This window comes from Thermoanaerobacterium xylanolyticum LX-11 (genome assembly GCF_000189775.2).
Lineage (GTDB): Bacteria > Bacillota > Thermoanaerobacteria > Thermoanaerobacterales > Thermoanaerobacteraceae > Thermoanaerobacterium > Thermoanaerobacterium thermosulfurigenes.
This window is the reverse complement of the sequence record NC_015555.1, coordinates 255,515-313,185: the sequence shown is the minus strand read 5'-3', so window position 1 is coordinate 313,185 and position 57,671 is coordinate 255,515. Positions and strand designations below refer to the sequence as shown.

Below are 57,671 nucleotides of genomic sequence, written 5' to 3'. Positions count from 1 at the left end.
TGTTTAATACAATTTCCGTAAACTCTTTAGCTTTTTCATAAGAAACATTTCTTATGATATTCTTTATATTCGGTATTGAACTTGCACTCATTGAAAATTCATCCAAGCCTAATCCTAAAAGAATAACCGTTGTAAGAGGATCTCCCGCCATTTCACCGCACATAGCTGTGAATATGCCTTCTTTGTGTGATGCATCTATGACATTCTTAATAAGCCTTAATATAGCAGGATTAAACGGCTTATAGTAATCCTTTATCCTCTCATTCATCCTATCAACAGCAAGCGTGTATTGGCACAAATCGTTAGTTCCGATGCTAAAGAAGTCTACTTCTTTTGCGAGAAGATCCGCAGTCACTGCAGCAGATGGTATTTCTACCATTATGCCAACTTTTATGTTTTTATCATATTTTATGCCCTTTTGATCCAGTTCTTCTTTAACTTCGTTTAAGATCTCATTTGCCTTTCTTACTTCAACTACCGAAGAAATCATCGGATACATTATCAATATATTTCCAAATGCACTGGCTCTAAGCAAAGCTCTAAGCTGTGTTTTAAACATCTCTCTTTCGTCAAGACAAAGCCTTATGGCTCTGTAACCCAAAAATGGATTCATCTCGTCCGGCATATTTAGATATGGTAGCTTCTTATCACCGCCAATATCTAATGTCCTTATGGTGACTGGTTTGCCATTCATCTTCTCTGCAACGTATTTATATGCTTCAAATTGTTCTTCTTCTGTAGGAAAATCATTCCTATTCATGTACAAAAATTCTGTTCTAAAGAGTCCTATCCCCTCAGCACCGTTTTTCAAAGCACCTTCTACGTCATTAGGAGTGCCGATATTTGCCGCCAGCATCGATTGCTTTCCGTCTGTCGTAACTGCAGGCAAATCTTTTAACTCTTTTAGCTTTTCAACTCTAATTTTGTATTTATCGCGCTTTTCTTCATATTCCTTGAGGACATCTTCAGTGGGATTTACAATTACTACTCCTTCGTTTCCATCTACAATGGCGATATCACCATCAGAAACTTGCTTAGTGACATTTCCTGTGCCAACTACTGCTGGAATTTCTAATGATCGTGCCATAATAGCAGTGTGGGAAGTCCTACCACCTACATCTGTAGCAAATCCTAAGACTTTTTCTTTTCTCATTGTAGCCGTGTCAGATGGTGTTAAATCTTTGGCAATTATTATCACATCTTCATCAAGCTCTGACAAATTTACATCCACTATACCGTGTATATTATTTATTATCCTATGCCCAACATCTCTTAAGTCAACCGCTCTTTCTTTTAAATACTTGTCATCAAGTGATTCCATCACAGATGCATGCTGTTCAATGACGTGATTCACTGCATTGTCAGCCGTAACATAGTCAATTTTTATCATATTTACAACAGAATCATAAAGCTCTGGGTCGTTTGCCAGCATAAGATGTGCTTCAAAAATCTCAGCCTTGTCTTTTCCAAACTCCCTTTCCGTCTTTTCCTTGATCTTTTCCAATTGAGCTTTTGTCAATTCAATCGCATTTTCAAATTTTGCTATTTCATCTTTTACCATTGATTCATCGATATTTTGTGTATTGATTTCAGCAAATTTCTTCGTGTACAAAAAAACCTTGCCTATTGCAATACCCGGTGAAGCCGCAACGCCTTTTAACATCTTTTTTCCTCCTCATTTGACTTTAATAGATATTATAGCATAATAGTAGTAAAATTTTAAGTGTTTATAATATTTTGCCAACAGTTATTAACTGGCAAACAACAAGAATAGTGTATCATTTATAGACTGTTTTTTCAAACATATTTCACTTATCCCACCTTCACAATTTATCATATCATAAAAATCAAATTAATTGAAGTTTGTCTATGAAAACAAATCAAAATATAACAAAATGAGGAGTTAACCTCCTCATTTCTGAAGTATCTTAAGAGCATCTTCAACGACTGCCTTCGCATTTTTTATGGCCTTTTGCGCCTCTACTTTATAAATTGGTTTATCTTTGAACCTCGATTCTTCTTTCACAGCTACATCTGCTGCAAATATCACTAAGTCTGCCTCATCCACTTCTTTTTTTGATATTTTATTTTCAATACCTATTGAACCTTGTGTTTCCACTTTGATTTTATGCCCTAATTGCTTTGCCGCCTTCTCCAATGCTTCAGCAGCCATATACGTATGTGCTATTCCTGTTGGACAAGCTGTAACTGCTACAATTTTCATTTTCATCGACCTCTTTTTTGTATATTATATTATATTCATTATATGATAAATAATCATGCTGTTACTTCTTCATCTACATTTTCATCTTCTGCAACATTTTTCTTTAGACTATTTACAATTAACGCCGTCACTGCAATCCCAACTAATACTGCAACTATAAAACCTATTTTGTTATCTATGACAGGCAATACTATAGGACCACCGTGTGGTGCATGGTCACCAACTTTAAATATTGCCGCAACTGCTGCAGATATAGATGAACCTATCATTATAGATGGAATGACTCTTAACGGATCTCCTGCAGCAAATGGTATTGCACCTTCAGTAATGCCAATCAAGCCCATTGCCAACGCACCATATCCAGCTTCTCTTTCTACCTTTGTGTACTTTTTAGGAGCTAAAAGTGTTGCAACACCCATGCCTAATGGTGGAGTACATATAGCGGCCGCAATCGGACCCATTATAGTATAAACTCCTTGACCTATCATTGCTGCACCAAACAAAAACGCAACTTTGTTGACAGGGCCGCCCATGTCAAACGCAATCATGGCACCCATTATTAAAGCCAGAACTATAGCATTACCTGTAGACATTGATTTTAACCAATTAGTCATAGCCTCCATTGCTGAAGCAATAGGATTGCCTAAGATGTATATCATAAGGCCACCTACAATAAGTGATGTCAATATTGGTATCACAAATATAGGCATTATAGGCCTTAAATTTTTATGAACTTTCCAACCCTTTATCCATCTGGCCACATAACCTGCAATAAATCCGGCTACTATTCCGCCTAAGAAGCCTGCTTTCAACTGATTCGCCAATACACCGCCAACGAGTCCGGGTGCTATACCAGGTCTATCTGCGATTCCAAACGCTATAAATCCAGCGAGAACCGGTACCATCATAGAAAATGCCGCAGAACCTATATCATTCATGTTTTTAAGTACAGGATTTGTTATTACAGCTCCTTTACCTGCTTGCACACCACTTAAAGCAATTGAAAAGGCAATCAAAACACCGCCAATTACAACAATCGGTATCATGTAAGATACACCAGTCATAAGATATTCCCTAACTCTTTTCAGCTCTTCTTTCATCATGAATTCCTCCTTTTACTCAATATTTATGTCATTTAAAGCTTCCAAAATTTCAGTTTTATCATTAGCCTTTTTTAGCCTTTCCACAAACTTCTCATCCATAAGCTTTCTTGATAATTGCGATAAGATTTTAAGATGAATTCCATTTACGTTTTTGTTTGGAATCCCCAATAAAAATATTATTTCTACTGGGTTTCCATCGAGAGAATTCCACTCTATACCACGGACCGATTTTCCAAAGACTATCATCGCCTCCTTTACAGCATCTGATTTTCCATGTGGTATCGCAATACCATTGCCTACACCTGTTGTGTATGTCTTCTCTCTTTCAAACACACTTTTAACAAAATCATCAACAGAAGTGACTTTACCATCATTAAAAGCAAGTTGTGATAACTCTATTATGGCACTTCCCCTGTCTTTCGCTTCTAAGTCTAGTGTGATTAAATTTTCGTTTATTATCATATAGGTTCCCTCCAATATGCAAGTTAAATGAATTGATGAATCTTATTGCCACATTATTAAGGTAAATATATTTACTAATACACCATCACTTCTTGTATAGATTATATCGCTATATTTCGATATTTTCAATACGTTAATCGTTTATCTTTTGTTCCTGATTAATGCGGTAATAATTTATCATTTACCATGTCGTATAAAACATGTACTCTTTTATAGCAATTAAAAAAGCGGGTTTCACCGCTTTACAACATATTATTCATCAATAATTTTTCAATTTCTTTTTTGTCCTTCATTTTAAGTAAATTTTCCCTAAAATTCGTATCGTCAATATTATTGTAAAGTTTCCTAAAGAACTTACTGGCATATTTTATATCAGCAGCATTTATTGATACCATTATGACCAATGTCACATCGCCATCACCCCAGCTTATAGGCTTTTTTAAGCGTGTAACTGATATGACAGATTTGTTTACATTCTCGGGATTTCCATGTGGAATCGCAATACCATTGCCAATATATGTAGAGGAGACTTCTTCTCTTTTTAACACATCGTCCAAATACTCATTTTTAACATAGCCTGTTCTGATTAGTTCAGACACTACATACTTAAGCAGCGTTATTTTTTCTTCAAATTCTCTATCTACATCAATGATTTCTACATCAACTATCTTTTTGCTTTCATAATATTCATCTATAAAATTTTCTAATTTCTTTATATCGCTTTGTGTCAAAAGCGGTGTTATATTAATAACTGGTTTGTTGCTTTCGACCGGCACAGTAGATATAATAAAATCTACATTATCTGACGTTTCGTCATTAAGTGATAATGACGATACTATTTCAGCCACTTCTATATTTTTAAACCATCTTTCCAGTCTTACAGCTAAAAGCTGGGATGTGCCAATTCCACTGGAACATACAACCAAAGCCCTAAGAGGCTTTTTTGCCCTTTCAAAAGCCGCGCCTAAATGTAAAGTAATATATCCAAGTTCTTCTTCTCCCGCTTTTTTGCCAATGTATTTTTCAAAAACTGTACTTGTCATCCAAGCTACGCCAAATATATCTGGATAATTTTCTTTGATTTGATCCAATATAGGATTACGAAGCGTCAATCCGTACTTTAGCCTATTTATAGTGGGCTTCAAATGCAATATCAATCCATTTAAAAGTTGACTATCTCCACTAAAATCAACAGATAAAGCTTTTTCTGCTATCTTTATTATCTCTTTTGCCATCGTAACAGCTATATCAATATTTTCATCTTCTTTTATTTCAATATCTATGTCGTCGAGTTTGTTCTGCTGCATTTTTGCACCTAATATATGAAGCAAAATATATCCAACTTCTGAATCAGGCAACTTTATATTAAAATTCTCCTCAATCTCTTTGGCAGCTTTCTCTGCAATCGTATATTCTTCATGTCTTTTTAATTTGTTTAATACATCTTTTGACAATCTTATGTCTTTATTTCTTCTAAGCCTTTCCATCGATATTGCTATGTGGATAATCAGACTTATAAATGCTTCGTCAGAAAACATAAATTCCAGCCTTGATTCCATATTTGATACTATTTTTTCTAACTTTTTGTAATCAATGTCAATTAGCTCTTTTAATCGTGTTAACGTCTTATAGTCTATTCTGCCTGTGTAATCATCATACAAAAGTTCCTTAATCTCATCTTGACCTTTATTAGAGACTATTAAGCTTGCTGCGGCATTTCGCCAATTTTCTTCATCTCCAGATATCTCTATGCCATAATTGGTTTTCTTTATCAATTTCAAATTGTACTTTGAAAGCCATTCTTCCACCGATTCAAGGTCCTTGTGAATTGTAACTTTGCTTACATAAAGTTCCTCTGCAAGTTCTTTAATAGTCATATTTTTATTGCTCATAAAAAGTCTTCTTAATATATAATTTTTCCTTGCCTCCGGAGAAAATGGCTCCATAAATTTTGTAGAACTGCTTAATTCAGTAGAAAGATCAAGCTTTTTATTTTCAGGGCCTTCAATCATAATACCAGTTCCAGGTTTTTTCAATAATTTTAAACCTCTTTTAATCAAGTATTCTTCTATTTTTTTTAAATCATTTCTAATCGTTTTGTTAGAAACCCTCAACCTTTCTGCAAGTTCATCAACAACTAAAGGCTCATCAGTGTTTAATAGTATTTTAATTATCTCAATATCCCTTTCAGAAATACTCATGTTTCACATACCTCCTCCCACATCAAATCCAGTTTCAATCAAAGTATAATACAACATAAATGCCGGCGTGAACCGGCGTTTATTAGTCTTTGCTGTTATCAGCAACATTTTGATCAGTTTGATTGTAAGCATCATTAACAGATTTTTCTGCTTCATCGTTTAATGTAATGACTTGCTGTGTAAACTCGTTTGAAACTTTCTCCCTGTACTTGCTGTCAAATATATACCTAAATATCTCCATTTTGAATTCCTCCTTGAAAGATCGCTTATATATATTGTATCCACTCAAAATGAAGATATTATGAAGATTTATATTTCATACACTGCGACTCTATCTCTGCCTTTTGTCTTGCACCCGGCATAAAGAGCTCTATCAGCATGGCTTATGAGCTTTTCCGCTGATTCTGCTTTGTTTGGAAAATCAGCAACGCCAGCGCTGACAGTTATATTTATGTCACCAGCATCAGTCTTTATAGGCTTAGATGATACTTCATATCTTATTCTTTCGGCAATCACACATGCCTGTTCCGCTGTCAAGTTTGGAAGTATAACAGAAAACTCCTCTCCGCCATATCTTGCAACGATATCGTTGTTTCTAACACAGCTTTTTATCCTCGATGCAATCTCTCTAAGTACGGCATCTCCAACCATGTGTCCGTACGTATCGTTAATCTGTTTAAACCTATCCACATCCAACATTATCAGGCTCACAGGAGTCTTCTCAATAGACGACTTTGCTATACTGTCATGCAATATCTGATCGAAAAATCTCCTGTTATAAGTTTTTGTAAGAGGATCAGTAATAGACCTTTTGCTTATCTCAAAGTACCTTTTTGCGTTCATTATAGCTATTGAAGACTGTTCCGATAATGCCTCCATTATCTTTAAAGAGTCTTCATCAAATGCGTTGATTTCGTTTTGAAACGCAGATATACAGCCTATTACACCTTCCGCCCCTTTTATAGGAACTACGATTGCAGAATCGTAATATTTAGATATATTTTTGTCTGAGTAGCGCTTATCTGCTTTTAAATTGCCTATCATTACAGATTTCCCTTCACCTGCAACCTTACCTATTAGCCCTTCATTGTTCATGTACACATCTTTAAAAGCACCTATTGATTCTTCCCTGCACTTAGTCTTTTCATTTATCAAAAATCCATTGTCATCCTTCAAATAAATAGCTATTCCCGATACGGTTACTACTTTTTCCGTTTCGTACAATATTGCTTCTAAAGTTTTGTCTAAATCCAACTTCGAATTGATTATTTTCACCATTTCATATAAAGCATTTAGCCTCTGGTTGGCCTTGTAAAGATCTCTAAAAGCCTTTATGAAAAACGACAGCAAAATCAAAGGTATGACGTGATATATAAAAATAACAGTGCCAAATTTCATATACATATTAGCTAAAAATATGCCTACAGGTACCATTACAAAATAAGAAACCAACTCTAAAACTGAGCTTTCCGTCCAGTATTTCTTAAATAGAATTTTCCCTTGCGCTTTCAACGCGTAGTACAAGATAAAGTAATTTATTACAAAACTTGTAAGCACATAAATCACCACATATATAAGCTGTCCAACTGAAAATTGTCCGATTTTCCCACCTAAAATCTCATAAAGATGCCCTGCTACTATGTATGTTATGGAAAACATTGCTCCATTTAAAAATCCATTCTTTACTTTTTTTCTGAAAAATATTGTCTCGATCATGGTAGATGCAGTAGCCAAAAGAGCAGACGACTCCGCACCATATATCAAGAAAGATGCTATCGTGATTACAGGGCTTATGGAAAGCTTTATATCGGTGTACTTTATACCCAAATTGTCAAGAGTAACCATGGCTATCAGGAGTATAGCAAACAGCTTCATATCAATTTTAATGCCGTATTTAAAGCATGTGTAGATAAGAAGCGAAAACCCCACCGCAATTAACACAAAATCAAACAATGTTTCCCTTTTTTTTAACATTTTTAACCCCTCTTAATCTAATTAATGTGTTATTCGACACAAATTAAAAAAATCCTTCATTGTTAATAAACAAAATTTTATACACAAATGAAATTATATCACATCTAAAATTCATAATATGTCGTTTTTTGAGAGAATAAAAAATCTCCCCGTTTCAGGGAGATCTTTTTTAAAACTTAACCGCATTTTGAGTAGCCACAGTTTTTGCACACAACACATCCGCCTTCATGTTCTATTTCACTGCCACATTCTGGGCAAAAGCGTTCTTCTTGTGTGTCATAAGTATATGCCGCCTGTAAAGCCGCATCATCGTTTTTATGGCTGCTGCCATTTATAGGCACATCAATTGGTGCGAAGCTTTCATCTTCTTCAACTTTTAATTTCATAACTTTCTCAATGACTTTAGCAATGGCATCTGGACATGAAAGAACCTTGATTTCCTTATTATTTGCCATTTGCCTTAATGTAGAATGGCACCTTATACCTTTTAGCTGCTCTACTATTGATTTCGCATCAAGACCTGATCTTAAAGCTATGGATATAAGTCTACTGGTGGCCTCTGACTGAGACGGACAGCCTCCGGCTCGTCCTAAGTTAGTGAACACCTCGCATATACCTTTGTCATCGTAATTGACGGTAATGTACAAGTTGCCACAACCTATTCTCACTTTTTCAGTTATGCCTTTCGTCACAGAAGGCCTCGGTCTTGGGACGATTTGATTGCGACCTTCTTGTTTGTCTTCTTTCACACCTTCTTTTTCAACTTTCTTTATCCCCAAATTCAGCACTTGTGAATCACGACTTCCATCGCGATAGATGGTGACGCCTTTAAGCCCTAATTTATAAGCCAGCTCGTAAACTTCCCTTACGTCGTCTACAGTCGCATCATGTCTGAAGTTCACCGTCTTTGAAACCGCATTGTCGACGTGCTTTTGAAAAGCCGATTGCATCCTTATATGCCATACAGGATCTATGTCGTGAGCTGTTACAAAAACCCTTTTAACATCATCCGGTATGCCATCAATGCCTTTTAAAGTGCCTTGTTGCGCTATCTTCTTCATCAATTCTTCTGAATAAAATCCTCTTTTCAAAGCTACTTCCTTAAATACAGGGTTGACTTCCACAAGCTGGGTATTATCCATCACATTTCTTGTCATGGCTATTGCAAAAAGCGGCTCAATTCCACTGGATGTTCCTGCAATAATAGATATTGTGCCAGTAGGTGCTATAGTTGTAGTTGTTGCATTCCTCAATCTTATGTTCTTGTCTTTGTATATGCTTTTATCGTAGTATTTAAAAACGCCTCTCTTTTCTGCAAGTTCCATCGATGCCGCTTTAGATTCTTCATCGATAAATTTCATCAATTTATCAGCAAATTCTACAGCTTCTTCAGAATTATAAGGTATATTAAGCATAAGAAGCATGTCAGCAAATCCCATAACTCCTAATCCTATTTTTCTTGTACCTTTCGTCATTTCATCTATCTGTTGCAATGGATACTTATTTGCATCGATCACATTGTCAAGAAAATGGACAGCATTATGAACAGTATCTCTCAATTTACCATAATCTACTTCGTATTTGCCGTTTTCCTCTTTAAGCATATTTTTTAGGTTTATAGAGCCTAAGTTGCAGGATTCATATGGCAAAAGTGGCTGTTCACCACATTGATGAACTACTATTCCATTACAAATCATAGAATGTGTAACAGGTTCAGTTAAATCATACACTACTTCTTTACCAATTTTTTCAATTGCTGCAACTTCATCATAAAATTTCGTTTTATAGAATGATTTATACTTAATATTGCTAAGTGCTTTTTGTTTCTTTTCAGACATAAACCCAATCTCTTTGGCAAATTTATCACGTGATTTGCCAAAAATACCTAACTCATACAAAATACCATCAGTGCTATAAAATTTTTCTTCTCCATTAACAGAAGTATACTTAAACGTTGCTTTTCTTGGTTTTCTCGAACGATCGAATATGACACTTTTCATACCCAAATTTATAAGCAATATTTGCACATCTTGCAGTAACCTTTTACTTTTTGATGTCAATACTACCCATGAACTATTAGACTTAGGATTATCCCTAACACTTCCATCGGCTGTAAACAGTGCTTGTAGGAAACCTACAACGGCTTCATATGGAGCTTTATATATGCTTTGAGGCACTTGCTTATTTTCTGCTTTCACATTTTTTACACCCAATTTTTTAAAAAACTCTACAAGGTATTTACTATGGTATGAAAGATGATAAACACCGTTTTCTCTTTTAACTTCTTTTACATCTTTGCCATATATATTATTAATAAATGGTTTTAGGTGATACATTACTTCTACATCATCATTTCCAAAAGTAAATCCTACTCTTGTATCTTTATCACCATCTCTTAGCCAACCATCGCCTATAAGCCAGCCCAATGTCTGTCCAAGCTCTTTAGACCATTTATTAGGCAAATTTAATGTATAAGTCCTTCCATTATTTCCAGTATAAATATTATCTACTTTAAAAGGAAGTTCATAAACATTCGAAAAAAATCCATCTCCTGATTGTATTAAAATTTCATCACCAATTTTAATCCTACTAAGTTCTTTCCATCCTTTTGATGTTAAAAATCTATGATCAGGAGTTGCTTTTATCTCATAGCCTGATTTCAGTGTTAATTTGATTACATCTTTTTCTCCATTATTGTATACTTTACTTATCATGTTTAAAGATGTACCTTCACTATTCAAATCAGGGACAGCTTCTGTAATATATCCTCCATTTACTACTTGATATTGTGTCATAGGGACTCTATTATCTGTTACAATATTCAATCCCCCATTTTGATATTTATTATATATCTCATCAATTCTCATCAAACCATACTCTGTAGATACCCACGTATCCCCAGTGACACATGGGTTAGTTGATTCTATCTCACCCACAAGAGGCGTCGGATTTTTTTCGTTTATGCGATCTAAAAATACGATTCCAGGTTCTCCGTTTTTCCAAGCCATTTCCACAATAAGCTTAAATACTTCTCTGGCATTTAAGCTTTTCACGACTTTATTGGTATGCGGATCTATTAAGTCATAATCCTGTCCTTTTTCAACTGCTTTCATAAAATCTTCTGTTATTCCTACACTTATGTTAAAATTGGTGATTTCATTGTTGTCTTGCTTGCACTGTATGAATTCAAGGATATCTGGATGATCTATCCTAAGTATGCCCATATTTGCTCCACGGCGTGTGCCGCCCTGTTTTACCGCTTCAGTAGCAGAATTAAACACTTTCATAAAGCTTACAGGCCCAGACGCTACACCACCTGTCGATCTTACTGTAGCTCCTTTCGGTCTAAGCCTTGAAAAGCTAAACCCCGTACCACCGCCGCTTTTGTGAATTATGGCAGCATACTTCACTGCGTCAAATATTTCTTCCATGGAATCCCCCACAGGAAGCACAAAGCACGCCGAAAGCTGTCCTAATGGCCTTCCCGCATTCATAAGCGTGGGAGAATTAGGCAGAAAGTCCAAATTCGTCATCATCTCATAAAACTTTTTTTTGACCTTTTCCGTATCTGCGTTTATATCGTATTCTTTGTCTACATCTGAAATTGCTTTCGCAACTCTCTCAAAAAGCTCCTCAACGGTCTCAACGACGCGTCCATTCTCATCTTTTGCCAAATACCTTCTCTCAAGAACCTTCTTAGAGTTTTCAGTTAAATTCATTTAAAACCTCTCCTCATATGTATTTAACTACAATATTTTGTATGCTGATAAAGTTAATTATACATCTTATTGTGTGTTTGAACAAATCTATTCTCATTGAATTTTTCTGTCCATTTGCCGTGATTTTTCTTCATATCTTAAAATTTCTAAATTTTTATATCGTCATTTGCAAATTTTATTTGATACGCCATAAAAAAATATCCCGCCATCATGAACGGGATATTTTTTCCAAAAGCTCATCTATAATTTCTTTGTCGTATTCTCCATTTACATAACCTATTCTAAAGCTATTGTCGCCTTTTCCCACAAGTTCTTTTATGATTTTAGGCCTTTCTATCCAAATATCCAATACATTAAAATCATAGTCGAGAAATACGAATGTAGGTATCTTTGCTTCTTTGTCTTTGCAAAATGTCATCATGTCTTCTTCGTGCCCTTTTCTTTTCAATATGCGAAAATCGATTCCCAATATAGCACATATTTTAGCCATTATAGGTAAGCTTACTTGGCAGTCCGGGCACCAGCTTTCAGCAAAAGCCAAAACATTTGAAACCATGCTGCTATTTTTAATATTCTTTATGCTTTCATCTATATTTACAATCTCAAACCTGTTTTTGAAAATTTCCGTTTTTTTGTTGTCTCCACTTTTAATAAACTCATCAAAGCTTATACCGCTATCAAACAATTTATTAATATCCACAAAAATCACCTATCTGTTAAAAAATGAGCCCAAAACAGTCTTTGCGCTGGACAATGTCATCCCCAAAAGACTGCCGCTTCTCGTCATTATCTCATCCAAAGCATCTACAACTCTATCAATCTGCTCTTTAGTCACAATAAGCGGCGGTTCAAACCTTATAACGTTTGGATTGTTAAGGGTATATGCGGTTATAATATGATGTTTATTTTGAAGTTCTCCAGCCACCAATGAACCTAAATATTCGTTGGACAATTTTGATACGGCTCCTCCAGACAATTTGTCTAAAAGCCCGCCTTCTGGCTGGTTAAATTCAACACCTATCATAAGCCCTTTGCCTCTTACATCTTTTATCAATTTATGTTTTTCTTTTAGTTCCTTTAGCCTCTTTAAGAAGTACTCTCCTTTTTCTCTCGCAGCATCAGGAAGGTTTTTGTCTAAAATAAGTTTTATAGCTGTAATGCCAGCAGCACATGCCAACGTATTGCCTCCAAAAGTTGATGTATGTAAAAGACACCTATCGGTAGTTCCATATCCTTTTTTCCAAATCTCATCCTTTGCAATATACGCACCTATAGGCATCACACCGCCTCCTAAGGACTTAGCCAAGCACATTATATCAGGCACCACATTTTCATGTTCACAAGCAAACATCTTTCCAGTCCTGCCAAACCCAGTCTGTACTTCATCAAATATAAGATACGCATCGTATTTCTCAGTAAGCTCTCTCACTTCTCTTAAATATCCATCTGGCGGCACTATGACGCCGCCTTCACCTTGTATTGGTTCAACAATAAATGCAGCTACATCTTTTCCCTTTAACGCATCTTCTAATGCATTGGCGTCTCCATATTCCACCTGCACTGTGTCGGGAAGGAGAGGCATAAAGTACTTCTGGTATTTTTCACGTCCCGTAACAGAGAGAGCTCCTGCAGATTTTCCATGAAATGAATTTTTGCAGTAGACTATTTTATGCTTGCCTGAAGCAATTTTAGCAAGTTTCAAGGCGCCTTCCACTGCTTCAGCACCGCTGTTGCAGAAAAAGCTTTTCTTTAAATCGCCAGGCGTAACCATTGCCAAATCATACGCCAGTGCCCCCGGAAAATCATTTACTGCAGCCTGAAGTATGTTTGGAAAATCTTTCACTTTTTCTATCGCTTCATAAATCTCATCTGGATTGTGACCTAAATTTAATGCACCATATCCGCCAAGAAAATCCAAATATTCATTTCCATCGCTGTCCCATACAGATACGCCTTTTGCTTTCACAAAAAGTTTATCAAACTGCAACATCGACAACATAGAAACAAAATTAGAATTCACGTATTCCTTGTAATTTTCCCGCACCTGGCTCCTGTTTAGTCTAAGCGCATCATCGCACGTTATGTATTTTTGATCCTCTTTCATAAAAAACATCCTTTCTTTAAATTTAAAATAATACCATCAGTATAAATTTGTTTTATAAATGAAAAATATAATTAAACACCAAAAATCATTGGAGGTGTTTTTGATGTCAATCAGAAAGAGCCACTGGACCAACATCAAGGGAAACCGAGTGGAATTCGCTGCTGACATCTACAAGTGGGAGACAAGGCATTTTAAGCGCGAAGCAAAATCGCAAAAAGTCCAGTACAGAGCCCACAACCATGGCATAAGCAAAGATGTAAAAAGGCCTATGCACGACAAAGTCACATGAGGGAGAAACATCTCTCCCTCTTTTAATGGTGATGGTGATGATGGCAGCAATCATCGTGACAATTATCTTCATCTACAAATTTTATGCTGTCAAGCTGCTGTTTTACTCTCTGTCTTATTTCCTTTACGTACTCCATCCTTAATTTTGACTGCTCTATCTTTTCTTCATCTGTTAAACCTTCATTTTTTGATTTATGGTACAGATAATTTATCCTGTCTATCATCTCTTTTGTAATCATATATTCACCTCAATTACTAATTAATAATTATATTATATGACTTTTATCAAAAAAACAAAAGACGAGTAACCTCGCCCCATGAATATGGTTAAATTTTAATTTTAACTTCACCTTTAATGTCAATAAAGTTTTCTTTAACGTCGCAACAATATGCGTACGCTTCAACACCGGATTCAATAGCATCTTTCAAAGCAGATGCAAATTTAACATCTGTCTTTACATTTGGCGTAAAGTAAAGCACATCATCCATCTGCACGAGAAAAACGACAGCAGCCCTCATACCTTCTTCTTTAGCTTTCTTAAGTTCCATCATGTGTTTTGTTCCTCTTTCAGTTGGTGCATCCGGAAACATTACAACGCCATTTTCCTCAAGGGTTACACCTTTCACTTCTACGAAAAAAACTTCATCTTTTTTAGAAAGCCTAAGATCAAATTTGCTGTTTTTATATGTCTTTTCTTTTTCGATTACATCATAACCTACAAACTTATCTAATTTGCCTTTTAAAATGTTATCCATCACCACTTTGTTGGGAATCTGTGAATCGATAGATATAAGCCTTTTTCCTTTATAGACGAATTCTAATTCGTAAGGAGTTTTTCGCCCAATTCCTTCCCTCTTTTCAAGGACAACAGTTGCGCCAGGCACAAAAAGTTCCTTGCACCTACCTGTATTTGGAACATGAACAGTCATAATTTCACCATCTATCTCTACACGAGCTAAAAATCTGTTTATCCTCTCCAAAAATCTCCCTCTTACAATAGGGTTTTCTATAAACATTTAACGCCGACCTTCCACAGTTACTTTGTAAAGTCCTGTATGGTTACTTCAGCAAAACTCGTAGGAGTTTCCCACAGCCTTATGCTGAAAAGATGAAATCTATCATCTTTTAAAAGAGGGTCTAACTTCCTCCACATCCAAATTGCTATATTTTCACACGTCGTATTAAAGCCTAAGACTTCATTTAAGTACGCATGATCCAATTTTTTTACCACTTCACTATCAACGATAGCTTTAAGATGAGCAAAATCTATGACCATTCCCTCATCGTCTATACTGCCTTCCACCGTTACCTCCAGCTTGTACGTATGCCCATGAAGATTTTCGCACTTGCCATTGTACCTGGTCAAATTGTGGGCACTGTCAAATGTGAATACCTTTGTCACCTTCATATTTACACCACCTTGTACCAATCTCTCTTTAATAGTTTGACACCTTCTCTATCCGGCAGCCTTTCTATTATGCGAGACAATTTCTCCCCATCTTTTGTTATGTAAGGTGCAATATCATTAAGTGGAATCAACACAAAAGCTCTTTCCCACATGCGCTCATGAGGTATTTTTAAATCGTCATCATCTACAACCAAATCACCGTACAGAAGGATGTCTATGTCAATCGTCCTCGGGCCCCATCTTACAGTTCTCTCTCTTTTAAGCTCTTTTTCTACACTATTCACAACCTTTAACAGTTCATGTGGTTTAAGTTCCGTTTTTACCTTTGCTACGGCATTTAAAAATTTACCTTGATCTTTATAACCTACAGGTTCTGTCTCGTAAATAGGCGACACCTTTTCTGTGATAACAGAATTTTCTGAAAGCTTCATAAGGGCGTTTCTCAAGTATTCTTCCCTATCGCCCATGTTAGAGCCAATTGATAAAAAGACATCTTTCATCTTACCATCGCATCCGTCATCTTGGCCACTCGCCACATTTCTTTCACGTCGTGCACTCTGACAATGTCAGCACCTTTCACTATTCCAACCGCAACTGTGGCAGCAGTGCCCTCCATTCTTTCATTTACGTCAAGGTTTAAGACACGCCCTATCATCGATTTTCTTGATGTCCCAAGCAATATAGGAAGTCCCAATATTTTAAGCTCATCAAGCCTTTTCATCAATGTCAGATTGTGCTCTAAAGTCTTTCCAAAACCTATTCCTGGATCAATCATTATACTTTCCTTTTTTATGCCTGCTTTTAAGGCAATATCAATGCTTTTCTCAAAGAAGTTTATAACCTCCTGCAAAAGGTCATGGTACTCTGCCACTTCTTTATTGTGCATTATTACAACGCCAGCGCCATGATCGGCGACGACTTTTGCCATATCGGGATCTCTTTGCAAGCCCCAGATATCGTTTATGATGTGTGCTCCATTTTTAAGACACTCGTAAGCCACTTTTGACTTCATCGTATCAATTGAAATTATGGTATCTACTTCACATAACTTCTTAACTATATCATTTATCCTTGAAAGTTCTTCTTCTGCAGTAACAGGTTCGTACCCAGGCCTTGAAGATTCTCCGCCTACGTCTATTATATCTGCTCCATCTTCCATCATCTTTAAGGCTCTCTCCATGCCCTTCTCCAATGTATTGTATTTTCCCCCATCAGAGAAAGAATCAGGCGTCATATTCAATATTCCCATTATGTACGTTCTCTTGCCGATTTCCAACTCTTTATCCCTTAATTTCAACATATAAGCCATAATATCACCCTTTCCCTGTGATCATCGCTTTCCATTTATCAAGAGCATGACTTCCTCTCTTGACCTTTGATCTGTCTTAAATAATCCCCTAAGTGCAGATGTTACAGTCTTGGCTCCAGGTTTTTTTATACCCCGCATCGTCATGCAAAGGTGCTCCGCTTCTACGACGACTGCAACCCCTAAAGGATTTGCAGCTTTTACAATCGTGTCAGCGATCTCGCTGGTAAGCCTCTCCTGCAGTTGAGGCTTTTTGGCTAAAATATCGACGATTCTGGCAAGCTTTGAAAGTCCCAAGATTGTGCCTTTTCTTGGTAGATACGCCACATGGGCAACACCTATAAACGGAAGCAAATGATGCTCACACATGGAGTACATTGGAATATCTTTTACAATAACTATTTCTTGATGCTCGTCTTCTTTAAATGTCTTTATTACATCCATCACATTTTCATGAAGGCCTGAAAAAATTTCTTCGTACATCCTGGCAACCCTATCGGGTGTCTCTAACAGTCCTTCTCTTTTAGGATCTTCACCTATCGCTTCAAGAATATCATACACTGCTTTTTTTATCTTCTCTTTATCTATCATCGCCATGCTCCTTAAAAGAACTTATTTTTATATCAATATAACATTTTTTATCCTGGCGTACAAGTATTGCGCCAATTTTGACGATTAAAAATAAAAAACGGCTCTCATGAACCGTTTTTCGCTTTAACAATTTATTCGCCATCGTCTTTTGTTTCATCTTGATCCGTCCTTGGCTTCATTGTAGGGAATAATATGACATCCCTTATAGAATAAGCATCGGTCATAAACATGATAAGCCTGTCAATTCCAATACCTAATCCACCTGTAGGAGGCATACCAACTTCCAAAGCATTTATGAAGTCGTCGTCCATCATGTGAGCTTCATCATTTCCAGCTTCTCTCTGCTTAAGCTGTTCTATAAACCTCTCCTTCTGATCGATAGGGTCGTTTAATTCTGAAAATGCGTTTGCGATTTCCCTGCCGTATATAAATGCTTCAAACCTTGATGTAAGTGCAGGATTGTCGTGTTTTCTCTTGGCCAACGGAGATATTTCAACAGGGTAATCAATTATGAATGTGGGCTGTATTAGATGGCTTTCGCAAAGCTCGTCAAATACAAGAGCTATCACATCACCCTTCTTCATGCCTTCTTTGACTTCAAGATGATGCCTTTTAGCAATTTCTATAGCCTCTTCATCTGAGGATACTTTGTTAAAGTCAATATCCAGGAATTCTTTTATGGCATCGATCATAGTAAGCCTTCTCCACGGCGGCGTCAGATCTATCTCAGTACCTTGGTATATTATCTTTTTGCTGCCATTTACCTTTTCAGCTACATAAGCAAATAAATTTTCTGTTATGTCCATCATTCCATGGTAATCAGTATATGCCTCATACAACTCCAAAAGTGTAAACTCTGGATTGTGCCTTATATCCATTCCTTCGTTTCTAAACACTCTGCCCATCTCGTACACTTTTTCAAGTCCACCAACGATAAGCCTCTTTAAGTGTAGTTCCAATGCAATCCTTAAGTACATATCGATGTCAAGGGCATTGTGGTGTGTAATAAACGGCCTTGCTGCCGCACCGCCTGCTATAGTGTGAAGTATTGGTGTTTCTACCTCTATAAATCCTCTACTATCTAAAAATTCCCTAATAGCTTTTATGATTGCAGTCCTTTTAATGAAAGTTTCCTTTACAGTTGGATTTATAATAAGGTCCACATACCTTTGCCTGTATCTTAAATCAGGATCTTTAAGCCCATGCCATTTATCTGGAAGTATTTGCAATGACTTGGAAAGAAGCTTAAAATCCTGAACCCTTATAGTCACTTCACCTGTCTTTGACTTAAATACTTCACCTGTCACACCTATGATGTCGCCGATGTCAAGTATCTTAAATATTTCGTAATTCTTTTCACCCAAAACATCCATCTTGAAGTAAAGCTGTATTCTTCCATCTCTGTCCTGTATATCAGCAAAGGAAGCCTTTCCATGCCCTCTTTTGGACATTATGCGGCCGGCGATAGTGACTGTCTTGCCTTCGAATTTGTCATAATCATTTTTGATGTCAGAGGTCATATTAGTCCTATCAAACTTGTCAATGCCATAAGGCTCAATGCCTAAGCTTCTAAGCTCGTCCAACTTGTTCCTTCTAACTTTTAAAAGCTCATTTAAGTTTTCGTTGTTGTTTACTTCATTTGTATTCGCCATAATACTCCTCCAGATTTATTTGTGTATTTCTAAAACTTTGAGTTTTATTATGCCTGCTGGCACTTCCACACTGATTGTATCACCTACTTTTTTGCCTAAAAGTGCCTTCCCTATAGGCGATTCATCAGATATTTTGTTGTTCATAGGATCTGCTTCAGTCGATCCTACTATCGTGTACTCCGCCTCTTCTTTAAAATCCTCATCGTAGACTTTTACAGTGCAGCCTACACTTACTTTGTCGATGGTGATATCCTCTTCATCGATGACTTGAGCGTTTCTAAGCATGGCTTCTATTGTAGCTATCCTTCCCTCAATAAATGCCTGCTCGTTTTTCGCCTCATCGTATTCAGAGTTTTCGCTTAAGTCTCCAAATGCACGGGCCTGTTTGATTTTTTCAGCCACTTCAGGCCTTTTTACAGACTTAAGATAGTCTAACTCCTCTTCTAATTTTTTTAAGCCATCATAAGTTAAAATCACTTGCTTACCCATATTGCCAATCTCCTTTATAACAATATTGTATTTTATTCTATGTTTAAGCCATATCAATTATGATAATATTAATACACAAGCACTGCTTTATGCAGTGCTTGTGTCTATATTTTCATGTGGAATATTATAAAACAGTTTACAAATAAAGTCAAGTATTATACAGCACTAAATCTGTTTTCTTTTAATCTCCTTGCTGCATTCTTTCTCACGTTTTCTATAGTTTCCTCTGATACAGCTCTTTCAAAGCTTCTAAATCCCCCAAGTTTGAAACCATGTTTTTTTGCCAATTTTGCTATCGTATCAACTTGTTCCACCGTTAAATCTCTACCTAATGAGAAATTTTCTATCATGCCTTCCATTGCAAGTATCATTGTCTCTGCCATACACGCATAACTTGTCTTTGGAGGAAAACCAAAATTGAAGTGAAAGTCCACATCGCCTGGCACTTCCACGACACCACCTTCTATAACCAATACATCATCTCTTGCATCAGCAACTTCCTTCGATACATCCCTGGGCCTTGCCACATCACAAACGACAGCACCAGGTTTTAGGTATTCAGGCTTTATAATGGTATCTACAGCACTCGTAACTGTCACAACTATGTCTGCTGTTTTCAATGCGTCTTTTACGTCAGATGTAACTCTTGCAGCCATGCCTGTCTTCTCCAAAAGGTATTTGCTGAAGTCTTCTAATTTTTGTTTGTTTCTGGCCACCAATGTCATGTACTTGGCCTCTCTGGAAAGTATCTCAGCACACACTTTTCCTATGGAACCTGTAGCACCTATTACTACAACCTCCGAATCCCTTATATCCTTTCCCATAAGTTCAGCAGCTTTTTTTGTGCCTTCTATGGCAGTGGCGATCGTGTAACTGTTGCCTGTAGTTACAGCAATATTTAGATTTTTTGCCACTGTGATTCCTGCATCCCCAACTACAGACGTCAAAGCGCCTAATCCTACAATTTCAGCTCCCAAATTCTCTGCTATCTTGCCAGCCTTAATAATTTTTTTCATGACGTAATCCTCAGGAAGGCTCATCATCTGATTAGAGATAAGCGGTACAGCCACAAAATATCCTTCCGTTTCAGCATACTTGCTTTTTACACCTGTTATCTCCGATACTTTAAGAGGCGGCAGCATTTTTGTAAATCCCTCTACAACGCTGCGAGGCAATTTATTCATGATTTTAAACTTTCTGCTGACATCCTCGTATTCAATTGGATGTATGATAAAAGCGAACTTGTGCATGTTAAATCATCCTTTCAACAAAATATTTACTTTTCTATTGAAGCTTTTTCGCCGTTTAGATATTCTACTCTCGGCTCAAAGCCAATCCTATCGAGAAGAATATTGTAATCATCCGGTTTCATCTCAGATGGACTTTTGCCTGATAGTGATACGAGCACAGCCTCCATTACATTCGTACCAAACGACCTTCCATTTAAATTTGGTGTCGTTGTGATAAGAAGCTTTACACCTCTATCTTTAAGCATTTTTACATCATCTTTTGTGACAGTATTTGTCACGATAATTTTGTCTTTTAAATCGTCAGGCATGTACTTTTTGACAAACAGATAATCACCTGCTATTATGTCAGCTTCCTTATAGAATTTTTCGTATTTTCTGCTGTCTATTGAAAGCTGCTTATCCCCTGTAGGGTACAGCATCTCAAATGGCATTTTGACTATTATAGGTGCTATAATAGCTGCTAAACCGTAAAGAAGTTTAAGCGAATGAAGTGGTATCGGCACACCTAAGGCGAATATCATATCGCCAAGCGTCAAATCAGCACCGTACTCATGAAATGTCTGAGTCATGCCGAACCGGTCCATCGCACTTACTATGAGAACTTTCTTGCCTTTTATATCCACTATGTTGTTGTCATGTATGTACTTTATTACCCTTCTTTCAAGCGTATTCTTAAGGCCAGAACCGTCTACGATTGGCGATATCTTAGCAGCATTTTTAAGTGGAACCGCATCTTTTATGACATACCTTCTCTCCCCAGCGTAAAGATACAAGTCTATACCACCCATGCCGAATGCATCAACTTTTCCATCAAGCTCTTTTATAAGCTCTATGGCTTTCTTCATATCGCCATCTGTGCCGATTCTTTCGATTATAAATTTTTCCCCTAATATCTCCGTCTCTACTCTGTTATTCCTTGTAGATGAGCCTATGCTTACACTCACTACTCTTTTCACAAAATCATCTCCTTAAAGTATCTAAAATCTCGATTATGAGTTCAGGCTTTACAAATACATCTTCTGTTATTGGAGAATGCCCTATGTTAACACAGATCACTTCTTTGTCAAATATGGCTTCCATCAAATTTGTCCTTTTGTCAGAGCCAAGAAATATAATCGTGTCATAAGATTGTACCTTTGCGATTATGTCCATAACCATATTAAAAAGCTCTGCACCCGTCATATTATCTGCAATGCCAAGGCGCTCTTTTTCAGACAAAAGCAATATAAAATCAATGCCATAGTCTTTCAATAATTTTTCAATTTCTTCTTTGTTTTTAATTGGAAATCCTATTACTGCAATGTTTCCTCCTTTCCTCACCTCGCCTATGTTTTCTAACCTTGATATAAAACTTCTATCGACTTTAAATTTTGACGCCGTCTCCTGCTGTGAAAAACCATTAACTCTCATTTCGATCATTTTGTCTATAATGTTGTGAAGCTTTTTGGTGTTTATTATCTTTTCGCCTATTTTTACAAAATCCATATTAACCATCCTTTATGTGCACAAATTGTGCTCATACTATTTATAATTCTACTACTTTCTGGCATATATTTCAAGATGGTTTTAAGGCAAATGAAGAATTACTTCATTTGCCCCATATTTTTTCTATAGGCTTCATAAGCATCTCAATGAGCTTATTTGTAGCAGTAATCTTAACATCAAAAGCCACTAACAAATTAAGTGTATACCCGATTGCAACAAGTATAAAAAACGCTACGACTTCTTTTGTCTTTTTCTTTTTTATAAGCCCAGGCACTTCCATAAATATTACTATCAAAAATATAACTGTTACTCCCAATGCATTTAACATATATAACCCTCTTTTACCTTGGTTCAATTGGCTTTGAAGTAAGTCCAGACCTCTTTAGTGTGGCCTTCACGCTTACATTCACCTTTACGTTTGGATAAATCTCATCCCATCTATCCTTCAATTTTTCCCACACTTTAGGGTATTTTTCTTGAAGCTTCTGTCCTAATCCTGCAGAGTCAACCTTATACTTTTTCTGAACTGCATTTAAAGCATCCAAGACTTCGCTTTTTACCTTCTCTTGCTGCAGATTTTCAAGGCTTTTTATCATCTTAAGATCTGTAAGGTTGTACCTTGAATTCTGCTCTATCATGTTTGAGTCAAAATTGATTTTGACATCAAAAGAGACATCTTCACCGCTTACTTTAGGCGTGATGGTAGAATTGGCTTTTATTATAGTAAATGAAATGTGCGTCCTGTCTCCTTTTGGTCCTTTATCAACAACAAGCGATGTATTTTTTATCAAGTTATCCATCCACATTATGCCTTTTGTCTCTTGTTCTGTCAGAAATCCAACCATCTTATCATACTTAAAAGCTGCAGCACCTACAAATCTTACGTGTTGCGGCTTGCCATCTTTCTTTACGATCTCCAATCTCCCTACTATAGGTTGTACCTTTTCTGTCTCTAAAGTCTCTACAAAATGGTTTATATCGCATACATACGCTGAAGATGTGTTCTTTTGGTTTTGAATCATTCCGAGGATTTCACGGTAAGGGTACTTTTCAACATTCTTTGACAATTTCATAAGGTCATCGAGGGTTCCTCCGGATACCACCACCAGATAAGATGTCCTTCTAAACTCAGGATTCCTCGTGATAAAGTCCAGCATGCTGTAAACACCTGACCTTGCAAGATTCTCACCTATAAATATTATTTCATTGTGCTGGAGGAAAAGCGTCCTTGAAAGCTCTGTATTGAAATTCGAAAATGCCTTGGCAAAGTCGACACCTCTTGAGCTGTACACTTCATACGGCTTTCCTGCCGCAGCACCACCACCGCCTCCGCCAGAACTTGTAGCTAAATTTGCCGGCTTTAAAATTTGTACAGTGATATTGCACATCTTATCTTTGTCTATGTCCATTCCTATACCTTGAACAAACGCCAGCTCATTTATCTCCCTCTTGTCCCAGCAGCCTGTAAGAAGCAATGATAGTATGATAAACAAAATCAAAACCCTTTTCATAAACAATGCCTCCAGATGTTGATAAATTCAACCTCTTGTGTAATTCTGCCTCTTCACATTTCTCCCTGCTACCTTATGTGGTCTAAATATTTTAGCCCACCATGGTACCCTTATAAACACGTCATTTAGTTCTCTGGTGTTGGAAGGTGCAATTGGCGACAGATACGGTACTCCAAAGGACTCCAATGATGCTAAATGTGCCAGTATCATCATAAGCGCCATTATTATACCAAAAAAGCCTAATGTACCTCCAACTATTAGCATGGCAAACCTTAAAAGCCTAAATGTTATGGCTATATTAAATGCAGGTATTGAAAATGAGGCTATTCCTGTCAGTGCCACGACGATCACCGTCGCAGCAGATACAAGACCTGCCTGCACTGCAGCTTGTCCAATGACCAAAGCACCTACGATGCTTACAGCTTGACCAACCTGCATTGGAAGCCTTATCCCTGCTTCTCTCAATATCTCAAAGAAAAATTCCATCAAAAATGCTTCCATGAGAGTCGTAAACGGAACTCCTTCCCTTTGGGCTGCAATAGATATAGCCAGTGGCGACGGTATCATTTCTTGATGATACGTAACAGCCGCCACGTAGATAGATGGCAAAGTCAACGACATAAGCATCGCCGCAAGCCTCAATATTCTAAAAAGAGTCGATATATAGTACCTTTCGTAATAGTCCTCAGATGACTGGAAAAATTGGACAAAAATCGTAGGCACCACCAGCACCTCAGGAGAACCATCTGAGATGATAGCGACTCTCCCTTCCAAAAGCTCTGCAGCAATCTTGTCTGGCCGCTCAGAATGCTCAATCTGAGGAAATGGTGAAAATGGATTGTCCTCTATCATTTCTTCCAAATACCCGCTGTCTATGATTCCGTCTATGTCGATTTTATTAAGCCTTTTTTTTACTTCCTCAACGACTTCATCTTTCGCTACATCTTTAATGTAAGCTATCGCCACATCTGTCTTGGTGTACTTGCCGATTTTTAATGATTCTATGACAAAATTAGGGTTTTTTATTCTTCTTCTAAGCATGGAAGTATTAACCCTAAGTGTTTCCACAAAAGCCTCTTTTGGTCCTCTCACAACGGCTTCAGTAGTAGACTCAGATACACTTCTCTGCTCCCAACCTCTCGTACTTATCACAATAGATTTGTCCACACCGTCAACAAAAACAGGCGTATCGCCGCTTAAAATGCTTTCTACCACATCACCAAATTTTTCTACTTCCTTTAGATCTGCCGTTGTTATGAAGTAATTTAAAAGGGATTCGTAGACGTTTTTTTTGCTTAAATAATTGCCATCCAATTTTCTGCTTTCCAACGTTATAGGCTCCATTATATTGTTGTTTATAAGCGCCTTATCCACAAGCCCATCCACACAAACCAAAAAGCCTTTTACCCTTTTTTCTCCTATCCTGAATTCTCTAAAAATCACATCGCTGCTTTTGTTTAATAACGTCTTTAGCACATCTATATTTTTATCAATATCATCGTACAACCCCATTTCTTTATAATTTTCCACCAAATAAGTTCTGTCCATAAAAACCATCTCCAAATTTATTATTCCAAAAACACATACAGAATATAATTGGCACATAAATCAAATAATATTCCATGTAGAAACATTTTAAGGAGAAGAACATGTTCAAGAATATATTGAGTTTTGAAGCAACAACAGAAAAAAAGATCTCACCAAAGCAATTCATATACTTGATAGTATCAGTTGTACTGTCTACAGCAACGATATTTTTGCCGTCTATTGTTGCATCAAAAGCTGAACAGGATTCTTGGATGTCTGTAATAATGGCGACAGCATTCAGCATCCCCGTATTTTGCTTATATTACGGCATATCCGCCATATTTAAAGACAAAACCCTATTTTCCTTTTTGGAAGATATTTTTGGAAAAATCATAGGCAAAATAATCGCATCCCTCTACCTTTTATTTTTCATCCACTTAGCTGTGATAATGCTTAGAGAGCTTTTTGAAATCATGAGAAGTGCTTTTATGCCTAAAACACCGCCGATAGTCTTTTCACTTGCATTGATGATTGTAGCATCATACGCTGTCACAAAAGGATTTGTAGCAATTGCCAGAATGAACGAAGTGGTATTTCCTTTTGGGATGGGACTTTTGGCATTCGTCATTTTTTTCTCAATACCTTATGTAAAATTTGAAAATTTCCTCCCCATCTTGGCAAACGGACTATTACCACCCATGAAAGGAGCTTTGCCACTTATATCGTGGATGCTGGAAAGCGTAATAATATTAGCCATATTCCCACACATATCCGACAGCAAAAAAGTCTTAAAAAGCGGCGTAATATCTCTTGTGTTTATCTCTTTTGCACTTATGCTGGGTGTACTTGCAATAGGAATATTCGGTTCTAAAACCACTGCAGATTTTAAATTCACTGCATTAGAAATGACCCGCACCATAAGGCTTAGCAATTACTTTGCAAGGCTTGATTCTATCATAATGGCTATCTGGGTAGAAGGCATTTTCATGAAAATAACGGTTTTTACCTATATAATAGTGAAGGGATTTTCAGATGTGTTGAACTGCGACGATTACAGATTCGCTGTGCTTCCAATTGCAGCCATAATGATCCCAATGTCTGTATTTGTATCGTCAAATATAGATGAATTGTACAATTTTTTGAAAGACAAATTTTTCTACGAAACAGTCATTTTTGAAGTCATATTGCCTTTGTTTATATTTTTTGTCGCAAAAATAAGAAGGCTGGACAAAAAAACAAATGTCCAGCAAAAAAAGTAATCACACTTTTTCTATGTTTCGCTCGTATATTATCCTAAGCCCTTCCAAAGTCAACATGTCATTTACTGTATTTATAACTTTTGATTCTTGTGCAATCAGCTTCGCAAGGCCACCTGTCGCTACCACATAGGCGTTTTCCGCAAATTCCTTTTTCATCTTAGCGACAATGTAGTCCACCATTCCTGCATGTCCATAAATCAATCCTGACTGCATGCTTTCGACGGTATTTTTGCATATTACCTTCTCAGGCTTTACAAGTTCTATCTTAGGAAGCTTTGCAGTCCTCTGAAAAAGAGCATCGGCAGATATTATAAGTCCTGGTGCAATAGCACCACCTAAATACTCGCAGTTTTTAGAGACGGCACAAAAAGTAGTGGCTGTGCCAAAATCTATTATTATGACAGGTCCACCGTACAATTCATAAGCTGCCACAGCATTTACTATTCTGTCTGCACCCACTTCTTTTGGATTGTCGTATTTTATGTTTATACCTGTCTTTATTCCTGGGCCTACCACCAATGGATACACATTGAAGTATTTTATAGTCATGGCTTCCAGTGTGTGCATTATCGGAGGCACCACAGAAGATATTATGACAGCATTTATGTCGCTTAGATGCATATTTCTGTACTCTATAAGTTGTTTTATCAATATTCCATATTCATCAGACGTCTTTGACTTGTCTGTCGAGATCCTGAATGAATACAAAAGTTTCTTGCCATCGTATACGCCTAAGACGATATTTGTGTTTCCAACATCAAAGACCAACAGCATTTCGATACATTCCTTTCATGCTATATTATAAAGCAGGCGTATAGCCTGCTTTATTGCTTAACATATCTTTTTACGGATCTTACTATGATTGTTGTCAGGATAACTGCGATGACAACTTCAAATATTGTATTTTTAAGCACTACCATAAGCGCGACTTGCACTGTCAAATATTTCTTTAAAACAGCTAATCCAAGCACGCCAACTGTATTTGTAAGAGTTCCCGCAATCGCTGCAACACCAGAACTTTTCGTTAACTTATACGTGTAATAGGCTACGATTCCTATAAGCAGCCTCGGCAGTATCGCTACCACAGGGTCTGCAAATAGCGGGGTATTCTGTCTTATAAAGCTGGATACGCCAAAAATAAGACCTATAAAAGTTCCTACATAAGGTCCTTCTAATATAGAACCTATTATAGTTGGTATGTGCATCGTCGTAGCATTGGCAATGCCTAATGGTATATAACCTAAAGGGGTTGTTGCCATTACAATAGATATGGCTGATAGCATACCAGCAACTGTAATCTGTCTCACACTGAGCTTTGAAGTCATATTTACACCTCCAATCCAGTTCCATTTTGGATACCGGTCGAACCACTGCAATATTTTAATATGTCCAGCTCGCAAGATGCCGGCAAAATAATTCTACCAAAAAAGTAGGTGTATATCAAGCATTGTATCATTTTACGTACAAAAGCACATCTCCTGTATTTACAGAAGCTCCCTTTGAAACATTTATGGATATTACTGTGCCGTCGTAAGGTGATGTGATTTCATTTTCCATCTTCATGGCTTCCAGTATCAAAAGCACATCGCCTTTTTTGACTGCCTGCCCTTGGCTCACTTTGACATCCAGTATAGTACCAGGCATTGGTGCATTGATGGCAGAACCGTCTTTGACTTCATTTTTGACTTCCACCGGCGTACTTTTTGCACTTGTCTTTACCTCATTTTTAGTAGCAGTTTCTTCTGGCGATTTTTTCTCGCCTGCGATATCTTTTACTTCTTCCACTTCCACATCATACTTTTTACCATTGACAGTCACTATAAATTTTTTCATTTCCATCCTCCTCATCTATCTCATCTGACTGTAAAGGCCAGCTTTTCTCCATTCCGGCATATTTGATTCGGTTCTCTTTATTGATTTTATGCGAAAATTCTTTCCATACTGACCAAACGCCGCATAAATCGCAGCTTCAATGACAGCGACAATTTCTTCATTTATCTCTTCCATTCTTTCACTTCCCTTTAAATGCGATTTTAAACAGGAAAATTGCCATGCTTTTTGCTTGGCCTTGATTCCCTTTTGCTCATAAGCATATCAAAAGCTGAGATGAGGCGAGGTCTCGTCTCTTGAGGCAAAACTACATCATCTACATATCCTCTGGCTGCAGCCCTGTATGGATTTGCAAAATTCTCCCTGTACTCATTTATCTTCTCATTTCTTTTAGCGACAGGATCATCAGACGATTTTATCTCATTTTTAAAAACAATATTTGCCGCTCCATCAGGTCCCATGACCGCTATCTCGGCAGTAGGCCATGCCAAAACAAAATCAGCCCCTAAGTCTTTGCTGCACATCGCAAGGTAAGCACCGCCATAAGCTTTCCGCACAATAAGAGTCACTTTTGGCACTGTAGCCTCAGAGTAAGCGTACAACATCTTAGCGCCATGGCGTATTATTCCACCGTACTCTTGATTCGTGCCAGGCAAAAATCCAGGAACATCCACTATATTGAGAAGTGGGATGTTAAAAGCATCGCAAAACCTTATAAACCTTGATGCCTTGTCAGATGCATTGATGTCAAGACATCCAGCCAAAACTTTAGGCTGATTTGCTATTATCCCTACTGTCCTTCCATTAAGCCTTGCAAATGCTGTTATTATGTTTTGCGCATACATTGATTGTGACTCAAAATACACCCCTTCGTCTACAACTTCGGAAATGACCTCTTTCATATCATAAGGCTTATTAGGACTATCTGGTATTATCTCCACAAGCCTATCGGACAATCTGTTTATATCATCATCGGTTACCATTTGCGGCGGATCTTCCAAATTGTTTGATGGAAGATAACTTAAAAGCTTTCTCACCATCTCCAAACACTCTTCGTCGTTTTCAGCTCTAAAATGCGCCACACCGCTTTTTGTGCTGTGAGTAATCGATCCGCCAAGCTCCTCTGCAGAGACGTCTTCCCCTGTCACAGCTTTTATGACCTGCGGCCCAGTTATAAACATCTGGCTTGTCTTGTCTACCATGAATATAAAGTCAGTAAGAGCAGGCGAATAAACTGCACCTCCTGCGCTGGGTCCCATTATCACCGATATTTGCGGTATCACACCTGATGCCAACGTGTTTCTGAAAAATATGTTGCCATATCCTGATAAAGCGTCGACACCCTCTTGTATTCTGGCACCTCCGGAATCATTTAATCCAATGAGTGGCGCTCCCATCTTTAAAGCCATATCCATTATCTTTGTGATTTTTTTAGCATGATACTCACCTAATGATCCTCCTAAGACCGTAAAATCCTGTGCATACACGTAAACAAGCCTTCCATCTATCGTCCCATACCCTGTCACTACGCCTTCGCCAGGTATCCTTTGCTTTTCCATGCCAAAGTCAATACATCTGTGCTCAACATACGCATCTATTTCCACAAAGCTATCCTCATCTAAAAGCTTGTATATCCTTTCTCTTGCAGTAAGCTTTCCCTTTTGGTGTTGTTTCTCTACTTTGTCCAAACCACCACCTTCTAAAACCATCTCTCTTCTTCTAAGAAGGTCTTCAATCTTATCATCTATTGACATCAATTTACCTCCTTTGTATGTTACTAACTTCTAATATATCATATTATGACCTAATAATAAATATTATTTTAAGTTAATCTTAAAAATATTTAAAAGCGGATGAAAGAAGTTTTTTCTCAAATCCGCTTTTTATATAATTCTATTTCATTAAAGCCTCTATACTTCCAGACACTTCTTTTACAACATCATCAAGTCCAAAATATCCCTTTTGCATTTTAAGCTTTGACAAAAGCCTTAAATACTGTTTTAAAGTCCCCATAATGACCACATGAGAGCTTTCTATACTCATGTTTACGCAGCCTCTCTCTACTGCCGCTTCTCCGCCTAAAGCTAACATTTCCTGTTTTATGATATTTGCAGCAGCTGGATGGACGTCATAAAGCTTTACGACGCAAAACACGGCTTTCGAAGCCATCATGGATACAGAAATGTCTTCAATGTGAAGCTTTTTCAATTCATCTTTAGCCTGACTTAAATTTTGTATACTAAGCATCTCACTTTTCATATCAAAATAAACCCTTAATATTGCCCTCCTCATCTATATCCATCTTTTCTGCCGCAGGCGATTTAGGAAGCCCTGGCATCGTCAAAATATCACCTGTCATTGCAACGACAAATCCGGCTCCAGCAGATATGTTTAAACTTTTTACAGTAATGTTAAATCCCTTAGGTCTTCCTAAAAGCTTTGGATCATCTGACAGTGAATACTGAGTCTTGGCAACACATACAGGAAGATGGCTAAGTCCCAATTTTTCTATGTTTTTAAGGTCTTTTACAGCTTCTTTAGTAAACTCTACATCATCCGCGCCGTAAATCTCCCTTGCTATAGTTCTTATCTTATCTTCAATAGATGTGTCCAGTTCATATATTGGCTTAAAATCAGACTCTTTTTCACATGCATCAATTACTTTTTCTGCCAGCTCAATGCCGCCTTCGCCGCCTTTTTCCCAAACTTCTGCCAAAGCCACCTCTACACCTAAATCATTGCAATATCTTTTCACAAACTGAATTTCCCTATCCGTATCGTGCGTAAACTTGTTGATAGCAACGACTACTGGTATTCCATACTTTTGTACATTTTCTATCTGCTTTCCAAGGTTCTCTATGCCTTTTTCAAGTGCATCAATGTTTTCTTTTGATAACTCTTCCTTTTTAAGGCCACCGTGCATCTTAAGAGCCCTTATGGTCGCCACAACTACAGCGGCGCTTGGCTTTAATCCTCCATACCTGCATTTTATATCAAAAAACTTTTCTGCACCTAAGTCAGCCCCAAAACCGGCTTCTGTCACAAGGTAATCTGCCAGCTTTAATCCATATCGTGTCGCTATTATGCTGTTGCATCCATGGGCAATATTTGCAAACGGACCACCATGTATGAATGCAGGCACATTTTCCAAAGTCTGTACCAGATTAGGCTTAATAGCATCTTTAAGCAAAAGTGCCATTGCGCCATCGGCTTTTAAATCTTTGGCCGTGACAGGATTGTCATCCTTGTCGTAGCCTATTATGATCTTGCCTAATCTTTCTTTTAAATCTTTAAAATCTGTGGCAAGGCACAAGATTGCCATTATCTCAGATGCCACAGTTATTATGAAACCATCCTGCCTTGGATATCCATTTACTTTCCCTCCAAGCCCTACGACAATTTCTCTTAAGGCCCTGTCATTCATATCGATGGCACGCTTCCATGTAATGCGCCTTACGTCGATATTTAGTTCATTTCCTTGATGTATGTGATTGTCTATCATTGCAGATAACAGATTGTGGGCAGAACCTATTGCATGCATATCACCTGTAAAATGCAAATTTATATCTTCCATAGGCACAACTTGCGAATATCCACCACCAGCAGCACCGCCCTTTATTCCCATACAAGGACCTAATGACGGCTCTCTTAAGGCTATTGCAACCTTCTTTTTAAGCTTATTTAAAGCTTGTCCTAAGCCTACTGTTACAGTGGATTTTCCTTCGCCTGCAGGTGTAGGGTTGATAGACGTAACCAAAATGAGCTTCCCATCTTTTCTGTCTTTTATCTCCTCCCAAAGCTTTTGTGAGATTTTTGCCTTGTAATTCCCGTAAAGCTCCAGATAATCTTCATCTATTCCTATCTTCTCGCCTATATCGGCTATATGCTTCATTTTGGCTTCTTGCGCAATTTCAATGTCTGTTTTCAAACTAATCCCCCCAGTCATTATTTTTTAAGCTCCAAGTATATATTCACAATCGTCCCAGTACCTTTTTTGCTGAATATCTTTAAGTCACCGCCGTACTTGTTGAGAATGTTTTTGCTAATAGATAGCCCCAAACCTGTACCGTCTTTCTTTGTGGTAAATAAAGGCACCATAACTTTTTTAAGGGTTTCTCTGTCTATTCCACCGCCGTTATCTGCTATCTTTATTATAACCCTATTTGTGTAAGAATTAAATCTGGTTGTTATCCATATCTTGCCTCCAGAGCCGATAGCCTGAAAAGAATTCTGAAAAACATTTAATAACACTTGTTTTAGTTGGTTGTTGTCTATCTTCACCATTGGAACTTGTCTCAATTTTTTTATTATCTCGATTTGCCTATGTTTTGCTTCCGCTTCAATTAAGATCATGTACTTTTCAATAAGCTCGTTTAGGTCAATACCTTCATCAGGGCTATTTCTTACCACGCCTAAATAGCTCATCACCAAATCTATTATTCTATCTGATTCGCTTATGATGGTGTCAAAAAAAGAAGCATTCGCTTTGTCTTTAAGCTGCATAAGCTGTAAAAATCCTTTTATAGATGTGATGGAATTTTTTATCTCGTGAATCAACGACACAGCCAAGCTTCCCATCAAGTTAAATTTTTCACTTTTTTCGATGATCTCTCCGAATTTCAGCTTTTCTGTAACGTCTTTTACGATGATGCATAAAAAGTTATCGTCGTAAGTATCTGCTACCTCCATAGACAAAAAACGTCCACTGTCTTTTAAATTGTAAACAGCGATCTTATTGCTTACTATTTCATCAAAGTTTATCTTTTCATCTAATGATTTCAGCACTTTTTCTGCATCTTTCCGGTAAGCCTTTTTGTAGTCTAAACACATAAGCTGGCAAGCAGCCTTATTTATATACTCTATGCGCCTTCTCTTGTCCATAAGCAAAATACCCGTATCCACCATGTCTACAAGCTTAAACCTATTGTACAGAAGATCCAAATACGCATTTACGTCTCGCATAGTATCTAATTCACTTTTCACAAAATTAAGGGTGGAAATGATGCAAAGCTTTCTCCCATCGTCAGAATTCAAAAAATTGTCCACCATCTTAAATCTCAATGTAAAACCATATCTGGAATTCAAAGTAATATCATATATGTTTTCATCCACTTTCTTAGCTTCATTAAGAAAGAAGTTTTTAAAAAAGAAATCGTAATTTCCCCCTATATCATCGTGATTAAATCCCAATAATCTTAAGAGAACTTTGTTTATATATATCACTTCACCGTCAAAATTTTTTAAAATAGTAAATCCTTTTAGTCCATCGACTAAGTCAAATATCCAATTGTAGTTAGGCTCCTTCGATGACCTTATCATTTTGTCCATGATAATTCCTCTTTTCTTTAGTATAAGTTTTAAGGCGACATTTATATATTTTGACATAATTGCCAAAAATCCTTCTTATTTTGACAAACTTTTTCGATATTTTATAAAAAATTTATTATTTTTATATATATGTGGCAAAGCGTAAAAAATAAGCCTTATGCCTTTATCGCAAGACATAAGACTTCACTCAATATTACCAAACTTTTATGTAATTATCTCCTTTTTTCAAAAGCGCAATTGGACCTATTGAACTATTTCCCGGCTTTTTTGCGCCTAAATAGTCAGTGTCTAACACCAGCTCTTTGCCATCTGGACTTTCATACTCCGCATCCACAATCCGCACTCTTTCCAACGTCTTTGTCGAATGGATATCGCCTACAATATTTTCAAATTCATCTGGCAATTGCAGTGAAAGGTAAACTTCATCTCCTTCAGCAATGATGGTAAGTTTCGGGTCGAAGTCCTTTTTAACAAGATTGTCTTTTTCTCTTTCAAATGGCTCTGCACCATTGAAGTATGCATTTTTATTGATGTAGACCGGTTGTTCCACTCGCTCAAACCTTTCTAAATCGCCAGGCACTTCATTTACCTTTTCAATGTACTCCTCTAAAGATGTTGTATAGTTGTTGTAATGAGAAGTTCCCACATTTTCTAATCCATCTTTTCCTATGAAGATATTGTTGTAGAATCGATCATCTCCCCCGTATACAAATGCGAATCCCGCAACTTTAGTGCTGTGTGGAAGATGGTACTGAGTCGAGCGATTTAACACTTTTTTCTGATTCATCTTGCCTGCTATTAAATTGTTTATATACGCTCCGCCTTGTGACATGTTGTCTATAGCGTATTCGGAGGCCAAAATATTATGGTCAACCACATACGGCCCATGACTCACCTCAACAAACATATCCCTGTTATTATGGTAAAACAAGTTTTTGCTGACTCTTGTCCCTTGTGCTTCCCAATCCAGCCATAATCCTAATGAGCAATCGTGAATGCGGTTATGATGAATCTGAACATCTATAGCCGCATGTAGCTTAATCCCCGCTATCTCATGGCCGTAGAATTCCCTTTTCAATGCGATGTTGTAAATATGGTTATTGTAAATTTCACTAAAGACACATCCTAAGTGTCCAACAATCGCATTTTGCCCGCAATCATAGATTGTATTATTTCTAATGATATGTGAACCTATCTTTTCTTTAGACCAACCGCTCCTCTCAGCATTAAAGACAGCTTCTAATTGATACTGATACCCAGGCTTGTCTTTCCGTATTGAACGATAATTATTGCCTGTTGTGGCTTCTTTGCCGATGCTTATTGCGCTGCATTTAGCATCATGTATGATATTATCCTCGATTATCCACCCTTTGCTCCAGTTAGGGCCTATAAGTCCCGGCTGATCTGCTGTGGGAGGTGCCCATGGTGTTGCCGCATGTGCCATCTCGAACCCTTTGACTGTAATATAGTCTATGCCTGTTTCGACAGGATAAAAACACGATCTCCTGACGTTTATCTCCACAAATTCTTCGTTGGGATCAGCACCTTGAAAATTAGCGTAAATCGTCGTCTTTTCTGAATCTACCTCAGCGTACCAAACATACTTCGTTTGTTCTACATTGTTAACAGGTACAATCTTTTGAGTCCAGTGATCGAGGACTTCTGTCCTAACTTGTGGATTAAAAAGATCTTCATAATTTGTGACTTCATAAAATGACATACCATTTAAGTATACATCCCCTAAGTGTTTTTTCTCATCAACTGTAAGCAGCCAATCTCCAAAAATTTCTTCTTTGTATGGATTGAATTCCCCAAAGAAAGAATTGGGCAACTGACATTTCCATACGTCTCCTTCTACATGCTGCCAGCTTTGAATCCTCTCTGAACCTTTTATTATTACTCTTTCGCCTTCTGCCGCCTTGTATGTAATCCTTCTTTTGTCGCTTAGCCCTTTATACTTTGGTTTAACCCATTCCCGATATACTCCTTCATGGACTATAATTGTGTCGCCAGCCATTGCAACAGACGCAGCCTTATTTATAGTCAAAAACGGATCTTTAAGCGTTCCTTTCCCTTCATCTGAACCAGTCTTAGCCACATGGTATTCCATTTCTAAAACCCCTCCTCTTTTAACGATTAATTCTATTTTAAGCAAATGCCTGTTGATATCGCTATGCAAAAAGTAGTATACTTTAAGACAATATTAGTGTTTTTTTAGGAGGGACTCTTATGGTCTTTTTTCAAAAGCATGGTGTAAATGAAAAAGATCTCTTCCGCTTTTTTTCACTTAGAAATTATCAATTTCCATATCATTTTCATAGAGCGTACGAACTTATATACTTAAATGACGGCCAATTATCTGTCTCAATAGACAAAAAAGAATACACACTTAATAAAAATGATTTAGCCTTTGTCTTTCCTAATCAAATGCATGAATTTAAGACGATTGATTGCTCTGACATCACAATCGTCCTGTTTTCTCCAGAACTTATCGGAGATTTCTACATGAATTACAAAGGCATGATCCCTGAAGATAACATACTGCACTTGGATAACATCATAAATTTCAATAAGCTTGATTCCATATACGGTAAAAAAAGCTTTTTATATTCACTGTGCGATATGTTAGTAAACCATACTTCATTCATTCCCTCAAAACAATCGACTAAGACAAAAGTTCTATACAAGATGCTGCTTTTTATTGAGCAAAACTATTCAAATGACTGTACATTAAAAAAGGCTGCAAAATACCTAAATTACGATTATCCATATTTATCAAAACTATTTATCCAGCAAATGGGCATGACTTTTACAGAATATCTAAACAACTATCGCATTTCGCAATCCTGCTACATGTTAAAAAACAGCAATCTTTCTGTAAGCGAAATCGCATTCAATTGTGGATACAGCAATTTGCGGACATTTCACAGAAATTTCAGGAAGATGACAAATATGTCCCCGAAAGAATACAGAGAATTAGATTAATCACAAAAGCAATATCACACGATATCTTGAAAAATTTGAAATCTCATTCATGAAACTAAAAAAGACATACAAAGTAAATTGTATGTCTTTTAAGTTATGCTTCTTCGCTCTGATTCGTCTCATCTACATTTTCGCCATTAAAATACTTTTCAAATTCCTCTGCGTTAAGTTTCTCTTTCGTCATCAAAGCCTGTGCAATTCTATGAAGCTTATCTATATTCTCTTTTAAGAGTGTCTCAGCCTTGTTGTAGCATTCATCGATGATCCTCTTCATCTCTTTGTCGATGTCGTACTGAACTTCTTCGCTGTAATTCCTCGTCCTACCTAAATCTCTGCCAATAAATATTTCGTCGTTGTCTGTACCGAAAGTCATAGGACCCAATTTTTCGCTCATGCCGTACTCTGTAACCATCTTTCTCGCTATGTTTGTGGCTCTTTCTATGTCATTTTGTGCACCTGTAGATATATCATTCAAGACAAGGCTCTCAGCTACGCGTCCTCCCAAAAGGTGGACAATCTCGTCCATCATCTCAGACTTTGACATGTAGTACTTGTCTTCTTCAGGAAGCAGCATGGTGTAACCGCCTGCTCTTCCTCTTGGAATGATCGTCACTTCGTGAACAGGAGGCGTATTCGGGAGGAGTTTTGCAACAACCGCATGACCTGCCTCATGATACGATACGAGTTTTTTGTCTCTTTCAGATATTACTCTGCTTCTCTTTTCAGGACCTGCTATAACTCTTGTAATAGCTTCTTCCAGCTCTACCATAGTTATCTGCTTCATGCCTTTTCTGGCAGTCAAAAGTGCAGCTTCGTTCATGAGATTTTCAATATCAGCTCCTGTAAATCCAGGCGTCCTTCTCGCCAATACTTTCAGTGACACATCAGGTGCAAGAGGCTTGTTTCTGGAATGTACCTTTAAGATCTCCTCTCTTCCTTTGATGTCTGGAACACCTACAGTAACATGCCTGTCAAATCGCCCAGGCCTTAAAAGAGCAGGGTCAAGGATGTCTGGCCTATTTGTAGCAGCTATGACTATGATGCCTTCATTTACACTGAAACCATCCATCTCAACCAGCAACTGGTTTAATGTTTGCTCTCTTTCGTCATGTCCACCGCCTAATCCTGCGCCTCTATGGCGACCAACAGCGTCAATTTCATCTATAAAAATTATACAAGGAGAATTTTTCTTGGCTTGTTCAAAAAGATCCCTAACCCTTGATGCACCGACACCTACAAACATCTCCACAAAGTCAGAACCGCTTATGCTGAAAAATGGAACTCCAGCTTCACCAGCCACAGCCTTTGCAAGCAAAGTTTTACCTGTTCCAGGAGGTCCTACTAAGAGAACGCCTTTAGGTATACGAGCGCCTAAATCTAAGAATTTCTTGGGGAATTTCAAAAACTCTACTATTTCCTGCAGCTCTTCCTTTTCCTCATCTGCACCAGCTACATCATTAAAAGTGACTCTCCGCTTATCGTCTGTTACCATCTTAGCACGGCTTTTGCCAAAAGACATGACTCTATTGCCACCACCGCCTTGTGCTTGCTGCATAAACACATACCATAGCACTACCAACACAGCCACCATAAATAGCGTTGGTAAAAGTGAATACCACCAAGGAGCTCCTTGAGGCGGTTCACTCTTGACGACAAGTTTATTGTCCTTAATGTAAGGCGTCAAGAAATTCATAAACGACGTCACATCAGGCACATTGCTGCTAAACTGTGTGCCGTCTTTTAAAGTACCTGTAATGCTTGTGCCGGAAATAGTCATCTCTGAAACATTGTTTTTGATAATCTGGCTGTACAGTTCAGTAACGTCGATAACTGCAGGTTGTTTAATATTATCAGTATACAATTGTACCATTGCATATAATGCGATAATTATCAGTATCCATATAACGATACCTCTGATCGTTTTATTCAAATATGGCCCTCCCTTCAAAGCCGTATCACTTAATTTATAATAACATATACCATATAAAAAAACAAATTTTAGCTGTACATTTCAGGTTTCAAAACGCCTATAAAAGGAAGGTTTCTGTACTTTTCATCAAAGTCTAATCCATAACCAACGACAAACTTATCCGGTATCTTAAATCCCACATAGTCGACTTTTACAGATGCTTCTCTTCTCTCCGGTTTGTCTAATATTGTGCATATTTTCAAGCTTTTTGGTTTCCTCCCAAGTAGGGTTTCCCTCAAGTAAGACAGAGTCAAACCGCTATCAATTATATCCTCCACAATCAGGACATCTTTGCCTTCTATGCTTATATCAAGGTCTTTAATTATCTTTACTATTCCTGATGAATGTGTTGAGCTTCCATAGCTGGAAACAGCCATAAAATCAAGTGATAAAGGCAAATCTATGTTTCTTGACAAATCAGCCATAAACATTAAAGCACCTTTTAAGACTCCTACCAGCATTAAATTTTTCCCTTCGTAGTCCTTCGTAATCTGCCTCCCAAGCTCTTTTATCTTTTCTTTAAGCTCTTCTTCTGTGATCAAAATTTCATCGATGTCTTTTGATAAATTTTCCATCAAATTTCCTCCTTAATCTTGTTCAATATACTCTATAGACAATATTTTTTTTGTGCTATCACGTACTTTGTACTTTTCAGAAATTCTATATCCCACAATCCACAAAATAGTGTTGCCAATAGCTAATAATGGTATCTTATCCCTCTCCTCTCTTGGGATTTTCTCATCGATAAAATACTTTTTAAGTGTCTTTGTCCCTCTCATGTTTAAAGGCGAGATGCAATCTCCAATTCTCCTATGCCTTACGACTACATCGCCATCAATCAAATCAGCATCGAAAAACTTACGGTATCTACCTAAATTAAGGCTTTCTATTGATTCTCTATCTATTATCTCCGCCTTATATACGCCTAAACATCCACCATCTGTTATACCGGGAATATTAAGCTTAACTTCGCTAAAATCTCGCTTTTCATAAAAGTTTCTCTTTCTGAATATAAGATTATTATAACTTTTTATAACTTCAATTTCAAAGGGTAAATCAATTTTTGACGATGTCTGCTTGTCCATGATATCTAACACATCTTCCACGTGCTTAAACGCAAGCTGATTAAAATCTCCCTTTAGTTTCTTATACGCCAATCTAATGACTCTTCTTTTTATGGAACTGTGTAATTTTTTTATCCCATCAATGTCAAGTTTAACATTTCCATTGTCAATGTCAGCAATCTCATTAAATATTTTTTCAGATTCACGGCTTAAATAGTCTTCATCATCAAGTACGATCTGTGATGTTCTGTACAAATTTTCGACCATGTCTATATCAAAATATTCTTCAATAAATGGTATCAATTTTAGCCTTATTCGGTTTCTTCTATACGCATCTTCTTTATTTGTCACATCTTCTACAAACTCTAAATTCTTCGAATTAAGGTAGTCAATTATCTCACGCCTTTTCGTCTGTATAAGAGGTCTTATGATGCATCCATTAACAGGCTTTATGCCCACAAGTCCAGTTGTACCAGCACCTCTTAAGATGTTTAAGAGAACCGTTTCGGCTACGTCATTTTTGTTGTGGGCAATGGCAATTTTGTTTCCACCAACTTCTTTAAGCACTTTATTAAAAGCACTGTACCTTATTTCTCTTCCGGCAGCCTCCTCTGATAATCCATTTTCTTCAGCGTATCTTCTCACGTCTTCCTTAAATAAAAAAAACGGGATATTTATTCCCTTGCAGAACTTCTCAACGAACAACGCATCACTATCTGCATCGGCTCCCCTCAGCATGTGATTTACATGAACCACAAAAAGCTTAAGCTTATACCTTTCTTTTATCTCTAAAAGCAAATTAAGAAGGCAAATAGAATCAGGGCCTCCAGATACTCCTACCACGATTTTATCGCCTTTTTCTATCATTTTGTATTCTTTTATCGTCTTTTCAAAGCTATCTATCATATATATCCCCTACACCGCTAAAATCATAAGTAAAATGAATATCATACCCATTATGAAAAGAATGTAATTTAAATACATTGACGCCTTTTCACTAAAGCAGCCATTTTTAAAATTGACATACAGTTTATTTATATCGTACGTGCCATTAAGCGCCTTCATTATGGCAATATAAAATTTTCCAAGCCTTGCTCTTGATTGCTTTAACACTTCTCCTATCGTGTGGTAATCATGTCTAAATGTCTTGCCCATTACAAGACATACAAAAAGCATCCCTGCTTCAAACGACAGATACCCTGAATCCGCTTTTCTTAAGCCCACTTTCCAACTGGCTCTGTCAAATTCAGGTGTAAATTCTTTTACGGTATCATCTTTAGCAGATGTTGAGCCATAGTCAATAAGCACTATACGCTTTTTTACCTCATCTATCATAACATTGGATGGTTTTAAATCTGTGTAAAAAATGCCTAATCGTTTTAATCTAAGCAAAACATCTAAAATTTCAGTAAGTATGTATGAAGCATTCTCCAAATCAATACCTGATTTAATCAATCTATCAAGGCTATATCCCTCTATGTACTCCAAAACTATATAATGATACATTTTATTATACAATAATACATCATCTAAATCAAATACGTGTGGAGCAAAATCGCAATTTTTCAATGATGTCAACACTTTGTGCTCTCTCGTGATGCTTATTAAATCTTCACTTATCTTAAGCGCATATTTTAAATTTTCCTCGTCGTGCACAAGGTATACGTTGGCTACACCGCCATGACCAATTTTTTTCTCGACTACGTATTTCCGTCTATTGTGTATGCCTGTCAAAACATAGCCATTCTCAAGCATTAACCGATACCTCTTATAGATTCAACTTCTGTGTCAAAAAGCGATGTAGCCAGCTTTATCGCATGGTAAGTAGGGGTATTTCCACCTGCCTTTAAGTTCTTAAGATGAGCTTCTATATCATTTATCTTCGATGTAAATGGACATATAACCTTCGCATAAACATCATTGCCATATGGAAATCCTATTAGGCAAAACTGGCTTTTGCCCTTTCTCACTTTCATGGTGCTTAGAAGATCCATTACTCCATTCACTGCTTTTTTCAATTTTCTTGCCATACTTCCACTTAAGTCCAGCAAAATTGCGCATCTTACATCTGAAATATCAAGAAGTTTATCGATGTATTCTACGATTTGAGACCGCAATACAGGATGAAGTCCTTCTATATTTTTCCCTATGAGTTTCATCAATTCGCTATCTAAGGTATCGTACAAAGTTTTTTCGGCTGATTTTTGCGTCACCATCGATAAAGACCTTATAAAGTCATCTGAATAAATTATGTCATACACCCCACCACCGGAACTTGCAATATCTTTTATCTCTTTTATAGACAGCTTTCCGTCGTCAACGATACCTATAGAACTTACTCGAATTCCCTTCCTATACGCCAAAAAAGCTGCATCTGCTGGATTCCCACCGACATTTGATTTGCCGTCTGTAACGACGATTATCTGTTTTATCAAAATCTCCAAAATCAAATCCCTCCATAAGATTTTTTATTATTTTTGCCATCTTATGGAAGGATTATTCAGCTTACAATCGCTTTTTCCAAACTTTTACCGTAAGCACTGTCATGTCGTCTTTAGGCTTGTTTTCACAAAGCTCAAGGCATTTCTTCATTATAGCTTCAGCCATGTCCTGAGGATCCTTCAAATCAAGGTTTCTTAAAAATCTTGCCATGCTTTCTTCTTTGTTACCATCAAAGCAGTCTAATACCCCGTCTGTCGTCAAAATCACAAAATCACCGTCATTTAACTTCCTATCGTGAATGTCTGCATCGACGTCTTCCAAAATACCGATAGGCAGTGAACTGGATTCAATCACATCCACATTTTTTCCGCTCTTTATAAATGTGGCTGAGGCGCCGATCTTTATAAACTCTGCATCTCCCGTAAACAAATCTATAAACGATATGTCAACTGTCGAGAACATCTCCTCTGCTGACCTTAATGCCAGAATAGAATTTATAGTTTGTACAACTAAGCCTTTATCGAATCCCGCCTCAATGAATCTTTCCAGCAAGGATATTGTCGTACTGCTTTCAGAAGCTGCTCTTAAGCCAAATCCCATACCATCGCTTAAAGCCGCCATGTACTTTCCGCCTTCCAGTTCCATGAAAGAGTATGTGTCACCAGATATTTTATTGGCGCTTTTACTGATTTTGCTAATGCCTGTGGATACTTGATAGCTTTCAGCTCTTGTAAGAGTCAAGCTGCACCTCCCTTTATTATTTATAGAACACAAAGTATTTTTCCGCTCGTACTTCTCCCCCATAATCTCTGATACAGCCGGAATAATTTTTTTCTCGCATTCTTTAGCTGCATAACAGGCTTTCTTGTATATCTTTATCACCACATTTCCGTCTCCCGCATCGTAAACTATGGCGTCGTCTACAGGTATCCCTCTTTTATCCAATTCTACAAGCAGATACTGTTCAAGATCATCTTTGAAAGTGATGTCCATGCTTATATCGTCAGCCATGTTTGATATAACTGAGGAAATGCCTTTTAACTGGTTTGAAACAATATTCTTGGCATCTTTAAGCCTTTCCCTCCACTGCATGTTTATCTTGTAAATCATGAGATTATGCCTCGTACAATTAAGAAGCTCAGGAAACCTTATGCACTTTTTATAAAGCTTGTTGCTTTCAACATTTCCTGTTCCTTCCAGACTTTCTACTAAATCAAACATGCTTTTATATGTAAAATAAAAATCTTTATCCCAGCACATTTTGTACATAGCACAATCAGTACATGTCTTATTGGCTATTTCTTCAAAAAGATATGATATATCCTTGTGATCTAAGATCTTCTCATTTGCCTTTTTAAAGCTTTTCCCTAACTCGTCGAACACTTCGGCATACTCTTTTAATTTATCAGTCACCACTTCTTTAAGTTTTACACTGTAGCTTCGCTGCAATGAACCTTTATCGCCTTTTACAATTGAAACAAGATGATCCAATCTTTTTTTAGGAACAGATAAAAATACTAAAGAAGCTAAAGCAAAATCGTAAGGACTGATAATCATATTTGCAAATCCATTGACGTAAAATGTCATAATGGCAGCAGCAGTAAAAAATCCCAATGTAATTCCCAATCTGCCAAGTTTTTTCATGCTTCCAGACAAAAGTCCTGTAAACCCGTATAATCCTACAGATGTAGGAGTATTTGTAAGAGCAAGGCTTCCAATAAGACCAATGGTAGTTCCTACGCTGGCACCCGTGCCTACACCACCTATGTACGAACTCATCAGTATAGTAAGTATGCCAAATGAGCTATTTAAGTTAAATCTCCACACCTTTATATTATCAAGGCCTAAGATAAAAATACTTAACAATATACACAATGATATGATTTCTTCGTTTGATATGACTTTTCTGTTTGAGCTACCCAAGAGTAAAATTGCCTGATTAAATATGAATACCATTAACATGGCTATGACAGATTCGTAAATAGACGTCATTACGTCAAACAGCAAAAATCCATACGCTTTGCTGTATATGAGGTCTACTAAAAGCAGCGAGAAAAATGTTATCAACGCCACTTTAAAAATATTTTTGCTTTTAACTTTTAATAGATATTCAAAAGCCAATATCAAAACCAAAACGATTAGATATTTGATGCTATTGATACCGGGTAAAGACAATACTCCAAGGTAGACTCCAATTCCTGACAAAAAGTACTTTCTCTTTTGCATTAAGAGAGATGCAAAATACGCCACACCAAACGGAATAAGGTTGTCCATTATTTGTGCACGACCTATGACAAAACCTATCAATGCAAAAATTAAAGCATTGAATATAAATTTTACATTGTCTTTTTGCAATTTTTCATTGCTTTCTTTTCTTCCTATCCTTGAGTAAGGAAGAATATCAGCACTCTGCATATTTACCACCACCATTTTTTTGATATGATTATAACATCCAATATAAGGTAAAATTTGTAAATATATGGTGGTAGCTTAAATTTTTTTGACGACATTTTATATAAATAAAATAAAAAAAGCTACAATTTTGTAGCTTCCTTCGTAATATTCAAATTTGGTGACCCCGACGGGATTCGAACCCATGTTACCGCCGTGAAAGGGCGATGTCTTAACCACTTGACCACGGGGCCTAAGACATATCATATTTTATCATATTTTGTAGATTTGTCAACAACCAAATTTATCCTGATTTATTTTACTCCGTAAAATATGTCGATAAATTCTCCTTTAGAAATCTCACCTACAATATTGTGCTTATCTTTAAGGTAATTTACTACATCGTAAATGTCTATTTTTGCTTCATGATGGCTTCCTCTTTGCCTGTGAGATTCGGCAACTCTTTCCTTGCCTACATCGTTAAGCTCTGTTATCAATATCTTGCCGCCTTTTCTCAGTACTCTCACCATCTCATCAATGGCAACATTATAGTCGCTCATGTGGTGCATTGCATTGTAAGATGCGACAACCTCAAAAGATTCATCAATAAACGGCATCCTATGTGCATCACCATGCACAAACAAGATTTTGCCTTCCACATCTTCATTGCTTATGATTTCTTTAGCTTTTTTTAGCGTGTCAATATTGTACTCTAACGACACCACATCATAGCCGTACCTGGCCAATGCGTAAGCCATACGTGCTCTACCAGTACCTACGTCCAGCGCAAACACATGTCCTTCACCCAATAGATCTAAAGCCCGTTTCAAATCTGATTCAATATCAATTGCCAACTGTATCACCTCTAATGTTATTCTACAGCACATCTATGGCTTTTTTCAACTTATCAGCAACTTCTTCTGCAATTTTAGACAATTTTTCATCATTAGAAGGCAATGCCTTTAAAGGATCAATTGCCGATACAACTACACTGCCATCGCTTTTTTCGTACACAATCACATTGCAAGGCAGCAAAAGCCCTACTTCGGGGTCAATGTTTAATACCTCGTAAGCATAAGTGGGATTGCAGGCACCAAGTATGACGTAGTTCATCATATCCTTGCCTATTTTCTTTTTTATCGTATCTTTCATGTCAATCTCTACTAATATTCCAAATCCTACGCCTTTCAAAGCTTCTTTAACCTTTTCCACAGCTTCAGCAAATGAATAAGCCACTTCTTTAGTGATGTCAAGACCCATATTTCACACTCCTTTCTGACTTTTCCACGTCTCTGTACTTGCACATATAATAGCATTCCCTGTTTCTCTTTGAGTAATTACAATCATCTGTCCTTTCAAAAGTTGTAGGAAATTTGACATTCAATTCTTTTTCAAAAAATTCTACTGCTTCTTCTATTGATATCCTTGTACATTTCTTACAACATCTGGCACCACCAGCTTCACCGATGCTTTTAAGGGCACTTGCAACAGCTAAATGTGCCTTAGTCCTTTTAAGAGGTGTAAGAGGTGTAGCTTTGTAAATGACGGAAATAGCAACACCGATTCCAATACCCGCACCACAGGCACCATAATAACCACATGCTCCGCCAGGAATCTCTTTCCCACGGTTTACGGCCTCTAAGATATCCTCGTCAGAAACTTTTCCTGTCAAATTTTTGTAAGCCGTGACTATTGCTGCAGGAACCAATGCATGATGTTCTGGTCCATGCATTGGTATCCTGCTGTCTGACATGATATTTTCCACAATCTCCATAGGGTCTTTAGAATCTGTAGACAGACAATAATCCTTTATGACCTCAATGCCGTCCTTTGCGTGACATTTGTCGCAAACGTAGTGCCCATCCGTACAGTGGGCAAGAGTTAATTCTTCTATACCACAGTATTCGCATCTTTTCAATACTGGCTTTTCTAAATACATGAGCGGCTTCCCACATATCATGCAATTTTCCATGTACTTTGTCTCGCAGCACTCCATCATTATCTCCTTTCATACTTTTTAAAAGTATGCAAAATCACAGCTCCTGTATATACCTTTCTGCGCTTACAGCAGCAACGGCTCCATCTCCTGCTGCAGTGACAACTTGCCTTATCTTTTTATCTCTTATATCACCAGCAACAAATACGCCTTTCACATTTGTCATTAGATCCTCATCTGCTTTGATGTAGCCATATTGATTTAACTCAAGTATTCCCTTGAATATGTCTGTCTTAGGTGTAAGACCAATGTAGACAAATACGCCATCAACTTCTATATCTTTAAGTTCACCTGTCTTTAGGTTCTTGTACGTCAGAGATTTAAGCATTCCATCTCCATTTGCCTTTACAACGTGAGACTCCCAAATAAAGTTTATCTTAGGATTGGTAAAGGCTTTTTCTTGCAGCACATTTGAAGCTTGTAAATTATCGAATTCGTGTATAACCGTTACCTTGTCAGCGATGTTTGCAAGGTACAATGCTTCCTGAATGGCAGAATTGCCTCCACCTATTACAGCCACGTGTTTTCCTTCATACATTGCACCATCGCATATTGCACAATAGTGAATGCCTTTTCCTCTGAATTCAGCTTCTCCTTCTGCAGGAAGCTTTCTTGGCTGCGCTCCCATAGCTATTATAACAGCTTTAGGATAGTATATCTTGTCCTCTGTTCTTACAAATTTCTCATCGTCAGTAAGCTTAATCTCAAATACTTCTTTTAAATCATCAATGATTGCACCAAAGCTTTCTGCCTGTTTTCTCATGTTTTCCGTCAATTTCTTTCCTTCGATCTGACCTTCTGTTCCAGGATAATTTTCTATATAATATGTGTTTGCTGCTTGACCGCCTGTAGTTGCTTCATCTATGACAACCGTCTTCAAGTTTGCCCTTGCTGAGTACAAAGCAGCCGTAAGACCTGCAGGTCCTCCGCCCATTATTAGAACATCGCACTCAACCTTCTCTGGCTCTTTGTCCAAAAGTGAAAAACCTATCACCTTTTCTACTGCCTTGCGAAGATCTGGCTTTGAAATATATCCATTTAATCTCTCACCAGTTTCTTTACCGTCTCTAAAGAACAAAAGTGTAGGGCTTCCTTTTACGCCAAGGCTTAATGCTAAATCTTTATTGCCTTGTCTGTATATTTCAACAAATTCCATGTGATCTTTATATACATCGGCTAATCTATGAAATATCGGTTTTAGTTGGGCACACGGTGGACAATCAGTAGAATAAAAATCTACTACAACTGGCTTTTTAGAATTTAAAACAACCTCTTCAAATTCATTAGCATTGATTTCTCTTACCATAAATACATCCTCCTTAAAATTTTTAATCTTGAATTAATACTTCATCTCTGTAATACTCAACACCTAATTCATATAATTTTTTTATGTCTCTACAATCAGGAGATAATATACTGCCATTTCTTTCATTCGCGACGACTCCACAGCCACCGCCGCAAACTAAACTTACAGGGCATTCTTTGCACTGTGGTATATTTAAGACGTTTCTCTCTTTCCACGGCAAAACTTTATCATCAAAAATCCTTCTCTCAGGATAAAAAGTACCTAAGCGATAATCTTTCCTACCGCAGCTTGCAGTACATCCATATATATCGCCGTACAAATCGTAAAGCCATTCTTTTTTGCCAGCAGGACATGTATCAAATGTAGGAGAATACATAGTACCTGAAACAAGCACATTTCTCATGCCTTTAAAATCTGGTTTATGAAATTTTTTAAGTATTGAATACTTTTTAGATAGCTCTACAAATGTAGCCCACTGCTCCACTTGTGACATAAGGCTTTGATGGTTTAAGGAACATTCGAAAAGCTCATAATTCCTGCCTATCTGCGTCTTAAATTTAGTACCATCCAGATTGAGATACCCTTTTTTATCAAGAATTTCTGCCAATTCCGGCAGATAAGAATAATTGTCTTTATCAACCACAACCCTTAAATTCACAGGCATGTCATTCTCGATTAGGCTGTCAATTCCCAATAGAATCTTTTCAAAACTATCTCCACCGCCTAATAGCTTTCTTCGCCTGTTGTGGACTTCCTTAGGCCCATCAAGAGTTACCTGTATTTCTTTCACATTCCCTTTTTTAAGGATGTCTATATACTCTAATACATTGTAACCATTAGTAACTGCAGCTATCTCATAACCGTACAGCTTGCTCTTTTCTACAATATAATTAATAATGTCTTTTTGAACATCTGTGTCTATAAAAGGCTCTCCACCAAAGAGCGTAATGTACGGCCTTACCTTCTCCAACTTAAACCTATCATTTATATCATCAAAAAAGGCATCTACAGCCTCTTTCGTTATTAAATCTTTCTTTGTTGGTATTCCTCTTTCGTAGCAATAGATGCAAGAAAAATTACATCCATACGTTGGCACCAGCAATATCTGTGTTGGCGATTCATCCATTATCTCCTTAAATTCTTCATACGCTTCTTTTATCCTTATATCCTCATGCTCTTTTTCTTCATATACATATCCTCTGTCAATGACGTAATCGAGAAAATCGATGTCGTAAACATCCTTACCCGATTTTATATCATAAAGCTTATCTACCTCATCTTTTGAAGCAATATCTGAACTACCTGATAGCAAATTTAAAATAATAAAGTCATTTTTCTCTTCACTAAAAGGTAGAATCATGTTATACTTACTAAAGTACAATAAAATCACTCCTTAATTTATGCGGTAGAAATTCTACCGCATTTTTTTAGTCATGGCAGCCTACAACAAGCTTCGATGACTTTGAGCAGCATTGTGCAACACTGCTGTTTTGTGTTGTGCAGCAATTTGAATTCTTATTTGTTACAGCTTTCACCTAAATCACCTCCTTTTAATGCAAGATATCTACCTTTTAATACCTTTGATTGTTATACTTGCAACTGGATATCCATTTTTCATGTATTCACGCTTTTTAAGATATTCTATTTCTTTAAAACCTGCATTGTTTATGGCTTTTATATAATCTTCCTCCGGAATAGCTCCGCCGAAGCAGTCAGCCCAAGCTTCAGGGTCATTTACAATCTCATCTGGAAGTCTATCTTTTGACACCACGTCTGAAACAATAAATCTTCCACCAGCTTTAAGAACCCTGTAAATTTCTTTATAAACTCTCTCTTTGTCTTTTGCATGATTTATCACACAATCGCTTATGACAACGTCAAACTTTTCACTTTCAAGTGGTATGCTTTCAACATCTCCTACAACAAACTCAGCATTCTTTATATTAAGCTTCTTTCTGTTTTTTTCAGCTTCTTCGATCATTTTTTCAGTAAGATCGAGACCTACTGCAATTCCTCTTTCACCTATTATCTTTGCAGCATTTAAAACGTCATTTCCTCTGCCACATCCTAAATCAAGCACATTTTCTCCTTCTTTTAAATCTGCCAAAACGATATTCTTGCCGCCACAGCTTAAATTGTCATCTTCTTCAGCTAATTTTTCGTATCTATTTATTATGTTTTCTTTCGCTTCCATCTCGTCACCACCTTTTATTAAATGCATCATATATCCCCTAGATAGGGGGTGGTACTAAATGATAGTATACCACAATAATTTAACAAAGTAAATACAAAACAAAAGAAAGAAAACGCATTTTATAATTAAATCTATTATGTGGAATATTAGAATGTGGAGGTGTTTTTATGAAAATAACGGCCGTATTCCCTACTCAAGGTATGGCAAGCGCATTAGTCGACAGTTTAAAAAAGATGGGTTTCGATCGAAAAGACATGATCATAACAAATATGAAAAAATCTGTGCAGGATATGGATTTTATGGTTGACAATGCTATAGATATAAAGTCAGAAAGAGAAGGCTTAGGTGAAAAAAGACCTTATACGGACTTCTATATTGATGACGCTGACTCCGGAATACTCATTACAGTCGAAGCACCTAAGAAAGAAGTGTCTAAAATAAGAGAGACAATGGAACAATGCGGTGCAACAAACATAATTCAAAAGTGATATAAGGTGGGGATATGCTTCATTTCCCCACTTCATTTCTTTGAGATTTTATTATCATATATGTATTGCACGAAAATTCATCATATAGTATACTATGTACAAATATGGAGGGAGTGTTTATCATGAGTGAACAAAAAGCCATTATATCCGTAATCGGTGTCGACAGAGTAGGCATAATTTACAATGTATCAAAATTATTAGCCGAAAACAACATCAATATCTTAGACATCAGCCAAACGATATTAAAGGACATCTTTACAATGATCATGATAGTTGATATAAAAAATTCTTCAAATGACTTTAACAACTTAAAAGAAGAACTTAAAAATTTAGGCGAAAATTTAGGAGTCAAAATCGACATTCAGAAAGAAGACATATTTAGAGCAATGCACAGATTATAGACATGATGTTTTATTGAAAGGAATGATTAAAATGGGCTTTGCTTTTGAAGAAATAGAAGAAACTATAAGGATGGTCCAATCAGAAAAGCTTGATATAAGGACAATAACTATGGGCATAAGTTTAAGAGATTGCTCAGGAGACAATGCAGACACAATTGCTGAAAAGATCTACGATAAAATCACAAAAAAAGCCGAAAATCTCGTAAAGGTAGCCGAAGAATTAGAATCTGAATTTGGCATTCCTATTGTCAATAAGCGCATATCTGTGACGCCTATCGCCATCGTTGCAGACAATATTGAAAAAGATGAGTTTATTAAAATAGCTTCGTCACTTGATAAAGCTGCAAAAAATGTAGGGGTAAACTTTATAGGCGGATATTCTGCTTTAGTACATAAAGGATTTACAGATGGAGACCTAAACCTTATAAATTCAATCCCTCAAGTTCTCAGTGAAACAGAAAGAGTTTGTTCATCTGTAAATGTAGCAACGACTAAAGCAGGTATAAACATGGATGCAGTAGCTTTGATGGGAAAAATCATAAAAGATACAGCGTATCGAACAAAAGAAAACGACGGCATAGGTGCTGCAAAGCTTGTAGTATTTTGCAACGCACCAGAAGACAACCCATTCATGGCAGGGGCTTTTCACGGCGTCGGTGAAGGTGAATGCGTCATAAACGTAGGTGTAAGCGGACCAGGTGTGGTATTGGCAGCACTTTCAAAGCTTCCAAAAACCGCCGATTTCGGCCAAATTTCGGAGACAATAAAAAAGACGTCATTTAAGATTACCAGAGCTGGTGAACTCATAGGGCGTCTTGCGGCACAAAGGCTAAACACTTCGTTTGGAATACTCGATCTATCTTTGGCTCCAACGCCAGAAACAGGTGATAGCATAGCAAACATACTTGAATCAATGGGACTTTCAAAATGCGGTTCACATGGTACAACGGCTGCACTAGCACTTTTAAATGACGCCGTAAAAAAAGGCGGTGTGATGGCATCATCATACGTTGGAGGTTTAAGTGGTGCATTTATACCTGTAAGTGAAGACGCTGGAATGATAGAAGCTGTTGAAGCAGGCGCCTTATCATTAGAAAAACTTGAAGCCATGACATGTGTATGCTCAGTTGGCCTTGATATGATAGCAATTCCAGGTGACACACCTTATGAGACCATATCAGCCATAATAGCAGACGAAATGGCAATAGGCATGATAAACAAAAAGACAACTGCCGTAAGAATCATCCCAGCACCAGGCAAAAAAGAAGGTGACCATGTAGAATTTGGCGGACTTTTAGGCCATGCACCTGTTATGAAAGTAAACAGCTTTTCACCGAAAGATTTTATAGAAAGAGGCGGAAGAATCCCTGCACCACTTCACAGTTTAAACAATTAGTGATAAGCATGAAATAAATTTTCATGCTTTTTGTGCCACAGTTGTTTATACATTGCCTTTTATATTTGCTTTTTGCTGTATTATGGAGCAAGAAAATTTGAAAAAAGGAATTTGTGATGGCTATAAAATCAATCCCAGCCCTAATGCGATTATCTCAGCAATATTCATCACTAAAAAGTTTTTGACAGACAGTGGAAACGTATCTTTCTTTGTCTGGACTTTGTAAAATTTTCTCATATTTTTATTTACAGGCGCAAATGTCAACAATACAATAAGCCCCAATAAAGGCAGCACCTTTAAAATCACAAGAGCCACTATGTCGATGTATGAAATATAGTATAAAGCCTTAAATAATTTTAGGGCTTTTTCTTTTCCTATGTATATAGGCAGTGTATAGCGCCTGTTTTCTAAATCGTCCTCAATATCGCATATGTTGTTTGCCAACATGATATTGGCAATCCCCATCACTGCCGGTAACGACATGAAGAAAATTTTTAGTACAACAAGCACATTAAACCATATATTTAAAATGCCATCGCTGTATGTAACATAAGCTATATTTTTGTCGTATACATGGATAAAAACAGATAAAAATACAATTACAAAGCCCATAAAAAATCCTGAAAAGATTTCTCCCAGTGGCATCCTGGATATAGGTATAGGTCCAAATGAATACAAAATACCAACTGCAAATGACATCATGCCGATTAGAAGCACCACTAAGTTTGTACGCAAATACAGTGCAAATCCTGACACAGATGCTACAAGAAGAAGTACAACTATAGTTATTACAACAGTTGTCTCAGATAGATTGTCCCTTACAATTGCATTGTGCTTCTCATAATTATACCCGTAAGTTTTATTTGCCTTTTTATAATCCATATAATTATTAATTGCGGTAGTAACCATGTCAAACGATATTAGGGAAATAAACATAATTAAAAAATTAACAACTTTGAATTCATGAAAAGCATACAATGCATACACAGTCCCCAGCATAAACGGTGTCACGCTGGCAGCCTTCGTCTGTATCTCAACTAATTTTAAAAAGCTCCTTACTGTCATATTATTTCCACTTCCTCCTTTTTCCCTTTTGATTTTATTTTAACATCAAATCACAATTAAAAAAATACCAACATTTCTAGTCATCTCAAATTTTTCAATCCATCCACACAATACCCATATTCTTTCCAACTACAATTACGGCATATATCATTCATAATATCTTCAGTCATAAATAACTTTATATTAGTCGCAATCTCGCTATATTTCATGGATTCTCCGGGTCTTGTTTGAATGACTTTGAGTACAGCATTATCCATCTCTTTAATGCTATCTCTATGATGTTCATTTTTGCACACGCCAGATAAATTATTGGGACATTTCTCGCAAATGTTATCCACACTATCCACAAGCTTTATCAACACATCATCATCATTTTTAAGCTTTTCAACGACTTTATCCATGTTTTTGATAAATTCCTCATCATATCCCAATCCTTTAAAGCCTAACATACACAAAAAATGATGACCTCTTATAATCATGTAAAAACCCCCTAAAATTTGCATAATAAAATAGTACACAATGATTATACTACATTTTAAGGAGTTGATATTATGATAAGAAAAAGCAAAAAATATTATAAAGAACCTATTGAAAAGCATGAAACAGCCTCATGGGCAAACATTAAAGAAAACGCCAGCAAGGCAAAAGTGCCTATCCCAAATGAGATAGAAGTCATAAACGCAAAAGAATGGGTAGATGAAAACGAAAAGTAAAAGTATGGCCTCAGCAACCGAGGCCATACTTTTTAAAGTTGTGAAAGAGACTTGTAGATTTCAAATCTTTTTTTTGCGTCTTTTGAAGACTCATCATACAGCTTTTGCGCCAAATCCGGGAAAAGTGTCTCCAATGATGAATACCTTATTTCGCCTTTTAAGAAGTCTATGTAAGACTCTGTCGGTTCTTTCGAATCCAATGTAAATGGATTTTTCCCTTCGGCTTTAAGCTCCGGATTGTACCTATAAAGGTGCCAATATCCCGCATCAACTGCCTTTTTCTCTTCTTTAATGCTTGTACCCATTCCTGATTTTATACCGTGATTTATACATGGAGAGTAGGCAATTATAAGTGAAGGACCTTTATACTTTTCAGCTTCAGCAATTGCCCTCACCGTATGATTCATATTTGCACCCAAGGCAATCTGAGCCACATAGACGTATCCATAGCTCATAGCCATCAAACCTAAATCCTTCTTCTTTATTTTTTTGCCGGATGCTGCGAATTTTGCAATAGCCGCTGTAGGTGTAGATTTTGACGACTGACCTCCTGTATTTGAGTAAACTTCAGTATCCAGCACAAGCACATTTACATCTTCTCCAGATGCCAACACATGATCCAGACCTCCAAAACCTATATCATAAGCCCATCCATCACCACCTATTATCCAATGGGACTTCTTGACAAGGTAATCTTTCAGTCTGTATATCTCCTGTACTATTTTATTAGATTTTAAATTTTCACGGCTAATTATATTTATGATTTTGCTGGATGCAAGTTGAGATGCTTCACCATCATCCTTATTGTTTAGCCATTCTACAAAAGCATTTTTCAATTCATCAGGTATCTGTGTTTTAAGCGCTTCAGAGATTAATTCCCCAAGCCTCTGCCTTATTTTCTTGTTTGCGAGATATATGCCATATCCGTACTCTGCATTGTCCTCAAAAAGAGAATTTGCCCACGCAGGTCCTTTGCCTAAATCATTAGTTGTATATGGTATTGATGGTGCACTTCCGCCGTATATTGAAGAACACCCTGTAGCATTTGCTATTATCATCCTATCGCCAAACAACTGAGTCAATAGCTTTATGTAAGGAGTCTCTCCACAGCCAGGGCACGCTCCATTAAATTCAAAGAGAGGCTTAGAAAACTGGCTGCCTTTCAATGTAGTCTTTTCCATCACATTATCTTTTGGTTTAATCTTTACAGCAAACTCCCAATTGTCAGCTTGATTTTCTATTTCTCCCTCTGCTGGCATCATCACAAGTGCCTTTCCAGGTGCTGGGCACACATCCGCACAGTTGCCACATCCTGTACAGTCTAAGGGACTTACCTGAATGCGATACTGAAACGCTTCAAGCCCTCTACCTACCGCTTTTTTGGTCTCAAAAGTAGGTGGTGCATTTTTCACCTCTTCATCGTTTAGTAAAAACGGTCTTATAACAGCATGAGGACATACCAATGAACATTGATTGCACTGTATGCATTTTTCTATCTGCCACTGAGGAATCATTACAGCTATGCCACGCTTCTCGTATGCAGTAGTGCCCAATGGGAATGTACCGTCTTCCATGCCTGAAAAAGCACTTACAGGCAGATCATCCCCTTCATTTCTTGCCATAGGTTTTTGTATTTTGGTCAAAAATTCCGGTTCATCCTTGACAAAATCTTCATTTTCGATGGCATTTTCCCATGAAGCAGGAACATTAACTTTTCTTAATGATTCTAAACTTCTGTCAACAGCTTTAATATTCATATCGACTATGTTTTGCCCTTTGCTGCCGTAAGTCTTTTGTATAGATTCTTTTAAGTACCTAATGGCATCTTCAAATGGTATTATATTGATAAGCCTAAAAAACACAGTCTGCATTATCATGTTTATCCTACCGCCTAAGCCTACTTCTCTTGCAATAGATATGGCGTCAATTGTATAGAAATTTATCTTATTTCTTGCAATGTACCTTCTCATAGATGCTGGAAGTTTTTCGTCAAGTTCTGATTCACTCCAAGGGCAGTTTAAGACAAAGGTTCCACCGTTTTTTAGTCCTTTTAAAATGTCGTAGTTGTAAATAAAAGACTTGTTATGGCATGCTATATAATCGGCATGATACACAAGATAGCTGGATTTTATAGGTTTTTGGCCAAATCTCAAATGGGATATGGTAGTTCCTCCAGATTTTTTGCTGTCATACTGAAAATAACCTTGCACATAAAGATTTGTATTATTACCTATTATCTTTATGGCAGATTTATTTGCGCCAACAGTTCCATCTGAGCCCAAGCCATAAAATTTGCAGCTTACAGTTCCCTGCGGCACAGTCTCTATTAATCTACCTGTATCTAAAGATGTCATAGTCACATCATCTTTTATACCTATTGTAAACCTATCTACCGGATTGTATTTTTTAAGGTTTTCATACACTGCTATGATTTGCGACGGCGTCGTATCTTTTGAACCTAAACCGTATCTGCCTCCTACGATGAGAGGCTTATCTTGTTTATCAAAAAATGCTTTTACCACATCAAGATATAAAGGCTCACCGATAGAACCAGGCTCTTTTGTCCTGTCTAACACTGCTATTCTTTTGACTGTGCTTGGAATAACATTTAAAAAGTGTTTTTCTGAGAATGGCCTGTAAAACCTAACTTTTACAAGACCAACTTTCTCGCCTAACCCCAAAAGATAATCAATCGTTTCCTCAATTGTCTCACATACAGAGCCCATCGCTACTATTACGTATTCAGCATCTTTTGCACCGTAGTAATCAAACAAATGATACTCTCTACCTGTCAGCTCTTTTATTTTTTCCATGTACTCCGCAACTATATCTGGTACCTTTTCATAAAACTTATTTGATGCTTCCCTTCCTTGAAAGTATATATCGGGATTCTGAGCAGTTCCTCTTATCACAGGATGTTCTGAGTTTAACGCTCTATTTCTGAATTCATTTACTGCATTGTAATCTACAAGTTTCTTTAGATCCTCGTAATCAATCACTTCAATCTTTTTTATTTCGTGGGATGTCCTAAAACCGTCAAAGAAGTGCAAAAATGGCACTCTCGACTTAATTGCGCTAAGATGTGCAATACACCCTAAGTCCATCACTTCTTGAACGCTGTTTGATGCAAGAAGAGCAAAACCTGTTTGCCTACATGCCATCACATCCTGATGGTCTCCAAAAATTGATAGAGCGTGTGCGGCAACTGCTCGGGCACTTACGTGAAAAACACCAGGCAAAAGCTCTCCTGCAATTTTGTACATATTTGGTATCATAAGGAGAAGTCCCTGTGATGCTGTGTATGTAGTCGTCAGTGCACCTCCTTGCAGCGATCCATGTACTGCACCTGCAGCACCCGCTTCTGATTGCATCTCTACCACTTTGACAGTATCTCCAAAGATATTTTTTTTGCCATGTGCAGCCCATTCATCTACACTCTCCGCCATTGGAGATGATGGAGTGATGGGATATATAGCGGCAACCTCTGTAAAAGCGTATGATGCGTACGCTGCAGCAGTATTTCCATCCATAGATTTCATTTCGACAGTC

55 protein-coding genes and 1 tRNA gene (2 of these 56 running past the window's edge) are annotated in these 57,671 nt (G+C 37.2%); 7 read left to right on the top strand and 49 right to left on the bottom strand.

Translation table 11 applies throughout. From position 1 onward, the window contains the following. From ptsP to THEXY_RS01500, 10 genes are all read right to left on the bottom strand, one after another. On the bottom strand, nt 1-1,663 hold the 5' portion of the coding sequence (gene ptsP / locus THEXY_RS01540) for a phosphoenolpyruvate--protein phosphotransferase (protein WP_013787111.1). Its footprint begins 65 nt before the window's first position; 1,663 of the gene's 1,728 nt are visible here — the first part of the coding sequence; it begins with the start codon at nt 1,661-1,663; its stop codon lies beyond the left edge, outside the window. Between the two features lie 249 nt (nt 1,664-1,912). Further along, the gene (locus THEXY_RS01535) at nt 1,913-2,224 is read right to left on the bottom strand and encodes a PTS fructose transporter subunit IIB (protein WP_013787110.1); all 312 of its coding nucleotides are present in this window, start codon (nt 2,222-2,224) and stop codon (nt 1,913-1,915) included. 53 nt (nt 2,225-2,277) lie between these two features. Further along, nucleotides 2,278-3,324 (bottom strand): PTS fructose transporter subunit IIC, encoded by a 1,047-nt coding sequence (locus tag THEXY_RS01530; protein WP_013787109.1) that lies wholly within the window; start codon nt 3,322-3,324, stop codon nt 2,278-2,280. A gap of 15 nt (nt 3,325-3,339) precedes the next feature. Next, nucleotides 3,340-3,789, bottom strand: a complete 450-nt coding sequence (locus tag THEXY_RS01525) for a PTS sugar transporter subunit IIA (RefSeq protein WP_013787108.1) — start codon at nt 3,787-3,789, stop codon at nt 3,340-3,342. A gap of 242 nt (nt 3,790-4,031) precedes the next feature. Continuing rightward, the gene (locus THEXY_RS01520; RefSeq protein ID WP_013787107.1) at nt 4,032-5,990 is read right to left on the bottom strand and encodes a BglG family transcription antiterminator; all 1,959 of its coding nucleotides are present in this window, start codon (nt 5,988-5,990) and stop codon (nt 4,032-4,034) included. 82 nt (nt 5,991-6,072) lie between these two features. Next, nucleotides 6,073-6,231 (bottom strand): hypothetical protein, encoded by a 159-nt coding sequence (locus THEXY_RS12495; protein ID WP_013787106.1) that lies wholly within the window; start codon nt 6,229-6,231, stop codon nt 6,073-6,075. A gap of 68 nt (nt 6,232-6,299) precedes the next feature. Beyond that, the gene (locus tag THEXY_RS01515; protein ID WP_013787105.1) at nt 6,300-7,964 is read right to left on the bottom strand and encodes a sensor domain-containing diguanylate cyclase; all 1,665 of its coding nucleotides are present in this window, start codon (nt 7,962-7,964) and stop codon (nt 6,300-6,302) included. A gap of 176 nt (nt 7,965-8,140) precedes the next feature. Continuing rightward, nucleotides 8,141-11,683 carry a TSCPD domain-containing protein gene (locus tag THEXY_RS01510; protein ID WP_013787104.1) on the bottom strand — a complete coding sequence of 1,181 codons (3,543 nt, stop codon included), beginning with the start codon at nt 11,681-11,683 and terminating at the stop codon, nt 8,141-8,143. A gap of 208 nt (nt 11,684-11,891) precedes the next feature. Continuing rightward, the gene (locus THEXY_RS01505; RefSeq protein ID WP_013787103.1) at nt 11,892-12,383 is read right to left on the bottom strand and encodes a thioredoxin family protein; all 492 of its coding nucleotides are present in this window, start codon (nt 12,381-12,383) and stop codon (nt 11,892-11,894) included. Between the two features lie 9 nt (nt 12,384-12,392). Beyond that, entirely contained in the window at nt 12,393-13,787 is a 1,395-nt protein-coding gene (locus tag THEXY_RS01500; protein WP_013787102.1) for an aspartate aminotransferase family protein, read from the bottom strand. Between the two features lie 103 nt (nt 13,788-13,890). Between THEXY_RS01500 and THEXY_RS01495 the strand changes: the two genes are divergently transcribed. Further along, nucleotides 13,891-14,076: a hypothetical protein gene (locus THEXY_RS01495; protein ID WP_013787101.1), complete on the top strand. Its 186-nt coding sequence runs from the start codon at nt 13,891-13,893 to the stop codon at nt 14,074-14,076. A 22-nt stretch (nt 14,077-14,098) separates the two neighbouring features. Here the strand turns inward: THEXY_RS01495 and THEXY_RS01490 are convergent, their stop codons facing one another. The 14 genes from THEXY_RS01490 to THEXY_RS01425 all read right to left on the bottom strand — a co-directional run bounded on the left by THEXY_RS01490 (nt 14,099) and on the right by THEXY_RS01425 (nt 25,316). Continuing rightward, nucleotides 14,099-14,314, bottom strand: coding sequence for a DUF896 domain-containing protein (locus THEXY_RS01490; RefSeq protein ID WP_013787100.1), 216 nt, complete (start codon nt 14,312-14,314; stop codon nt 14,099-14,101). 88 nt (nt 14,315-14,402) lie between these two features. After that, nucleotides 14,403-15,092, bottom strand: a complete 690-nt coding sequence (sfsA, locus tag THEXY_RS01485) for a DNA/RNA nuclease SfsA (protein ID WP_013787099.1) — start codon at nt 15,090-15,092, stop codon at nt 14,403-14,405. A 20-nt stretch (nt 15,093-15,112) separates the two neighbouring features. After that, complete coding sequence (gene queD, locus THEXY_RS01480; RefSeq protein WP_013787098.1) at nt 15,113-15,484, bottom strand: 6-carboxytetrahydropterin synthase QueD; 372 nt, start codon at nt 15,482-15,484, stop codon at nt 15,113-15,115. A 2-nt stretch (nt 15,485-15,486) separates the two neighbouring features. Continuing rightward, on the bottom strand, nt 15,487-15,984 hold the full coding sequence (folK, locus tag THEXY_RS01475) for a 2-amino-4-hydroxy-6-hydroxymethyldihydropteridine diphosphokinase (RefSeq protein ID WP_013787097.1): 498 nt from the start codon (nt 15,982-15,984) through the stop codon (nt 15,487-15,489). Further along, the gene (gene folP / locus THEXY_RS01470) at nt 15,981-16,793 is read right to left on the bottom strand and encodes a dihydropteroate synthase (protein WP_013787096.1); all 813 of its coding nucleotides are present in this window, start codon (nt 16,791-16,793) and stop codon (nt 15,981-15,983) included. Before folP ends, folK begins: the two co-directional genes overlap by 4 nt. Before the next feature lie 21 nt (nt 16,794-16,814). After that, a complete protein-coding gene (gene folE, locus THEXY_RS01465) occupies nt 16,815-17,381 on the bottom strand; it encodes a GTP cyclohydrolase I FolE (RefSeq protein ID WP_013787095.1) in 567 nt (188 codons plus the stop codon). Nucleotides 17,382-17,512: 131 nt separating this feature from the next. Then, nucleotides 17,513-19,033: a lysine--tRNA ligase gene (gene lysS / locus THEXY_RS01460; RefSeq protein ID WP_013787094.1), complete on the bottom strand. Its 1,521-nt coding sequence runs from the start codon at nt 19,031-19,033 to the stop codon at nt 17,513-17,515. A 15-nt stretch (nt 19,034-19,048) separates the two neighbouring features. Next, nucleotides 19,049-19,522 (bottom strand): transcription elongation factor GreA, encoded by a 474-nt coding sequence (greA, locus tag THEXY_RS01455; protein ID WP_013787093.1) that lies wholly within the window; start codon nt 19,520-19,522, stop codon nt 19,049-19,051. Between the two features lie 155 nt (nt 19,523-19,677). Continuing rightward, nucleotides 19,678-20,772, bottom strand: a complete 1,095-nt coding sequence (locus THEXY_RS01450) for an NAD(P)H-binding protein (protein WP_013787092.1) — start codon at nt 20,770-20,772, stop codon at nt 19,678-19,680. 26 nt (nt 20,773-20,798) lie between these two features. Next, nucleotides 20,799-21,728, bottom strand: coding sequence for a DUF8754 domain-containing protein (locus THEXY_RS01445; RefSeq protein WP_013787091.1), 930 nt, complete (start codon nt 21,726-21,728; stop codon nt 20,799-20,801). A 4-nt stretch (nt 21,729-21,732) separates the two neighbouring features. Then, on the bottom strand, nt 21,733-22,257 hold the full coding sequence (locus THEXY_RS01440; RefSeq protein ID WP_013787090.1) for a hypothetical protein: 525 nt from the start codon (nt 22,255-22,257) through the stop codon (nt 21,733-21,735). Nucleotides 22,258-22,360: 103 nt separating this feature from the next. Beyond that, nucleotides 22,361-22,585, bottom strand: coding sequence for a hypothetical protein (locus THEXY_RS01435; RefSeq protein WP_013787089.1), 225 nt, complete (start codon nt 22,583-22,585; stop codon nt 22,361-22,363). A gap of 13 nt (nt 22,586-22,598) precedes the next feature. After that, on the bottom strand, nt 22,599-23,768 hold the full coding sequence (locus THEXY_RS01430) for a Ger(x)C family spore germination protein (protein ID WP_013787088.1): 1,170 nt from the start codon (nt 23,766-23,768) through the stop codon (nt 22,599-22,601). A 27-nt stretch (nt 23,769-23,795) separates the two neighbouring features. After that, nucleotides 23,796-25,316 carry a spore germination protein gene (locus THEXY_RS01425; RefSeq protein WP_013787087.1) on the bottom strand — a complete coding sequence of 507 codons (1,521 nt, stop codon included), beginning with the start codon at nt 25,314-25,316 and terminating at the stop codon, nt 23,796-23,798. A 101-nt stretch (nt 25,317-25,417) separates the two neighbouring features. On the opposite strand from THEXY_RS01425, the gene THEXY_RS01420 reads away from it, so the two are divergent. Then, entirely contained in the window at nt 25,418-26,554 is a 1,137-nt protein-coding gene (locus THEXY_RS01420; protein WP_013787086.1) for a GerAB/ArcD/ProY family transporter, read from the top strand. Here THEXY_RS01420 and THEXY_RS01415 read toward each other — a convergent pair whose 3' ends face one another. From THEXY_RS01415 to THEXY_RS01380, 9 genes are all read right to left on the bottom strand, one after another. Then, complete coding sequence (locus tag THEXY_RS01415; protein WP_013787085.1) at nt 26,555-27,328, bottom strand: type III pantothenate kinase; 774 nt, start codon at nt 27,326-27,328, stop codon at nt 26,555-26,557. Between the two features lie 50 nt (nt 27,329-27,378). Then, nucleotides 27,379-27,879, bottom strand: a complete 501-nt coding sequence (locus THEXY_RS01410) for an ECF transporter S component (RefSeq protein WP_013787084.1) — start codon at nt 27,877-27,879, stop codon at nt 27,379-27,381. 127 nt (nt 27,880-28,006) lie between these two features. Next, nucleotides 28,007-28,387 (bottom strand): biotin/lipoyl-containing protein, encoded by a 381-nt coding sequence (locus THEXY_RS01405; RefSeq protein WP_013787083.1) that lies wholly within the window; start codon nt 28,385-28,387, stop codon nt 28,007-28,009. 15 nt (nt 28,388-28,402) lie between these two features. Next, the gene (locus tag THEXY_RS12620; RefSeq protein WP_013787082.1) at nt 28,403-28,561 is read right to left on the bottom strand and encodes a hypothetical protein; all 159 of its coding nucleotides are present in this window, start codon (nt 28,559-28,561) and stop codon (nt 28,403-28,405) included. 26 nt (nt 28,562-28,587) lie between these two features. After that, nucleotides 28,588-30,138 (bottom strand): acyl-CoA carboxylase subunit beta, encoded by a 1,551-nt coding sequence (locus THEXY_RS01400; RefSeq protein WP_013787081.1) that lies wholly within the window; start codon nt 30,136-30,138, stop codon nt 28,588-28,590. A gap of 139 nt (nt 30,139-30,277) precedes the next feature. Continuing rightward, on the bottom strand, nt 30,278-30,643 hold the full coding sequence (locus THEXY_RS01395) for a hypothetical protein (RefSeq protein ID WP_013787080.1): 366 nt from the start codon (nt 30,641-30,643) through the stop codon (nt 30,278-30,280). 1 nt (nt 30,644) lies between these two features. Then, entirely contained in the window at nt 30,645-32,312 is a 1,668-nt protein-coding gene (locus THEXY_RS01390; RefSeq protein ID WP_041592049.1) for a formate--tetrahydrofolate ligase, read from the bottom strand. A gap of 17 nt (nt 32,313-32,329) precedes the next feature. After that, entirely contained in the window at nt 32,330-33,712 is a 1,383-nt protein-coding gene (locus THEXY_RS01385) for an ATP-binding protein (RefSeq protein WP_041592048.1), read from the bottom strand. A gap of 193 nt (nt 33,713-33,905) precedes the next feature. Beyond that, a complete protein-coding gene (locus tag THEXY_RS01380) occupies nt 33,906-35,822 on the bottom strand; it encodes a right-handed parallel beta-helix repeat-containing protein (protein ID WP_013787077.1) in 1,917 nt (638 codons plus the stop codon). Between the two features lie 119 nt (nt 35,823-35,941). Here THEXY_RS01380 and THEXY_RS01375 point away from each other — a divergent pair, with 119 nt between their 5' ends. Continuing rightward, nucleotides 35,942-36,697, top strand: coding sequence for an AraC family transcriptional regulator (locus THEXY_RS01375; protein ID WP_013787076.1), 756 nt, complete (start codon nt 35,942-35,944; stop codon nt 36,695-36,697). Nucleotides 36,698-36,791: 94 nt separating this feature from the next. On the opposite strand, the gene ftsH is transcribed toward THEXY_RS01375, so the two are convergent. The 13 genes from ftsH to THEXY_RS01310 all read right to left on the bottom strand — a co-directional run bounded on the left by ftsH (nt 36,792) and on the right by THEXY_RS01310 (nt 50,086). After that, a complete protein-coding gene (gene ftsH / locus THEXY_RS01370) occupies nt 36,792-38,627 on the bottom strand; it encodes an ATP-dependent zinc metalloprotease FtsH (protein ID WP_013787075.1) in 1,836 nt (611 codons plus the stop codon). A 68-nt stretch (nt 38,628-38,695) separates the two neighbouring features. Then, nucleotides 38,696-39,241, bottom strand: coding sequence for a hypoxanthine phosphoribosyltransferase (gene hpt, locus THEXY_RS01365; protein ID WP_013787074.1), 546 nt, complete (start codon nt 39,239-39,241; stop codon nt 38,696-38,698). A gap of 12 nt (nt 39,242-39,253) precedes the next feature. After that, nucleotides 39,254-40,636, bottom strand: coding sequence for a tRNA lysidine(34) synthetase TilS (gene tilS, locus THEXY_RS01360; protein WP_013787073.1), 1,383 nt, complete (start codon nt 40,634-40,636; stop codon nt 39,254-39,256). A gap of 9 nt (nt 40,637-40,645) precedes the next feature. Next, nucleotides 40,646-41,485, bottom strand: a complete 840-nt coding sequence (locus tag THEXY_RS01355; protein ID WP_013787072.1) for a protein kinase domain-containing protein — start codon at nt 41,483-41,485, stop codon at nt 40,646-40,648. Then, nucleotides 41,485-42,174, bottom strand: coding sequence for a vWA domain-containing protein (locus THEXY_RS01350; RefSeq protein ID WP_013787071.1), 690 nt, complete (start codon nt 42,172-42,174; stop codon nt 41,485-41,487). The genes THEXY_RS01355 and THEXY_RS01350 overlap by 1 nt, the downstream gene beginning before the upstream one ends. 61 nt (nt 42,175-42,235) lie before the next feature. Further along, entirely contained in the window at nt 42,236-44,587 is a 2,352-nt protein-coding gene (spoIIE, locus tag THEXY_RS01345) for a stage II sporulation protein E (RefSeq protein ID WP_013787070.1), read from the bottom strand. 155 nt (nt 44,588-44,742) lie between these two features. Beyond that, nucleotides 44,743-44,817: transfer RNA gene (locus THEXY_RS01340), tRNA-Glu, on the bottom strand. Between the two features lie 60 nt (nt 44,818-44,877). Further along, nucleotides 44,878-45,426 carry a class I SAM-dependent methyltransferase gene (locus THEXY_RS01335; protein ID WP_230197617.1) on the bottom strand — a complete coding sequence of 183 codons (549 nt, stop codon included), beginning with the start codon at nt 45,424-45,426 and terminating at the stop codon, nt 44,878-44,880. A gap of 13 nt (nt 45,427-45,439) precedes the next feature. Beyond that, the gene (locus THEXY_RS01330; RefSeq protein WP_013787068.1) at nt 45,440-45,823 is read right to left on the bottom strand and encodes a DUF302 domain-containing protein; all 384 of its coding nucleotides are present in this window, start codon (nt 45,821-45,823) and stop codon (nt 45,440-45,442) included. Then, nucleotides 45,813-46,559, bottom strand: coding sequence for a DUF5714 domain-containing protein (locus THEXY_RS01325; RefSeq protein WP_013787067.1), 747 nt, complete (start codon nt 46,557-46,559; stop codon nt 45,813-45,815). Before THEXY_RS01325 ends, THEXY_RS01330 begins: the two co-directional genes overlap by 11 nt. Nucleotides 46,560-46,596: 37 nt before the next feature. Beyond that, complete coding sequence (trxB, locus tag THEXY_RS01320) at nt 46,597-47,865, bottom strand: thioredoxin-disulfide reductase (RefSeq protein ID WP_013787066.1); 1,269 nt, start codon at nt 47,863-47,865, stop codon at nt 46,597-46,599. 22 nt (nt 47,866-47,887) lie between these two features. Beyond that, nucleotides 47,888-49,255, bottom strand: a complete 1,368-nt coding sequence (locus tag THEXY_RS01315; protein WP_230197616.1) for a radical SAM/SPASM domain-containing protein — start codon at nt 49,253-49,255, stop codon at nt 47,888-47,890. A gap of 174 nt (nt 49,256-49,429) precedes the next feature. Further along, on the bottom strand, nt 49,430-50,086 hold the full coding sequence (locus THEXY_RS01310; RefSeq protein WP_230197615.1) for a methyltransferase domain-containing protein: 657 nt from the start codon (nt 50,084-50,086) through the stop codon (nt 49,430-49,432). 140 nt (nt 50,087-50,226) lie between these two features. Between THEXY_RS01310 and THEXY_RS01305 the strand changes: the two genes are divergently transcribed. The 3 genes from THEXY_RS01305 to THEXY_RS01295 all read left to right on the top strand — a co-directional run bounded on the left by THEXY_RS01305 (nt 50,227) and on the right by THEXY_RS01295 (nt 52,344). Next, a complete protein-coding gene (locus tag THEXY_RS01305) occupies nt 50,227-50,547 on the top strand; it encodes a hypothetical protein (RefSeq protein WP_013787063.1) in 321 nt (106 codons plus the stop codon). Between the two features lie 122 nt (nt 50,548-50,669). Beyond that, nucleotides 50,670-50,948, top strand: a complete 279-nt coding sequence (locus THEXY_RS01300) for an ACT domain-containing protein (RefSeq protein ID WP_013787062.1) — start codon at nt 50,670-50,672, stop codon at nt 50,946-50,948. A 31-nt stretch (nt 50,949-50,979) separates the two neighbouring features. Beyond that, entirely contained in the window at nt 50,980-52,344 is a 1,365-nt protein-coding gene (locus tag THEXY_RS01295) for a PFL family protein (protein WP_013787061.1), read from the top strand. Between the two features lie 120 nt (nt 52,345-52,464). Here the strand turns inward: THEXY_RS01295 and menA are convergent, their stop codons facing one another. Further along, nucleotides 52,465-53,409, bottom strand: a complete 945-nt coding sequence (menA, locus tag THEXY_RS01290; protein WP_013787060.1) for a 1,4-dihydroxy-2-naphthoate polyprenyltransferase — start codon at nt 53,407-53,409, stop codon at nt 52,465-52,467. 80 nt (nt 53,410-53,489) lie between these two features. Next, nucleotides 53,490-53,888 carry a DUF1284 domain-containing protein gene (locus THEXY_RS01285; RefSeq protein ID WP_013787059.1) on the bottom strand — a complete coding sequence of 133 codons (399 nt, stop codon included), beginning with the start codon at nt 53,886-53,888 and terminating at the stop codon, nt 53,490-53,492. Between the two features lie 72 nt (nt 53,889-53,960). Here THEXY_RS01285 and THEXY_RS12285 point away from each other — a divergent pair, with 72 nt between their 5' ends. Further along, nucleotides 53,961-54,122 carry a CDIF630_02480 family spore surface protein gene (locus THEXY_RS12285; RefSeq protein ID WP_013787058.1) on the top strand — a complete coding sequence of 54 codons (162 nt, stop codon included), beginning with the start codon at nt 53,961-53,963 and terminating at the stop codon, nt 54,120-54,122. A gap of 32 nt (nt 54,123-54,154) precedes the next feature. Here the strand turns inward: THEXY_RS12285 and nifJ are convergent, their stop codons facing one another. Continuing rightward, a protein-coding gene (gene nifJ / locus THEXY_RS01280) for a pyruvate:ferredoxin (flavodoxin) oxidoreductase (protein WP_013787057.1) crosses the window boundary here: on the bottom strand, nt 54,155-57,671 show its 3' portion. It continues 2 nt past the right edge of the window; only the last 3,517 of its 3,519 coding nucleotides appear in the window; only part of the start codon is in view: it crosses the right edge, with 1 base visible at nt 57,671; it ends in the stop codon at nt 54,155-54,157.

Bases quoted from the DNA above. Each gene is read 5' to 3' on its own strand.
- THEXY_RS01535 (WP_013787110.1), bottom strand. From the start codon at position 2,224: ATGAAAATTGTAGCAGTTACAGCTTGTCCAACAGGAATAGCACATACG.
- THEXY_RS01530 (WP_013787109.1), bottom strand. From the start codon at position 3,324: ATGAAAGAAGAGCTGAAAAGAGTTAGGGAATATCTTATGACTGGTGTA.
- THEXY_RS01525 (WP_013787108.1), bottom strand. From the start codon at position 3,789: ATGATAATAAACGAAAATTTAATCACACTAGACTTAGAAGCGAAAGAC.
- THEXY_RS01520 (WP_013787107.1), bottom strand. From the start codon at position 5,990: ATGAGTATTTCTGAAAGGGATATTGAGATAATTAAAATACTATTAAAC.
- THEXY_RS12495 (WP_013787106.1), bottom strand. From the start codon at position 6,231: ATGGAGATATTTAGGTATATATTTGACAGCAAGTACAGGGAGAAAGTT.
- THEXY_RS01515 (WP_013787105.1), bottom strand. From the start codon at position 7,964: ATGTTAAAAAAAAGGGAAACATTGTTTGATTTTGTGTTAATTGCGGTG.
- THEXY_RS01510 (WP_013787104.1), bottom strand. From the start codon at position 11,683: ATGAATTTAACTGAAAACTCTAAGAAGGTTCTTGAGAGAAGGTATTTG.
- THEXY_RS01500 (WP_013787102.1), bottom strand. From the start codon at position 13,787: ATGAAAGAGGATCAAAAATACATAACGTGCGATGATGCGCTTAGACTA.
- THEXY_RS01495 (WP_013787101.1), top strand. From the start codon at position 13,891: ATGTCAATCAGAAAGAGCCACTGGACCAACATCAAGGGAAACCGAGTG.
- THEXY_RS01490 (WP_013787100.1), bottom strand. From the start codon at position 14,314: ATGATTACAAAAGAGATGATAGACAGGATAAATTATCTGTACCATAAA.
- sfsA (WP_013787099.1), bottom strand. From the start codon at position 15,092: ATGTTTATAGAAAACCCTATTGTAAGAGGGAGATTTTTGGAGAGGATA.
- queD (WP_013787098.1), bottom strand. From the start codon at position 15,484: ATGAAGGTGACAAAGGTATTCACATTTGACAGTGCCCACAATTTGACC.
- folK (WP_013787097.1), bottom strand. From the start codon at position 15,984: ATGAAAGATGTCTTTTTATCAATTGGCTCTAACATGGGCGATAGGGAA.
- folP (WP_013787096.1), bottom strand. From the start codon at position 16,793: ATGGCTTATATGTTGAAATTAAGGGATAAAGAGTTGGAAATCGGCAAG.
- folE (WP_013787095.1), bottom strand. From the start codon at position 17,381: ATGATAGATAAAGAGAAGATAAAAAAAGCAGTGTATGATATTCTTGAA.
- lysS (WP_013787094.1), bottom strand. From the start codon at position 19,033: ATGGCGAATACAAATGAAGTAAACAACAACGAAAACTTAAATGAGCTT.
- greA (WP_013787093.1), bottom strand. From the start codon at position 19,522: ATGGGTAAGCAAGTGATTTTAACTTATGATGGCTTAAAAAAATTAGAA.
- THEXY_RS01450 (WP_013787092.1), bottom strand. From the start codon at position 20,772: ATGCACAAGTTCGCTTTTATCATACATCCAATTGAATACGAGGATGTC.
- THEXY_RS01440 (WP_013787090.1), bottom strand. From the start codon at position 22,257: ATGGATTTTGTAAAAATAGGCGAAAAGATAATAAACACCAAAAAGCTT.
- THEXY_RS01435 (WP_013787089.1), bottom strand. From the start codon at position 22,585: ATGTTAAATGCATTGGGAGTAACAGTTATATTTTTGATAGTAATATTT.
- THEXY_RS01430 (WP_013787088.1), bottom strand. From the start codon at position 23,768: ATGAAAAGGGTTTTGATTTTGTTTATCATACTATCATTGCTTCTTACA.
- THEXY_RS01425 (WP_013787087.1), bottom strand. From the start codon at position 25,316: ATGGACAGAACTTATTTGGTGGAAAATTATAAAGAAATGGGGTTGTAC.
- THEXY_RS01420 (WP_013787086.1), top strand. From the start codon at position 25,418: ATGTTCAAGAATATATTGAGTTTTGAAGCAACAACAGAAAAAAAGATC.
- THEXY_RS01415 (WP_013787085.1), bottom strand. From the start codon at position 27,328: ATGCTGTTGGTCTTTGATGTTGGAAACACAAATATCGTCTTAGGCGTA.
- THEXY_RS01410 (WP_013787084.1), bottom strand. From the start codon at position 27,879: ATGACTTCAAAGCTCAGTGTGAGACAGATTACAGTTGCTGGTATGCTA.
- THEXY_RS01405 (WP_013787083.1), bottom strand. From the start codon at position 28,387: ATGAAAAAATTTATAGTGACTGTCAATGGTAAAAAGTATGATGTGGAA.
- THEXY_RS12620 (WP_013787082.1), bottom strand. From the start codon at position 28,561: ATGGAAGAGATAAATGAAGAAATTGTCGCTGTCATTGAAGCTGCGATT.
- THEXY_RS01400 (WP_013787081.1), bottom strand. From the start codon at position 30,138: ATGTCAATAGATGATAAGATTGAAGACCTTCTTAGAAGAAGAGAGATG.
- THEXY_RS01395 (WP_013787080.1), bottom strand. From the start codon at position 30,643: ATGAAAAGTGAGATGCTTAGTATACAAAATTTAAGTCAGGCTAAAGAT.
- THEXY_RS01385 (WP_041592048.1), bottom strand. From the start codon at position 33,712: ATGGACAAAATGATAAGGTCATCGAAGGAGCCTAACTACAATTGGATA.
- THEXY_RS01380 (WP_013787077.1), bottom strand. From the start codon at position 35,822: ATGGAATACCATGTGGCTAAGACTGGTTCAGATGAAGGGAAAGGAACG.
- THEXY_RS01375 (WP_013787076.1), top strand. From the start codon at position 35,942: ATGGTCTTTTTTCAAAAGCATGGTGTAAATGAAAAAGATCTCTTCCGC.
- hpt (WP_013787074.1), bottom strand. From the start codon at position 39,241: ATGGAAAATTTATCAAAAGACATCGATGAAATTTTGATCACAGAAGAA.
- tilS (WP_013787073.1), bottom strand. From the start codon at position 40,636: ATGATAGATAGCTTTGAAAAGACGATAAAAGAATACAAAATGATAGAA.
- THEXY_RS01355 (WP_013787072.1), bottom strand. From the start codon at position 41,485: ATGCTTGAGAATGGCTATGTTTTGACAGGCATACACAATAGACGGAAA.
- spoIIE (WP_013787070.1), bottom strand. From the start codon at position 44,587: ATGCAGAGTGCTGATATTCTTCCTTACTCAAGGATAGGAAGAAAAGAA.
- THEXY_RS01330 (WP_013787068.1), bottom strand. From the start codon at position 45,823: ATGGGTCTTGACATCACTAAAGAAGTGGCTTATTCATTTGCTGAAGCT.
- THEXY_RS01325 (WP_013787067.1), bottom strand. From the start codon at position 46,559: ATGGAGTGCTGCGAGACAAAGTACATGGAAAATTGCATGATATGTGGG.
- trxB (WP_013787066.1), bottom strand. From the start codon at position 47,865: ATGGTAAGAGAAATCAATGCTAATGAATTTGAAGAGGTTGTTTTAAAT.
- THEXY_RS01310 (WP_230197615.1), bottom strand. From the start codon at position 50,086: ATGCATTTAATAAAAGGTGGTGACGAGATGGAAGCGAAAGAAAACATA.
- THEXY_RS01305 (WP_013787063.1), top strand. From the start codon at position 50,227: ATGAAAATAACGGCCGTATTCCCTACTCAAGGTATGGCAAGCGCATTA.
- THEXY_RS01300 (WP_013787062.1), top strand. From the start codon at position 50,670: ATGAGTGAACAAAAAGCCATTATATCCGTAATCGGTGTCGACAGAGTA.
- THEXY_RS01295 (WP_013787061.1), top strand. From the start codon at position 50,980: ATGGGCTTTGCTTTTGAAGAAATAGAAGAAACTATAAGGATGGTCCAA.
- menA (WP_013787060.1), bottom strand. From the start codon at position 53,409: ATGACAGTAAGGAGCTTTTTAAAATTAGTTGAGATACAGACGAAGGCT.
- THEXY_RS01285 (WP_013787059.1), bottom strand. From the start codon at position 53,888: ATGATTATAAGAGGTCATCATTTTTTGTGTATGTTAGGCTTTAAAGGA.
- THEXY_RS12285 (WP_013787058.1), top strand. From the start codon at position 53,961: ATGATAAGAAAAAGCAAAAAATATTATAAAGAACCTATTGAAAAGCAT.